Origin of the sequence: Nonomuraea sp. NPDC049646 (genome assembly GCF_044465525.1) — a bacterium.
In the GTDB taxonomy this organism is placed as follows: domain Bacteria; phylum Actinomycetota; class Actinomycetes; order Streptosporangiales; family Streptosporangiaceae; genus Nonomuraea.
Genome location: NZ_JBITLU010000001.1, coordinates 1 through 55263 on the forward strand (window position 1 = coordinate 1; position 55263 = coordinate 55263).

At 74.4% G+C, this 55263-nt stretch carries 55 protein-coding genes and 1 pseudogene (1 of these 56 only partly in view); 29 read left to right on the forward strand and 27 right to left on the reverse strand.

Features of this window, described 5'->3' with window-relative positions:
* Both ACIBQ8_RS00005 and ACIBQ8_RS00010 read left to right on the forward strand, forming a co-directional pair.
* Positions 1-2508, forward strand: a 2508-nt coding sequence (locus ACIBQ8_RS00005; RefSeq protein WP_397190530.1) for a response regulator, incomplete at its 5' end; no start/stop codon positions are given.
* Positions 2509-2527: 19 nt separating this feature from the next.
* Positions 2528-4789 (forward strand): SpoIIE family protein phosphatase, encoded by a 2262-nt coding sequence (locus ACIBQ8_RS00010; RefSeq protein WP_397190531.1) that lies wholly within the window; start codon positions 2528-2530, stop codon positions 4787-4789.
* A 29-nt stretch (positions 4790-4818) separates the two neighbouring features.
* On the opposite strand, the gene ACIBQ8_RS00015 is transcribed toward ACIBQ8_RS00010, so the two are convergent.
* Positions 4819-5412 carry a helix-turn-helix domain-containing protein gene (locus ACIBQ8_RS00015; RefSeq protein WP_352351401.1) on the reverse strand — a complete coding sequence of 198 codons (594 nt, stop codon included), beginning with the start codon at positions 5410-5412 and terminating at the stop codon, positions 4819-4821.
* Positions 5413-5490: 78 nt separating this feature from the next.
* Between ACIBQ8_RS00015 and ACIBQ8_RS00020 the strand changes: the two genes are divergently transcribed.
* On the forward strand, positions 5491-6444 hold the full coding sequence (locus ACIBQ8_RS00020) for a zinc-binding alcohol dehydrogenase family protein (RefSeq protein WP_397190532.1): 954 nt from the start codon (positions 5491-5493) through the stop codon (positions 6442-6444).
* 6 nt (positions 6445-6450) lie between these two features.
* On the opposite strand, the gene ACIBQ8_RS00025 is transcribed toward ACIBQ8_RS00020, so the two are convergent.
* Together ACIBQ8_RS00025 and ACIBQ8_RS00030 are read right to left on the reverse strand one after the other, a co-directional pair.
* Positions 6451-7626 (reverse strand): acyltransferase family protein, encoded by a 1176-nt coding sequence (locus ACIBQ8_RS00025; RefSeq protein ID WP_397190533.1) that lies wholly within the window; start codon positions 7624-7626, stop codon positions 6451-6453.
* Positions 7627-7740: 114 nt separating this feature from the next.
* Positions 7741-8577, reverse strand: a complete 837-nt coding sequence (locus ACIBQ8_RS00030) for a class I SAM-dependent methyltransferase (protein WP_397190534.1) — start codon at positions 8575-8577, stop codon at positions 7741-7743.
* A 47-nt stretch (positions 8578-8624) separates the two neighbouring features.
* Between ACIBQ8_RS00030 and ACIBQ8_RS00035 the strand changes: the two genes are divergently transcribed.
* Entirely contained in the window at positions 8625-9194 is a 570-nt protein-coding gene (locus ACIBQ8_RS00035; protein ID WP_397167679.1) for a helix-turn-helix domain-containing protein, read from the forward strand.
* A 186-nt stretch (positions 9195-9380) separates the two neighbouring features.
* Here the strand turns inward: ACIBQ8_RS00035 and ACIBQ8_RS00040 are convergent, their stop codons facing one another.
* Complete coding sequence (locus tag ACIBQ8_RS00040; RefSeq protein WP_397190535.1) at positions 9381-9725, reverse strand: hypothetical protein; 345 nt, start codon at positions 9723-9725, stop codon at positions 9381-9383.
* Positions 9726-9913: 188 nt separating this feature from the next.
* On the opposite strand from ACIBQ8_RS00040, the gene ACIBQ8_RS00045 reads away from it, so the two are divergent.
* The 3 genes from ACIBQ8_RS00045 to ACIBQ8_RS00055 all read left to right on the forward strand — a co-directional run bounded on the left by ACIBQ8_RS00045 (position 9914) and on the right by ACIBQ8_RS00055 (position 11984).
* Entirely contained in the window at positions 9914-10342 is a 429-nt protein-coding gene (locus ACIBQ8_RS00045) for an ATP-binding protein (RefSeq protein ID WP_397167682.1), read from the forward strand.
* A 95-nt stretch (positions 10343-10437) separates the two neighbouring features.
* Positions 10438-10773, forward strand: a complete 336-nt coding sequence (locus ACIBQ8_RS00050) for a YciI family protein (RefSeq protein ID WP_358301365.1) — start codon at positions 10438-10440, stop codon at positions 10771-10773.
* Positions 10770-11984 (forward strand): RNA polymerase sigma factor, encoded by a 1215-nt coding sequence (locus ACIBQ8_RS00055; protein ID WP_397190536.1) that lies wholly within the window; start codon positions 10770-10772, stop codon positions 11982-11984. Before ACIBQ8_RS00050 ends, ACIBQ8_RS00055 begins: the two co-directional genes overlap by 4 nt.
* Positions 11985-12055: 71 nt before the next feature.
* Here ACIBQ8_RS00055 and ACIBQ8_RS00060 read toward each other — a convergent pair whose 3' ends face one another.
* Complete coding sequence (locus tag ACIBQ8_RS00060; RefSeq protein WP_397167686.1) at positions 12056-12787, reverse strand: ankyrin repeat domain-containing protein; 732 nt, start codon at positions 12785-12787, stop codon at positions 12056-12058.
* A gap of 84 nt (positions 12788-12871) precedes the next feature.
* On the opposite strand from ACIBQ8_RS00060, the gene ACIBQ8_RS00065 reads away from it, so the two are divergent.
* Positions 12872-13732, forward strand: a complete 861-nt coding sequence (locus ACIBQ8_RS00065; RefSeq protein WP_397167688.1) for a hypothetical protein — start codon at positions 12872-12874, stop codon at positions 13730-13732.
* Between the two features lie 533 nt (positions 13733-14265).
* Positions 14266-14607: an Lsr2 family protein gene (locus ACIBQ8_RS00070; RefSeq protein ID WP_397167689.1), complete on the forward strand. Its 342-nt coding sequence runs from the start codon at positions 14266-14268 to the stop codon at positions 14605-14607.
* Between the two features lie 7 nt (positions 14608-14614).
* Here ACIBQ8_RS00070 and ACIBQ8_RS00075 read toward each other — a convergent pair whose 3' ends face one another.
* Together ACIBQ8_RS00075 and ACIBQ8_RS00080 are read right to left on the reverse strand one after the other, a co-directional pair.
* Positions 14615-14896 carry a hypothetical protein gene (locus ACIBQ8_RS00075; protein WP_397190537.1) on the reverse strand — a complete coding sequence of 94 codons (282 nt, stop codon included), beginning with the start codon at positions 14894-14896 and terminating at the stop codon, positions 14615-14617.
* 241 nt (positions 14897-15137) lie between these two features.
* Positions 15138-18392 (reverse strand): S8 family serine peptidase, encoded by a 3255-nt coding sequence (locus ACIBQ8_RS00080; protein ID WP_397167693.1) that lies wholly within the window; start codon positions 18390-18392, stop codon positions 15138-15140.
* Between the two features lie 462 nt (positions 18393-18854).
* Between ACIBQ8_RS00080 and ACIBQ8_RS00085 the strand changes: the two genes are divergently transcribed.
* Positions 18855-20978 (forward strand): SpoIIE family protein phosphatase, encoded by a 2124-nt coding sequence (locus ACIBQ8_RS00085; RefSeq protein WP_397167694.1) that lies wholly within the window; start codon positions 18855-18857, stop codon positions 20976-20978.
* Positions 20979-20985: 7 nt separating this feature from the next.
* Here ACIBQ8_RS00085 and ACIBQ8_RS00090 read toward each other — a convergent pair whose 3' ends face one another.
* The gene (locus ACIBQ8_RS00090) at positions 20986-21135 is read right to left on the reverse strand and encodes a hypothetical protein (RefSeq protein WP_397167696.1); all 150 of its coding nucleotides are present in this window, start codon (positions 21133-21135) and stop codon (positions 20986-20988) included.
* Positions 21136-21211: 76 nt separating this feature from the next.
* Here ACIBQ8_RS00090 and ACIBQ8_RS00095 point away from each other — a divergent pair, with 76 nt between their 5' ends.
* The 4 genes from ACIBQ8_RS00095 to ACIBQ8_RS00110 all read left to right on the forward strand — a co-directional run bounded on the left by ACIBQ8_RS00095 (position 21212) and on the right by ACIBQ8_RS00110 (position 24381).
* Positions 21212-22081, forward strand: a complete 870-nt coding sequence (locus tag ACIBQ8_RS00095) for a LysR substrate-binding domain-containing protein (protein WP_397167698.1) — start codon at positions 21212-21214, stop codon at positions 22079-22081.
* Positions 22082-22177: 96 nt separating this feature from the next.
* Positions 22178-22942 carry an SDR family NAD(P)-dependent oxidoreductase gene (locus ACIBQ8_RS00100; RefSeq protein ID WP_397190538.1) on the forward strand — a complete coding sequence of 255 codons (765 nt, stop codon included), beginning with the start codon at positions 22178-22180 and terminating at the stop codon, positions 22940-22942.
* Positions 22943-22998: 56 nt separating this feature from the next.
* A complete protein-coding gene (locus ACIBQ8_RS00105) occupies positions 22999-23748 on the forward strand; it encodes an SAM-dependent methyltransferase (RefSeq protein ID WP_397190539.1) in 750 nt (249 codons plus the stop codon).
* A 132-nt stretch (positions 23749-23880) separates the two neighbouring features.
* Positions 23881-24381: an anthrone oxygenase family protein gene (locus ACIBQ8_RS00110; RefSeq protein WP_358301390.1), complete on the forward strand. Its 501-nt coding sequence runs from the start codon at positions 23881-23883 to the stop codon at positions 24379-24381.
* Here the strand turns inward: ACIBQ8_RS00110 and ACIBQ8_RS00115 are convergent.
* A complete protein-coding gene (locus tag ACIBQ8_RS00115) occupies positions 24359-24907 on the reverse strand; it encodes an AAA family ATPase (RefSeq protein ID WP_397190540.1) in 549 nt (182 codons plus the stop codon). The two genes, ACIBQ8_RS00110 and ACIBQ8_RS00115, sit on opposite strands and share 23 nt — an antisense overlap.
* Positions 24908-25079: 172 nt before the next feature.
* Here ACIBQ8_RS00115 and ACIBQ8_RS00120 point away from each other — a divergent pair, with 172 nt between their 5' ends.
* Complete coding sequence (locus tag ACIBQ8_RS00120) at positions 25080-25877, forward strand: hypothetical protein (RefSeq protein ID WP_397167704.1); 798 nt, start codon at positions 25080-25082, stop codon at positions 25875-25877.
* Positions 25878-26248: 371 nt separating this feature from the next.
* Positions 26249-26371 (forward strand): annotated as a pseudogene (locus tag ACIBQ8_RS00125) (peptidoglycan-binding protein); the annotation flags it as partial.
* A gap of 26 nt (positions 26372-26397) precedes the next feature.
* On the opposite strand, the gene ACIBQ8_RS00130 reads toward ACIBQ8_RS00125, so the two are convergent.
* Positions 26398-27129: a glycine zipper domain-containing protein gene (locus tag ACIBQ8_RS00130; RefSeq protein WP_397191106.1), complete on the reverse strand. Its 732-nt coding sequence runs from the start codon at positions 27127-27129 to the stop codon at positions 26398-26400.
* 539 nt (positions 27130-27668) lie between these two features.
* Here ACIBQ8_RS00130 and ACIBQ8_RS00135 point away from each other — a divergent pair.
* The 5 genes from ACIBQ8_RS00135 to ACIBQ8_RS00155 all read left to right on the forward strand — a co-directional run bounded on the left by ACIBQ8_RS00135 (position 27669) and on the right by ACIBQ8_RS00155 (position 32463).
* Positions 27669-28343, forward strand: coding sequence for an ABC transporter ATP-binding protein (locus ACIBQ8_RS00135; RefSeq protein ID WP_397190541.1), 675 nt, complete (start codon positions 27669-27671; stop codon positions 28341-28343).
* 2 nt (positions 28344-28345) lie between these two features.
* Positions 28346-29521 carry an ABC transporter permease gene (locus ACIBQ8_RS00140; protein WP_397167709.1) on the forward strand — a complete coding sequence of 392 codons (1176 nt, stop codon included), beginning with the start codon at positions 28346-28348 and terminating at the stop codon, positions 29519-29521.
* Positions 29522-29536: 15 nt separating this feature from the next.
* A complete protein-coding gene (gene cseB / locus ACIBQ8_RS00145) occupies positions 29537-30232 on the forward strand; it encodes a two-component system response regulator CseB (protein ID WP_397190542.1) in 696 nt (231 codons plus the stop codon).
* On the forward strand, positions 30229-31422 hold the full coding sequence (locus ACIBQ8_RS00150) for a sensor histidine kinase (protein WP_397190543.1): 1194 nt from the start codon (positions 30229-30231) through the stop codon (positions 31420-31422). Before cseB ends, ACIBQ8_RS00150 begins: the two co-directional genes overlap by 4 nt.
* Before the next feature lie 204 nt (positions 31423-31626).
* Positions 31627-32463 carry a D-alanyl-D-alanine carboxypeptidase family protein gene (locus tag ACIBQ8_RS00155; protein ID WP_397190544.1) on the forward strand — a complete coding sequence of 279 codons (837 nt, stop codon included), beginning with the start codon at positions 31627-31629 and terminating at the stop codon, positions 32461-32463.
* A 16-nt stretch (positions 32464-32479) separates the two neighbouring features.
* On the opposite strand, the gene ACIBQ8_RS00160 is transcribed toward ACIBQ8_RS00155, so the two are convergent.
* The 3 genes from ACIBQ8_RS00160 to ACIBQ8_RS00170 form a co-directional block, all read right to left on the reverse strand.
* A complete protein-coding gene (locus ACIBQ8_RS00160; RefSeq protein WP_397167716.1) occupies positions 32480-32755 on the reverse strand; it encodes a hypothetical protein in 276 nt (91 codons plus the stop codon).
* A gap of 102 nt (positions 32756-32857) precedes the next feature.
* Positions 32858-34270 carry an MFS transporter gene (locus ACIBQ8_RS00165; RefSeq protein ID WP_397190545.1) on the reverse strand — a complete coding sequence of 471 codons (1413 nt, stop codon included), beginning with the start codon at positions 34268-34270 and terminating at the stop codon, positions 32858-32860.
* Positions 34271-34302: 32 nt separating this feature from the next.
* A complete protein-coding gene (locus ACIBQ8_RS00170) occupies positions 34303-34692 on the reverse strand; it encodes a RidA family protein (protein ID WP_397167720.1) in 390 nt (129 codons plus the stop codon).
* Between the two features lie 68 nt (positions 34693-34760).
* Between ACIBQ8_RS00170 and ACIBQ8_RS00175 the strand changes: the two genes are divergently transcribed.
* The gene (locus ACIBQ8_RS00175) at positions 34761-35363 is read left to right on the forward strand and encodes a CGNR zinc finger domain-containing protein (protein ID WP_397167722.1); all 603 of its coding nucleotides are present in this window, start codon (positions 34761-34763) and stop codon (positions 35361-35363) included.
* An 18-nt stretch (positions 35364-35381) separates the two neighbouring features.
* On the opposite strand, the gene ACIBQ8_RS00180 is transcribed toward ACIBQ8_RS00175, so the two are convergent.
* Positions 35382-35990 (reverse strand): TetR/AcrR family transcriptional regulator, encoded by a 609-nt coding sequence (locus ACIBQ8_RS00180; RefSeq protein ID WP_397190546.1) that lies wholly within the window; start codon positions 35988-35990, stop codon positions 35382-35384.
* A 73-nt stretch (positions 35991-36063) separates the two neighbouring features.
* Here ACIBQ8_RS00180 and ACIBQ8_RS00185 point away from each other — a divergent pair, with 73 nt between their 5' ends.
* Positions 36064-37251 carry a cytochrome P450 gene (locus ACIBQ8_RS00185; protein ID WP_397190547.1) on the forward strand — a complete coding sequence of 396 codons (1188 nt, stop codon included), beginning with the start codon at positions 36064-36066 and terminating at the stop codon, positions 37249-37251.
* A 73-nt stretch (positions 37252-37324) separates the two neighbouring features.
* The gene (locus ACIBQ8_RS00190; RefSeq protein ID WP_397190548.1) at positions 37325-37762 is read left to right on the forward strand and encodes a VOC family protein; all 438 of its coding nucleotides are present in this window, start codon (positions 37325-37327) and stop codon (positions 37760-37762) included.
* Between the two features lie 17 nt (positions 37763-37779).
* Here the strand turns inward: ACIBQ8_RS00190 and ACIBQ8_RS00195 are convergent, their stop codons facing one another.
* The 5 genes from ACIBQ8_RS00195 to ACIBQ8_RS00215 all read right to left on the reverse strand — a co-directional run bounded on the left by ACIBQ8_RS00195 (position 37780) and on the right by ACIBQ8_RS00215 (position 43429).
* Positions 37780-39003 carry a beta-ketoacyl-[acyl-carrier-protein] synthase family protein gene (locus ACIBQ8_RS00195; protein WP_397167729.1) on the reverse strand — a complete coding sequence of 408 codons (1224 nt, stop codon included), beginning with the start codon at positions 39001-39003 and terminating at the stop codon, positions 37780-37782.
* On the reverse strand, positions 39003-39254 hold the full coding sequence (locus tag ACIBQ8_RS00200; RefSeq protein ID WP_358008853.1) for an acyl carrier protein: 252 nt from the start codon (positions 39252-39254) through the stop codon (positions 39003-39005). The genes ACIBQ8_RS00195 and ACIBQ8_RS00200 overlap by 1 nt, the downstream gene beginning before the upstream one ends.
* Positions 39255-39344: 90 nt before the next feature.
* Positions 39345-40202 (reverse strand): lysophospholipid acyltransferase family protein, encoded by an 858-nt coding sequence (locus tag ACIBQ8_RS00205; protein WP_397190549.1) that lies wholly within the window; start codon positions 40200-40202, stop codon positions 39345-39347.
* The gene (locus ACIBQ8_RS00210; protein WP_397190550.1) at positions 40199-42439 is read right to left on the reverse strand and encodes an MMPL family transporter; all 2241 of its coding nucleotides are present in this window, start codon (positions 42437-42439) and stop codon (positions 40199-40201) included. Before ACIBQ8_RS00210 ends, ACIBQ8_RS00205 begins: the two co-directional genes overlap by 4 nt.
* Before the next feature lie 168 nt (positions 42440-42607).
* Positions 42608-43429, reverse strand: coding sequence for a lysophospholipid acyltransferase family protein (locus ACIBQ8_RS00215; protein ID WP_397190551.1), 822 nt, complete (start codon positions 43427-43429; stop codon positions 42608-42610).
* A gap of 666 nt (positions 43430-44095) precedes the next feature.
* Here ACIBQ8_RS00215 and ACIBQ8_RS00220 point away from each other — a divergent pair.
* Positions 44096-44980: a phosphotransferase enzyme family protein gene (locus ACIBQ8_RS00220; RefSeq protein WP_397190552.1), complete on the forward strand. Its 885-nt coding sequence runs from the start codon at positions 44096-44098 to the stop codon at positions 44978-44980.
* 15 nt (positions 44981-44995) lie between these two features.
* Here ACIBQ8_RS00220 and ACIBQ8_RS00225 read toward each other — a convergent pair whose 3' ends face one another.
* Positions 44996-46279, reverse strand: coding sequence for an SLC13 family permease (locus ACIBQ8_RS00225; RefSeq protein WP_397167738.1), 1284 nt, complete (start codon positions 46277-46279; stop codon positions 44996-44998).
* Between the two features lie 5 nt (positions 46280-46284).
* The gene (locus ACIBQ8_RS00230; protein ID WP_397167740.1) at positions 46285-46743 is read right to left on the reverse strand and encodes a CBS domain-containing protein; all 459 of its coding nucleotides are present in this window, start codon (positions 46741-46743) and stop codon (positions 46285-46287) included.
* Positions 46744-47189: 446 nt separating this feature from the next.
* Between ACIBQ8_RS00230 and ACIBQ8_RS00235 the strand changes: the two genes are divergently transcribed.
* From ACIBQ8_RS00235 to ACIBQ8_RS00245, 3 genes are all read left to right on the forward strand, one after another.
* A complete protein-coding gene (locus ACIBQ8_RS00235) occupies positions 47190-48194 on the forward strand; it encodes a histidine kinase (protein WP_397167742.1) in 1005 nt (334 codons plus the stop codon).
* Entirely contained in the window at positions 48191-48835 is a 645-nt protein-coding gene (locus ACIBQ8_RS00240; RefSeq protein WP_352351471.1) for a response regulator transcription factor, read from the forward strand. The genes ACIBQ8_RS00235 and ACIBQ8_RS00240 overlap by 4 nt, the downstream gene beginning before the upstream one ends.
* Positions 48836-49052: 217 nt before the next feature.
* Positions 49053-49964, forward strand: coding sequence for a hypothetical protein (locus ACIBQ8_RS00245; RefSeq protein WP_397190553.1), 912 nt, complete (start codon positions 49053-49055; stop codon positions 49962-49964).
* Between the two features lie 114 nt (positions 49965-50078).
* Here ACIBQ8_RS00245 and cydB read toward each other — a convergent pair whose 3' ends face one another.
* Entirely contained in the window at positions 50079-51041 is a 963-nt protein-coding gene (cydB, locus tag ACIBQ8_RS00250) for a cytochrome d ubiquinol oxidase subunit II (protein WP_397190554.1), read from the reverse strand.
* Between the two features lie 7 nt (positions 51042-51048).
* Positions 51049-52422 (reverse strand): cytochrome ubiquinol oxidase subunit I, encoded by a 1374-nt coding sequence (locus tag ACIBQ8_RS00255; RefSeq protein ID WP_397167747.1) that lies wholly within the window; start codon positions 52420-52422, stop codon positions 51049-51051.
* A gap of 155 nt (positions 52423-52577) precedes the next feature.
* Here ACIBQ8_RS00255 and ACIBQ8_RS00260 point away from each other — a divergent pair, with 155 nt between their 5' ends.
* On the forward strand, positions 52578-53225 hold the full coding sequence (locus ACIBQ8_RS00260; RefSeq protein WP_397167749.1) for a pyridoxamine 5'-phosphate oxidase family protein: 648 nt from the start codon (positions 52578-52580) through the stop codon (positions 53223-53225).
* A gap of 15 nt (positions 53226-53240) precedes the next feature.
* Here the strand turns inward: ACIBQ8_RS00260 and ACIBQ8_RS00265 are convergent, their stop codons facing one another.
* The 4 genes in view from ACIBQ8_RS00265 to narJ are tightly spaced (at most 32 nt apart) and all read right to left on the reverse strand, a layout consistent with a single transcriptional unit that may run on beyond the window.
* Complete coding sequence (locus tag ACIBQ8_RS00265; RefSeq protein ID WP_397167751.1) at positions 53241-54050, reverse strand: universal stress protein; 810 nt, start codon at positions 54048-54050, stop codon at positions 53241-53243.
* 31 nt (positions 54051-54081) lie between these two features.
* Positions 54082-54306 (reverse strand): hypothetical protein, encoded by a 225-nt coding sequence (locus tag ACIBQ8_RS00270; RefSeq protein ID WP_397167753.1) that lies wholly within the window; start codon positions 54304-54306, stop codon positions 54082-54084.
* Positions 54307-54338: 32 nt separating this feature from the next.
* The gene (narI, locus tag ACIBQ8_RS00275; protein ID WP_397190555.1) at positions 54339-55025 is read right to left on the reverse strand and encodes a respiratory nitrate reductase subunit gamma; all 687 of its coding nucleotides are present in this window, start codon (positions 55023-55025) and stop codon (positions 54339-54341) included.
* A protein-coding gene (narJ, locus tag ACIBQ8_RS00280) for a nitrate reductase molybdenum cofactor assembly chaperone (protein WP_397190556.1) crosses the window boundary here: on the reverse strand, positions 55022-55263 show its 3' portion. 421 nt of this gene lie beyond the right edge of the window; 242 of the gene's 663 nt are visible here — the last part of the coding sequence; the start codon falls outside the window, past its right edge — the gene reads right to left on this strand; the stop codon is at positions 55022-55024. Before narJ ends, narI begins: the two co-directional genes overlap by 4 nt.

Sequence of the window (55263 nt, forward strand, 5' to 3'; positions counted from 1 at the left end):
CGGCTGACGGAGAACGTCAACGAGCTGGCCGCCAACCTGACCCGGCAGGTGCGCGCCATCGCCGAGGTCACCAGCGCGGTCACCTCCGGCGACCTCACCCGGTCGATCACGGTCGACGCCGAGGGCGAGCTGGCCGACCTGAAGGACAACATCAACTCGATGGTCAAGTCGCTGCGCGAGACGACCAGCGCCAACGAGGAGAAGGACTGGCTCAAGTCCAACCTCGCCCGCATGTCGGGGCTGATGCAGGGTCACCGCGACCTGGCGGCCGTCGCCGAGCTGGTGATGAACGAGCTGGCGCCGCTGGTCGGCGCCCAGTACGGCGCGTTCTTCTCGGCCGAGGAGAACGAGCTCCAGCTCATCAGCGCCTACGGCTACCCGGCCGACCCCGGCAGGCCGACCAGGTTCCGGCTCGGCGAGGCGCTGGTCGGCCAGGCCGCCCGCAGCCGCAGGACGATCACGATGGCCGACGTCCCGCCCGGCTACATCACGATCTCCTCGGGGCTGGGCAGGACCGATCCGAGCTCGGTCATCGTGTTGCCGATCGTGGTCGAGGAGCAGGTGCTCGGCGTGATCGAGCTGGCCTCGGTGCAGGCGTTCACGCCGGTCCACCGGGCCTTCCTCGACCAGCTCATGGAGACGATCGGCGTCAACCTCAACACGATCGTGGCCAACGCCCGCACCGACGAGCTGCTCAAGGAGTCGCAGCGGCTGGCCGTCGAGCTGCAGGCCCGCTCGGAGGAGCTGCAGCAGCAGCAGGAGGAGCTGCAGCGCTCCAACGCCGAGCTGGAGGAGAAGGCCACGCTGCTGGCCCGCCAGAACCAGGACATCGAGACCAAGAACCTGGAGATCGAGCAGGCCAGGCAGGAGCTGGAGGACCGCGCCCACCAGCTGACGCTGGCCTCGACGTACAAGAGCGAGTTCCTGGCGAACATGAGCCACGAGCTGCGCACCCCGCTCAACTCGCTGCTCATCCTGGCCCAGCTCCTGGCCCAGAACCACACGCGCAACCTGACGCCCAAGCAGGTCGAGTACGCCGGGATCATCCATTCCGCGGGCTCGGACCTGCTCCAGCTGATCAACGACATCCTCGACCTGTCCAAGGTCGAGGCGGGCAAGATGGACATCAATCCCGAATGGGTGCCGTTGCGGCAGCTCCTGGACTACGTCGAGGCCACGTTCCGGCCGATGACGTCGCAGAAGAGCCTCGACTTCCGGATCACCACCGGGCCGGGCGTGCCGGCCGACCTGCTCACCGACGACTCGCGGCTGCGGCAGGTGCTGCGCAACCTGCTGTCGAACGCGGTCAAGTTCACCGAGACCGGCGGCGTCGAGCTGCGCATCGAACCGGCCGCGCACGGCGAGCTGCCGGCCGCGGTGCGCCCGCACGCCCCCGCCATCGCCCTGCGCGTCATGGACACCGGCATCGGCATCCCCGAGCAGCAGCTGGAAGTGATCTTCGGGGCGTTCCAGCAGGCCGACGGCACCACCAGCCGCAAGTACGGCGGCACCGGCCTCGGCCTGTCCATCAGCCGCGAGATCGCCTACCTGCTCGGCGGCGCGATCACCGTCCAGAGCACGCCGGGCCAGGGCAGCGTGTTCACCCTGTACCTGCCGGTCGCCCAGCCCGGCGCCGAGGGGCACGCGCTGCCGGTGGCCGGTCAGCCGCGGCGGCTGCTGGTGATCGAGGAACGCCCGCACGGGCTGCTGTCGCTGGTGACCGAGAGCGTGGTGAGCGGCCTGGCCGGGGCGCCCGACCCGCTCGGCGGGACCGTCCAGGTGGTCGAGGCGAGGGGCGCGGAGGAGGCGGCGAGCCTGCTGGCCGCCGAGCCGTGCCACTGCGTCGTGCTCGACCTCGACCTGCCCGGCCGGGCCGCCTACGACCTGCTGGAGGCCATGGACGGCGATCCGGCGCTGCACGGCGTGCCGGTGCTGGCCTACGACAACTGGCGCTCCGGCCCGTCGCGGGAGACGCGCGTCGGCGACCGGCCGCTGGAGCTGCTGTCCAGCCTCGACGAGCTGCGCGAGCGCATCGCCCTGCACCTGACCGCCGACCAGCCCGGCGACGTGCTGCCGCTGGTCAGGTCCCGGACGGTGGGGGCGGCGTCGGGCCGGGAGATCGACGACACGCTGTCCGGGCGCACGGTCCTGGTCGTGGACGACGACGCCCGCAACCTGTTCGCGCTGACCAGCATCCTGGAGATCCACGGCATCGACGTGCTGCACGCTGAGAACGGCCGCAAGGGCATCGACACGCTGACGGCCCACCCCGAGACGGACCTGATCCTGATGGACGTGATGATGCCCGAGATGGATGGCTACACGGCGATCGAGACGATCCGCGAGATGCCCGGCTACGCCGACCTGCCGATCATCGCGGTCACGGCCAAGGCCATGCCGGGCGACCAGGAGAAGTCGCTGGCGGCCGGAGCCAGCGACCACGTGACCAAACCGGTCGACGCCCACCAGCTGATCGAACGCATCCAGCACTGGATGGATCCGGCCTGATCCGGTGAGGAGTCGCGCCATGGGGAGTTCAGCCGAGGAGACGGGCCTGGCCAGGCTGGCCGCGACCGTCGAACGCCTGCGCGCCGAGCTGCACGAGGTCCGCCGCGCCGCCGACGACCGCGCGCTGATCGAGCTGGCGAAGGGCATCCTGGTCGAACGCCTGCGCTGCGCCCCGGCGCAGGCCGCCGACCAGCTCGCCACGCTCGCGGCCCGGACCGGGCGCTCGCAGGCCGAGCTGGCCGCCGACGTCGTCAACCGGGCCGCCGACGACCCCATCGCCGACGCGTCCCTGACCGGCGCCGCCGGGCTCGACGGCGGTGAGGAGCCGCCCGCCGGGCACGCGGAGGCGGCGGTGCGGCTGCGGACGGCCGAGAGCGCCGCGCTCGGCGCCACGGACGTGCAGGCGGCGGCCCACGCCGTGCTGGAGACGGCCCTGCTGCCCATCGGCGCGACGGCGGTCGCGGTGTGGGCGGCCGGGCCGGACACGTCGCTGACGCTGGCCGGCCACGCGGGCTTCAGCGCCGAGGAGGCCGGGCTGTGGCGGCAGGTCCCCCCGGGCCTGGTCACGCCCGCCACCAGCACGCTGATCGAACGCCGCACGCTGTGGCACACCACTCAGGAGCCGCCCTCGATCGGCCGCCACCAGCTGACCGGCGGCCGCGTCACCGCGCTGGCCCGGCTGGGCGGGCGGGTGCTCGGCGTCCTGGAGATCTGCTGGCCGGGCGGCTGTCCCGAGCCCACGCCCAGGATGGAACGGCAGATCGAGGCGCTGGCCGACCTGTGCGCCCTGACCCTGAACTCCCCCGGGCCGCCCGCGCGCGCCGGGGCCGCCCTGGCCGAGCTGGCCGCCCTGGCCGACACCATGTCCGACCCGGCGCTCGTCCTGGTGCCGCACCTCGACCCGCAGGGGCACATCGCCGACTTCCGCGTCCACCACGCCAACGCGTCGTCGGCGGTGCGGGCGGGCGGGCTGCTGCTGGAGGCGTACCCGTTCGCGGCCGGGGAACTGCTGGCCAGGATCGAGCACGTGCACGCCACCGGCGAGCCGTTCCGCTCCGCCGACATGCCCTTCACCGCGGCCTCCACGGCCGAGGTGAGCATCACCCGCCACGGCGGCGGCGTGCTGCTCGTCCGGCGCGACACCGACGACCAGGCCCGCCTGCTGCAGCACGCCCAGCGGCTGGGCCGCATCGGCGGCTTCGAGGAGAACGCGCTCACCGGCGAGATCATGTGGAACGCCCAGATGTTCTCCCTGTACGGCCTGCCGCCGGACGCCCGGCCGGTCCCGCTGGAGCGCCTGCGCGACCACGTGCACCGCGACGACGAGGTGGCCGTGGGCCTCTTCCTGCGCACGGTGCTGCACCACCGGCGGCCGGCCGCGACGGCGTTCCGGCTCGAACGTCCCGACGGGGTGGCCCGCCATCTGCGGGTGGTGGCCGAGCCGGTGTTCGCCCCCGACGGCCGGCTGACCGCGCTGCGGGGGGCCTACCAGGACGTCTCGCCCCAGCACTGGACGGAGGTCGCGCTGGCGGTGACCCGCGACAGGCTGGCCCACACCGAACGGCAGTCCGCCGCCCGCAACCGCCTGGCCCTCCAGCTCCAGCACGCCATCATGCCGCCCTCGCACGGCCGCATGGACTCCTTCGGGCTGCGCATCTCGGTCCGCTACCGTCCGGCGCAGAAGGAGGACCTGGTCGGCGGCGACTGGTACGACGCGGTCGTCCTGCCGTCGGAGTGCATCCTGCTGTCGGTGGGCGACGTGGCCGGGCACGGCGTCGAGGCCGCCACGGGCATGGTGGTGCTGCGCAACGCGCTGCGCGGCCTGGCCGCCACCGGCGCGGGCCCGGCCCGGCTGCTGAGCTGGCTCAACCTGGTCGCCCGCCACCTCGCCGACCGCATGACGGCGACCGCGATCTGCGGCCTGTACGACCCCACGACCCGCGTCCTGCGCTGGGCCAGGGCCGGGCACCTGCCGCCGATCCTGCTGCGCGGCGCGCAGGGCACGGAGCTGCCGATGGTGAAGGGGCCGCTGCTCGGCGCGTTCGCCGACGCCGTCTACGAGGAGGGACGGCTGCAGCTGGAGGCCGACGACACGCTGCTGCTCTACACCGACGGCCTGATCGAGCGGCGCGACCACAACCTGCGCCACGCCCAGGACCGGCTGCTGGCCGTCGCCTCGCGTACCGCCGCGACCCTCGACCACCGGCTCGACGACCTGCTCACCCACTGCAACTCCGACACCGACGACGACACCTGCCTGATCGGCGTGCACGTGCGCTGAGCCGGGCGGCAGGCGGCCGGGCGTCGAGGTCAGGCGGCGGGCGGGAGGAGGCCGAGCCGGTCGAAGGCCGCGGCCACGCTCGGGGCCAGCGCCGCCGGGTCGTCGCCGGCGACGGCGCGGCCGGCGGTGTAGCAGGCCAGCGCGAGCTGCGGGGCCAGGGCCGCCGTCTCGGGGGTGGCGCCGTGCTCGCGCAGGATCTCGGTCATGGTCTCGGCGAAGCGGCGCTGCTTGCGCGCCGTGCGGTCGCCGAGCTCGGGATGATCGGCGATCAGCCGTTCGCGCAGGACGTAGCGGCCGGGGTCGAGGGTGGCCCTGGCGCACAGGGCGAGGGTGAGCTCGCGCACCTGGGCGAGCGCCTCCGGCAGGCCGGGCGGACGGTCGCCGCGCAGCTCGCGGTGGTGGGCGGCCAGGCCGTCGAGCCAGTCGTGCTCCCCCGCGAAGACGACCTCCTGCTTGTCGCCGAAGTAGCGGAAGAACGTGGTGCGGCCCACCTCGGCGCGCTCGGCGATGTCGGCGACCGTCACCTCGTCGTAGCCGCGCTCGGCGAAGAGCCGGTAGGCCGCCTCGATGATCTCGTCGCGGGCTCGCTGTCGCTTGCGGGCGCGCAGGGAGGGCTCGGTCACGGCCTCAGTCTAGCGCTTGCGGACGGCGTCCCTTATGGTACTCAGTACCATTTGAAACTGGATTCCATTGGAGTTGCCATGCGAGCCGTGCAGATCACCGAGTTCGGCGGTCCCGAGGTCGTGCGGGTGCGGGAGGTGGACGAGCCGGTGCCCGGCCCCGGCCAGGTCGTCGTGGACGTCTCGCGCTGCGGCGTGAACTTCGCCGACACGCTGATGCGCGAGAACGCCTACCTGGCCGCGACCACGCTGCCGGTCGTCCCCGGCGGCGAGGTCGTCGGCAGGACGGCCGACGGCCGCCGCCTGGCCGCCATGCTGGAGCGCGGCGGGTACGCCGAGAAGGCCGCGATCCCGGAGGCGTCCGCCTTCCCGGTGCCCGAGGAGCTCGACGACGTCGCCGCGGTGGCCCTGCTGGCCCAGGGGCTCACCGCGTGGTGGCTGGTCCGCCACACCGGCCGGGTCCAGGCCGGGGAGAGCGTGGTCGTGCACGCGGCGGCGGGCGGCGTCGGCTCGCTGGCGGTGCAGCTCGCCAAGGCGGCGGGCGCGAGCCGGGTGATCGCCACCGCGAGCACGCCCGCCAAGCGGGAGCTGGCCCTGTCGCTGGGCGCGGACGCCGCCGTCGACCCGGCCGCCGACGACCTCACCGCGGCGCTGCGCGCGGCCAACGGCGGCGAGCCCGTGGACGTGGTCCTGGAGATGACCGGCGGCCGGGTCACCGACCAGAGCCTGGCGGCGCTGGCGCCGTTCGGCCGGCTCACCTTCTACGGGATGGCGGGCGGGGTGGAGCCGCAGCCGGTCTCGCCGCGCGCGCTCCAGCCCCGCTCGGCGACCGTCAGCGGATTCTGGCTGCTCAACGCCTTCCAGCGGCCCGCCGTCCTGGCCGGGGCGTACGCGGAGATGGCGGCGCGGGTGATCGCGGGAGAGCTGCGGGTGGTCGCGGGCGGGGACCGTCCGATGTCGGAGGTGCGGCAGGTGCACGCGGAGCTCAGGGCACGGCGGACGACCGGCAAGCTCGTGCTCGACCCGCGCCGGTAGGAGCTCCTAGGACGCGGTCAGGCGGCGGCCGAGCCGCTGCATCGGACGTTCGAGGAAACGGTAGGTCAGCCGGCTGCCCGGCAGCACGAGAGCCAGGAACAGCACGCTCACGCCGATCTGCAGGGGAAGCGGCGACCAGCGCATCTCCCCCGCCACCTCCATCACCACGAGGAGCACCGGCAGGTGCACCAGGTAGAGGGAGTAGCTCATCAGCCCGAGCCAGGTGAGCACGGCGGGCACCCGGCGGGCCCGCCAGGCCAGACCGGCCGCGAACGTGAGCCCGGCCAGGGCGACGGTCGTGGCCCACACGTCCGGCTGCACCCACCACCACCCGGCGCTGAGCGCCCATAAGGGGGCGACCGTCACCAGCGAGGCGGCCAGGGCCACCGGCCACAGGGAGCCCTGGCCGCTCTCCCACCGGCGGATCGCCGTGCCGGTGAACATGACCGCGAGGATCGCCGCCCCGAACCACGGGACGCGGCTGCTCAGCAGCAGCAGGGCCAGGGCCATGACGCCGAGCGCGCACGCCGCCACGTTGCGCAGCCGGCCCGTGACGACGCAGGCCAGCCCGGCGGCGAACACCGCGAACGACGCCCACGACAGCCAGCCGCCGGTCAGCGGCGCCGCGCTCAGCGCGAGGCCCGCCACGACCGCGGTCACCCCGAACGCGACGGCGACCAGGCCGCGCCGGTCCCGGACGCCGGTCACGAACAGGGCGGTGACCATCAGGTAGAAGACCATCTCGTAGGAGAGCGTCCACATCGTGTTCATCACCCCGGCGACGCCGACGACGTCCAGCAGCATCGTGGCGTGCGCCGCGGCGGAGGAGGCGTCCCTGGGCACCTCGGCGCGTACCGGGATCCACCAGGACAGGGCCAGGACCACGGCGATGACGGCGAGGTAGAGCGGGTAGAGGCGGAAGGCGCGGCCGATCCAGAAGGCGCGCACGTCGCCGTGCCGTTCCAGCGACGACGGGATGATGTAGCCGCTGACCAGGAAGAACACCAGGACGCCGTACACGCCCAGGTTGAAGAAGGTCGGGCGCAGCCAGGGCATGGCCCAGGTGGTCAGGTGCTCGCCGACGACGGCGAGCGCGCCGATGCCGCGCAGGGCGTCCAGCCAGGCGAGCCTGGACGCCTCCGGACGAACGACCTGGGGGGCGCCAAGGGGAGCAGTCGTCACGCACCCCAACGTATCGGTCCCGCGGTCGGGCCCCGGGCTCGCCGCCGCCTCGGGTTCGCCGCCTCGGACTCGCCCGCCGTCTCGGGTTCGCCGCCGCCTCGGGGGCGAGGCCGGTCAGGGGCGGCGGGCCGCCCAGGCCGTCCGGGTGCCGCGCACGACGAGCTCGCGGTGCCGGACGGACTCCGGCGAGTCGGCGGAGAGCAGCCGGTCGAGGGCGGCGAGGTCGCCCTCGGCCAGTCTCCCGGCGAGCCGCGATCGGTAGCCGCTCAGCACCGTCCGCGCGTAACGGACCGCGCCCGGCGGCGCCGGGCGCACCTCGATCGGGAAGTCGCGCCGCGCGGCCACCTCGAATCCGGCCGCCGCCAGGACCGGCCCCCAGTCCGGGTACGGGTCCGGGCCGCTGCCCGCCAGCGCCTCCCGGCAGCGCGCCTCCAGCGCCGCTCCGGCCTCGTCGGCCAGCAGGCGCGGCATGCCGTCCATCTCGACGACCGCCAGCAGCCCGCCGGGCCGCAGCGCGGCGTGGACCTCGCCGAGCAGCCGCGCCGGGTTCTCGACGTGGTGCAGCGACGCCGCCGCCCACACCAGGTCCGGGGTGCCGAGCGGCGGCAGGGCCGCGTCCAGGTCGGCCTGGAGCACGCGCACCCGCTCCTCCAGCCCCTGGCCGCGCGCCGCCGCGCGCAGGCGGTCGAGCATGACCGGCGACCGGTCGACCGCGACGATCTCGGCGGACGGGAACCGCCGGGCCAGGGCCAGGGTCCCGGTTCCGGTGCCGGCGCCCAGGTCGGCGACCGTGCGCGGGGTGCGGCCGGACTGCTCGGCGACCCAGGCGGTCAGCTCGTCCAGGAACGGCCCGAGCACCTCGGCGTCCAGGTCGAGCAGGTCGGCCAGGGCCGATTCGTCGCCGTGGTGGTGCTGTCCGTGGTCGGGATGCGCGTGGTGATGTGCTTCCATGCGTTCACCGTAGGGGGATCCTGCGCGTGCGGCATACAATCTTGCCTATGACGCAAGAAGTCGACCTGGACGCCGTGGTCCGGCGGCGCATCCGCGGGCTGCGGCTGGCCCGGGGCTGGTCGCTCGACGCCCTGGCCGCGCGGTGCCGGCTGAGCCCGTCCAACCTGAGCCGCATCGAGACGGGCCATCGCCGGATCGCCCTCGACCAGCTCGTCCCCATCGCGCGGGCCCTCGGCACGACGCTCGACCAGCTCGTGGAGTCCACCGAGGACGACGACGTGGTGATCCGGCCGCTGCCCTGCGACCACCCCGGGATGACCGTGTGGCTGCTGTCCCGGGAACGGTCGCTGCACGGCGTCACGGTGGCCAAGATGCGCATCACGCCCGACCGGCCGCTCGAACCGCAGGCGCATCCCGGGCGCGAGTGGTTCACCGTCCTGTCGGGGACGGCCCGGCTGCTGCTGGGCGAGCGGACCGTCCTGGTGCCGGCGGGCGACGCGGCCGAGTTCTCGACCATGACCCCGCACGCCGTCGGCGCCCACGAGGGGCCCGTGGAACTGCTCACCATCTTCGACCACGACGGCGAACGCTCCCACCTGCACGTGGGCCAGGCGTAGGAGCGACGGCCCGGCGGGGCGCCGCCGGCCCCCAACTGACCCGAACGCCCGCAGCACCGACGTCTGCCGGCCCACCTCACCGCGGCCCCCGCAGGACCTGGGGGAGCCCAGGTGACCCGAGGTGCCCGCGGACCCTACGAGGCCCGGGTGGACCCGGGGTGCCGCGGATCCTGTGGGAGGGGCCGGTCAGCTGCTGCTGGTTCCGGCCGGGCCCATGCGGCCGGTGGGCCATGAGGGCTCCGGGTGGGCCTGGCGCCAGGTGAGCAGCTGGCGGTCCAGCCGTTCCCGGTCGGTGAGGCGCGGCCTGGCGGGGCGCACGCCCGTACGTTCGAGCAGCCCGCTCGCGGCCTCCGCCAGCCGCAGCCGGGCCGGCGCGAACCGGCGCCGCAGCAGGTCGGCGGTCACCGCCGCGGTCAGCACCGAGGCCGGCCACAGCGCGGCCCTGCCCAGCCCGCCGCCGCTTCCCGTGATCTGGCCGCTCCCCTTGGGATGGTCGATGCCCGTGCTCTGGTCGCCGTCGCCATGCCGCATTCGTCAGCCTCCGGGTTCGTCTGGGGACCGTGGGCGTGCCGGAAGTTTCTGCACTTATGGCGCTACCCGGTCCTGCGTCCCTCATGCCGCCGACTTGCGAACGGCGGCGGTACACGTTTGAGTGGCCGCCGGCGGGAAAGCTGGAGACTGGCCCGCCACCCCATCCGACCCCGCCACGCGAGACGATCATGACCCTTCAGTTCGAGCTCCAGTGCCCCATCAGCACTGACCTTGCCCTCATCAGGGACCTGATCCGCGTCCACGGCCGCCACTGCGGGCTGCCCGCCGACCGGCTGGAGGACCTGGTGGTGGCGGTCAACGAGGCGGTCACCAACGTGCTGGACCACGGCGGCCGCACGGGCATGGTGACCTCCCGCGGCGGCGCGGACGGCGTGATCGTGGAGATCCTCGACGTCGCCGGCCGGCTCACCCACGAGCACCTGTCCTCGGCCCGCCTCGACCCGACCGCCTCCCACGGGTACGGCCTGTGGGTCATCCAGCAGCTCTGCGACGAGGTCGTCCTGGAGCAGACCGGGCTCGGCTCGCTGCTGACCCTCGACCTGCGGACCCGCCGCCACGCCGGCCGCCTGGACGCGCGCCGCGCCGTGTCGGCCTGACCATCCCTCGGCGGAAGAAATCTCGGGGGCGCCGTCCGGTTCCGTCGGTCCCGTTCGTCACCATGGTGAGACGCCGTCCGACCGAGGAGCGCGAGATGAAGTACATGATGTTCGTCTGCACCGACACCGAGCCCGACACCGACCAGGAGAACCTGCCCGACGTCGAGGCGTGGGTGGCCGAGAACGACGCCCGCGGGCGGCGGGTGCGCGGCGCGGTGCTGGCGCCGGAGTCGGCCGCGACCACCGTGCGGGTGCGCCGCGGCGAGCTGGTCCTGTCCGACGGGCCGTTCGCCGAGACCAAAGAGGTGATCGTGGGCTTCGACCTGCTCGAATGCGCCGACCTCGACGAGGCGGTCGAGGTCGCCCGCTCCCACCCCATGGCCCGGCACGGACGGCTGGAGCTGCGGCCGTTCGCCGACTTCGAGCAGTGAGACAACCCCTGGAGGAGGCGGCGGCGGAGGCGTACCCGCGGATCGTCGCCGCCCTCATCCGGGTCACCGGCGACTGGACCCTCGCCGAGGACTGCGCCCAGGAGGCGCTGGCCCTGGCCGTGCGGCGGTGGCCGGAGGAGGGCGTGCCGTCCAACCCGGGCGGCTGGCTCATGACGGTGGCGCGCAACCGCGCGATCGACGCGCTGCGCCGCGTCTCGATCGAGCGCCGCAAGCTGGCCGAGCTGGCGGCGCTCGCCCTGACCGTCCAGGACGGGCCCGGGGACGGGCGGGAGGAGGAGGTCGTGGACGACCGGCTGCGGCTCGTCTTCACGTGCTGCCATCCGGCGCTGGCGCTGGAGTCGCGGGTGGCGCTGACGCTGCGGACGGTCTGCGGCGTGCCGACCGCCGACCTGGCCCGCGCCTTCCTGGTCACCGAGTCGGCGATGACCCGCCGGCTGACCAGGGCCAAGCGGAAGATCGCCGAGGCGGGCATCCCGTACCGGGTGCCGCAGGGGGCGGCGCTGGCCGAGCGGCTGCCCGGGGTGCTCGCCGTCCTCTATCTGCTGTTCACGCAGGGGTACGACGCCGGCGGCGAGCCCGCGTTCGCCGAGGAGGCGATCCGGCTGGCGCGGCTGCTGCGGCGGCTCATGCCGGAGCAGGAGGAGGTGACGGCGCTGCTGGCGCTGTTCCTCCTGCAGCACTCCCGCCGGGACGCCCGCCGCGACGCCGCCGGCGACCTGGTGCCCCTCGACCGGCAGGACCGCTCCCGCTGGGACCGGGCCGCGATCGGCGAGGGGCTCGCCCTGCTGGCCGCCGTCGAGGGCGACGGCCCGTACGGGCTCCAGGCGCGCATCGCCGCCTGCCACGCCACGGCGTCCTCGCTGCCGGGCACCGACTGGTCGCGGATCGCCCGCTGCTACGACGAGCTGGCCCTGCTCCACCCCACGCCCGTGGTGGAGCTGAACCGGGCCGTCGCGCACGGGTACGCCCACGGGCCGCGGGCCGGGCTCGCCCTGCTGGAGCGCTCCCGCGCCGAGCTCGACGGCCACCCGCTGGCCATCGCCGCCGAGGCCGATCTCACCGCCCGCGACGGCGACCCGGCCCGCGCGGCGGCGCTGTTCCGGCGGGCCGCCGCCGTCGCCCACAGCGACCAGGAACGCCGCGCCCTCCTGACCCGCGCCGCCGAGTCCGCGCGCGGCACGGGGGCCTGAGCGGGAACCGGTCAGCGAAGCGCCGTGGCCTGCCGCAAGGTGCCGACGGGGGCCGGTGCTTGAGCTGAAGGTCAGTTGGCGGGGTGGCGGGGGCCTGGGCGGGCGCCGCGGGCCGTGAGCCAGGACGCCAGGTCGTCGGCCCCGGCGCGGCGGGCGGCGTCCAGCGGGGTGAGCTCGTCGTAGCCCACCCAGGCGAGGTCGCCGCCGCGCTCCAGGAGGAACGCCGCGGCCTGCGACTGCCCGCCGTGGCAGGCCGCCCACAACCCCTCCGTCACCTCCGCCGGGGACGGCGTCCCGGCCTCGAACGCCGCCGCGATCCGGTCCATGAGCCCGAGGGCGGCGGCCTCCCACAACCGCGCGGACGCGCCGCGCTCGACGAGGCGGCGGGCGGCGTGCCACTGGGCGAAGGCGCACGCGTCCGACAGAGCCGTGCCGCCGCCGATGACCGCGCCGGTGGCCTCGACGTCGGCCCCGGCGTCCAGCAGGGCGTCGAGCACAGGGACGTCGTCGCAGCTCGCGGCCCACATGAGTGGCGTCTCGGCGTGCGGGCCGGCGAAGCGGGCGTCGACCTCGGCCCCGGCCGCCACCAGCGCACGTACCAGGGCGGGACCGCGCGGCACGTGGCCCGGCCAGTCGGTGAGGACGTGCAGGAGGGTCCGCGACACCCCGCCCGCCTCGCCCAGCCGGACGCGGGCCAGCCCGGGATGCCCGGCCAGCAGCCGCCGTACGCCGTCGAGGTCGCCGAGCCGCACGGCCGCCGCCGCCGACACCGCCAGCGGGTCCGCCGCATCCAGGTAGCGCATGGGCCCATTGTCACGAGCCCCGTCCCGTCCCGCCACGGATCAGCTGGAGACCGCCCCGGCCGGGCGCGGGCTAGGTTGGGCGGCATGGGCACCGAGCACGCGCACTACGTGATCGTCGACGCGGGCGGCCATCGGGTCTGGTCACGCCGGGGCGGCGCGGGCACCTTCTACGGCGACCTGCTGCGCGGCCCCGACCGGCTGGCCGCCTTCGTGCGCGAGCAGGAGCACGGCCACGCCCTCGGCTGGGGCGACGCGGTGCGCTGGCAGGCCGTGGCCGTGCTGGACGTGTCCCGCCGCCTGCTGCTGGTCCACTGCTCCCTGGAGATCCGCGGGCCCGTGTGGCGCACGTCCGTGCTGGAGATCCGGGCGTGGCTGGGCCTGCTCGCCGCGCGGTGGCCCGGCTGGACGGTGAAGTGGGCGGCCCGCGGCCTCCACGAGGTCATGGAGCACCTCGGGCTCGGCTACGACACCGTCGCCGGCCTCGACGACCCGCCGGCGCCGCTGCCGCTGCAATGGGGTCAGGGCCCGGCGGAGGACGACGACCTGTCGGTGGTCGCCGACACCCTCGTGGCCGTACGGGACACCACCGGGAGGCTGTCGTTCGCCGGCTGGTGGGGCACCGGCCTGGCCCGCGTGCTGCTCGCCGGCCCCGCCGCCCTGCTGAGCCCCCAGGAGCTGGCGACGCCCTTCGCGGCGCTGGAGGCCGTCCCCTGGAACGGCGTGCACCTCGACGCCGCCGCCCGCACGCTCGACTGGTGGTCGCTGGACTGCTCGCTGCCCCCGTCGCGGCCGGCCGAGCGCTGGCCCGGCTGGCGGCTGACCTGTCATCAGGACGCCTTCGAGGAGGTGGCCGCGCTCGCCGCCCCCGAGCTCCTGCTCGACCTCGACGGCCCGGACGCCGCCCTCCGCCGCGTCACGGAGTGGTTCGGCCGCCCCGCCCGATAAATCGGTCAGAAACAAAAGGGCGGTAAGACGGCCGGGCCCGTCGCATTCGCACTTGCACTTCTACGCCTTGCCCGGCGTTGACGCCATAGGGCCCCCGTCGGCGCACAGCTCGCGGGACGCCGGAAAACCGTGTGCCGAAGCCGGGAAGCGACGGCGGCGCGCACCCGGCAGCGACGCGGACACATTGAAGCACACCTTTGAATTCATCTTCGATAAGATGCGCACCGCCGCGGCCGCCGCCTTCCCGCGCTCACCCCGTCCGCGTGCGCGCGCCGGGCGGCCCCGCGTCCGCCGCGCCCGCCCGCCGGCCCGGCGACCTGGCACATGACCCGGCCATTCCCAGGTGAGATAAGCAAGGAAGCCGCCGTGACACCCCGGGCACGCGCGGTTCCCGCCGCGTTTGAAATGCCTTTGACAGGCGGTGTGCCCGGTGAGTTCTCCGCGTTCACCGGCGCCGGGCCGAGGTACGTTGCCCGCACGCTACTGAAGGGCGCTACAGTACGCAACAACCGTATCGAGCATGGAGTGCCACCATGGCTAAGCAGATTCAAGAGATTCTCATCGACGATGTAGACGGTGGGGAGGCTCATGAGACCGTCGTCTTTGCACTCGATGGCAGCAGCTACGAGATTGACCTTCATGAGGAGAAGGCGGACGCGCTGCGTAAAGCACTGGCGCCCTTCATCGTGAAGGCCCGTCCTGTTCGCGTGGATCGCGGTGGGCGCGGGCGGCGGGCGGTCGTGACCGGCAGCCGCGCGTTGAGCCGGGAGAAGTCTTCGGAGATCCGGCAGTGGGCCAAGGCCAACGGCCTGCCCGTCAGCGAGCGCGGCCGCATCGCCGCCTCGGTGGTCGAGAAGTACGAGGCCGCCCACTAGGACGACGTCAGGAGCGCGCGGGCCGGCGGAGCAGTCCGGCCAGCCTGAGCGCCGCCACGACGGCCACCGCGAGGTGCGCCGCGAACAGGGCGATCTGGTAGATCCGCTGCCCGGCCGTGAGCTCGGCGGCGTAACCGCCGTCGTAGAACCCCGACACGAAGGCCAGCACCCCGGCGACCGCCAGCAGTGCGGCGGCCGGGACGGCGACGCCACGGCGGCTCCGGGTCGCCCCCACGGCCAGCACGACCTGCGCCCGTCCGGCGGGGACAGCGGTGGTGGAAGCCGGCATGTCCGTCTCCTGTCAGAGTGGTCCGGGTCGGGTGACGACTCCCATGCTCGGCGAACGCTCTTGGCGCAGACCTGGGAACGACCTGCGCCGCGCTTGGCGCCGGTCTGGACGACCCGGACGCCTGTGCACCCCGCGCGAACGGCGCGGCGACCGCGTCCCTCGGCCGGAAGCCGGAAGCCGGAAGCCGGAAGCCGGGCCGCGATGGCCGCGGGCGGGTGCGCCGCCCGCGGCCACCGGCGGGTCACTGGACGGTGATCTTGTCCACTTCGACGGTGATGCCCTTGACCTGCGGGGTCGAGGTGACGGTCGTGATCTTGCCGACCCCCGCGCTGACCCCCTTGACCTTCATCGAGTACGTCAGGCTGCCGCCGGGCGCCCCCGGCGTGCTGGTGACGACCAGATCCTGGGTGGGCGGCCCGGAGATCTGGGCGCCGGCGGTGCCCTCGGCGTTCTCGGCGCCGACCGTCAGGCCGTAGCCTGCGGGCGGCGAGCCGGGCAGGTTGCCCGGGTCGTAGGCGTAGCTGACGTCCTCCACGCCGTTGAGCCCGATCCACTGCTGGAAGACCTTCAGGTCAGTGGTGCCGTAGAGGTTCAGCCGCCACTCCACCACCAGCCAGTCGCTGACCCCGTCGGTCAGGATCGTGGCCAGGACGCCCGGCGCGGCGGTGCCGTCCAGGTCGGTCCAGTACGGGGCGAGCACGCCGTTGGGCCGCGCCGGGTCGGGCAGCGTCTGCGGCGTCGGTGAGACGTCGTCGCCGGTGGCCCCGCCCGCGACGCTGTAGCCGTCGGAGGTCACGCCGAGCCGGGTGTAGCCGCGTCCGGCGAACTGGAAGGCGGGCACGGTGAAGTTGAGCGCCTGCTCGTCGCCGATCGGGGTGGGCGTGACGCCGAAGGCGTCCAGCGGGATGTAGCCGGCCGGTCCGGCGCCGGGCGCGATCGCCGGCCGGGCGGGCTGGGTGGCGGCCAGCGTCGCCTTGGTGGTGGCGACCTGGGTGCCGACCTTGGTCGCGCCCGTGACGCTGTTGAGGCGCAGGCGGGCGTCCAGGGTGCTGAGCGCGGTCACCTCGGCGTCCTCGTACGTGGTGTTCCGGACGGTGACGGTGCAGGTGGACTCGCCGGTGTTCCTGGCGATGGTGTCCGGGGCGCAGGTCTGCTCGACCGGCACCGCGCCCTGCTTGCGGTAGAACGCCACCGGCAGGTGCAGCGCCCGCGAGCCGCCGACCTGCTTGAGGTTGACCTGGCCGAAGTACTGGCCGTCGGGCAGTTCCGGCGCGGTGACGACGATGCTCAGCTTGGCGCTCTTGCCGGGCGCGACGGTGAACACCGGCGGCACCACGGCGACGGTGGCCCCGCTCACGGTGGTGCCGGAGGCGGTGAAGGTGAGCGACGAGCCGGTGGTGTTGGTGACGGTGCGCTTGGCGGTGATGACGCCGGGCATGGTGGGCGCGTTCACCGAGGGCAGGTTGAGGTCGATCCGGTTGAGCGGGTCGGTGGCCGAGGCGACGAAGCCGGCGGCGTCCTGGTCGAGGGTCAGTCCGGGGTCACCGGCCTTGGTCAGGTCGATGCGCCCGCCGCCCATGTCGAACGGGTCGGCCTGGGTGGTCCTGTCCTGCTTGGTGACCGCGGTCTTGGCCGTGGTCTCCAGGGCCGACTTGACCTGGCCGGGCGTCCAGGTGGGGTGCAGGGCGAAGACCAGCGCCGCCGAGCCGGTCACGTGCGGCGCGGACATCGAGGTGCCGGAGATGACCTGGTAGAGGTTGCCGGGCGGGCCTTCCAGCGGCGACTCGGGAGTCGGCGTCATGCCCGCCATGATGTGCTGGCCGGGCGCGGTGACGTCCGGCTTGAGGAAGTCGCCGCCGGGGCCGCGCGAGGAGAAGTGCGCCATCGCGTCGCCCTGCCAGGTGGACTTGGCGCCCTGCGTGAAGGAGGCGGTGGCGCCGGGGTGGGCGGCGAGGAAGGCCAGCAGGGTGTCGGCCTCGGGCTTGTCCACGTGCACGGACGGCAGCCAGTGCGCGTCGGTGAAGACGTCGAACGGGAAGGCGTTGTAGAGGATCATCCCGGCCGCGCCGCCCTGCCTGACGTTGAAGCTCTTCAGCACGCGGTTGGGGGTGCGCTCACAGGCGACGATCTTCCCGGTGAACATCCCGGGAGGGGCCGGGACGTCGCACGCCGCGCGCGAGTACGGCGGCGCCGAGGCCAGGACGACGGGCAGCGGCGAGGCCAGGCCCGCGGTGATGGACGCGCCCTTGATCGTCGCCGTGGCGCCGCCGCCGGACAGCGTGACCGTGGACTGGAACGTCCTGGACTGCGAGGAGGCGGCCACCGTGGTCACCCAGGGGCCGCGGTGGTCGGTGGTGCCGGCGCCGGGGCCGGAGTTGCCGGCCGAGGCCGAGACCAGCACGCCGGCCGCGTAGGCGTCGAGGAAGGCCAGCTCGACCGGGTCGCTGTAGGGGTCGCTGCCGCCGGAGACCGAGAAGTTGATCACGCGTACGCCGTCCAGGACGGCCCGCGCCACGGCCTGCGCCGAGTCGGAGGGGAAGCAGCCCTGCGCGCCGCACACCTTGTAGACCGACACCGCGGCGGCCGGGGCGATGCCGTGGATCGGGCCGCGGCTGATGCCCAGCGGGTTCGCGTCGGCGACCGGGCCGCCCGCGGAGGTGCTGGCGGTGTGGGTGCCGTGCCCGTTGGAGTCGCGGGCGCTGTCGCCGTAGACCTCGCCACCGTAGACGGCGTTGTAGGTCTCCATGAACGGCTGCCCGCCGATCAGCTTGTTGTTGCAGGTGAACGGATCGGCGGCGGGGGTCAGCGGGTTGTCGCCGAAGTTGCACACGCGCGGCGTGCCGTCCTTGGTGGGCCCGGGGGCGGGCAGGCCGGGGGCGGCGGCGAACGACGGGTGCTCGGGCCAGGCGCCGGTGTCGAGCACGCCGACGATCACGCCCTTGCCCGCCGAGGAGCTGCCGCCGAGCTTGCCGTAGATGGTGTCGGCGCCGATGAACTCGGGGCTGGAGTCGGTCAGCAGCTGCTGGGGCTTGTCCTCCTGGACGGCGACCGCGCCGGGCAGCCGCAGCACGTCGGCCACCTTGTTGCCCGGGACGCGTAGGGCGATGCCGCCGTAGACCGTCCTGACGCGCTGGCCGACGACGGCGCCGGGGACCTTCTTGGCCAGCTCGCCCAGGAAGGCGTTCTCGACGTCCTGGATGTGGGTGCCGTACTTCCTGGCCTCGGCGCTCCTGGTGTCGAGGGCCTTGCCGGTGACGGCGGGGCTGGTGGCCGGCAACCCGGCCAGCCCGCCCTGGTAGGCGGCCAGCGAGTCGTAGTCCAGCTTGACCATGACGTTGACCGGCGCGGGCGAGGTGGCCTTCAGCAGCGCGGCGTCGCTCTTGGCGAGCTTGCCGGTGGGGGACTTGGCGCCCTCGACCACCTCGGCGCCGGTGAGCGGCACGGACCGCCATTTCGCGGGCGGGGTGGGCGTGGCACGTGCCACGGCCGGGCTCATGGCCATCACGACACCGAGCCCGACGGCTACCGATGTCAACCGGCGTAAACGGGATGAGAACGAACGGGACAACACGAAGACCTCCTGGCCGAGGAGCTGCAAGAACCCGCCTGACCGGCCGAGGACGTCATGTCACCCCCACGCGCGCATGCCGGAGAGATCGATGACCCTCCCCGGTGGGTGACGAGCTGGACCGCCTCCCCTCCCCGTGGGCGGGGTGGGTTGGCGTCCGAACCGGAGTGTAGACAGCGATCAACTGGCCGAGAACCCCGCCGCTTTGTCACGTTCCGGCCAATTGGCCCCACCAGACAGCCGCCCGCCGCAAAGCTCATATTCGTCCCACCTCTTCGCCAGAATCCGGCAACGGTGAGCATCACCCCCAATACGGATATCTACAGTTGTCCTATGGGCGATCAACGGGACGCGGCGCCGACGTCAGCGCAGGACGGAACGAGTTAGCCCGTGGGCGGCCACGCCGACGAGGGGACCCGGCCGTACACCTCGGCGCTGGACGAGCAGCTCGCCCAGGCCGCCCGTGACACCGGCGCGCACATCGGCGCGGTCTACCTCCTGACCGGCTCCCCGCAGGTGCTGATGATGGAGGCCGAGATCGGGCTGCCCACGCAGCTCGTCAAGCCGTGGACCACCGTCCGGCTGGACGGCGGCGCGCCCGTGGCCGCCGCCGTGCGCCAGGGGCGGCTGGTGTGGGTGCCGACCGCGCAGGACCTGACCCGCCGCTTCCCCGGCACGGCCCTGGCCTTCCCGTACGCCTTCGCCTCGGCCTCCGCGCCCCTGCACAGCGACTCCCGCATGTGGGGCTCGTGGATCCTGCTCTGGCCGGAGGGGCGGCCGGCCGAGCTGAGCGGGCCGGAGCAGGAGGTCATCGCCGCCGCCAGCGAGCGCCTGGCGGCCGTCCTGGAGCAGGCCGCCGACAGCGGATGCCCGCTGCGCCCCGGCGGCGAGCCGCGGGTGCTGACCCCGGTGCCGCCGCCGATGCCCGACCCGTACGAGGCCGTGGCCGCGGCCGGCTACCTGGACCGGCTGCGGGACGGCTCCGTCGCGCTCGACCTGGACGGCGTCGTCACCTTCGCCAGCCCCGCCGCCGCCGGGCTGCTCGGCACCACCGTCTCGGAGTTGCTGGGCACGCCGCTGTGGGAGACGGCGACGTGGCTGAAGGACCCGGCCTTCCAGGACCGCTGCCGGGCGGCGGTGGTCGGCCAGCAGGTCGCCTCCTGCACGGCCCGCCGGCCGGACGGCCACGAACTGGAGTTCGTGCTGCACCCGGACCCGACGGGGGTGAGCCTGCGCATCACCCCCTCGGGGGCCGACCTGTCCGCGCAGCGGCCCGCGCGCGCCTTCGCCCCGGACAACTCGGGGCTGCCGCGGGCCGACGTCTTCTACAACTTCCTGCACATGGCCTCGGCGATGACCAGGGCGCTGAACGTCAGGGAGGTCGTCGATCTCATCGCCGAGCACGTCATGCCGGTGTTCAAGGCGCAGGCCATGGCGATCATGAGGGCGGAGAGCGGCCGGATGCGGATCGTCGGCTCCCACGGCTACGTCCCCGAGGTGCTGGAGCGCTTCGACGGCCAGACGCTGGCCGCGCCCAGCCCCGCCGAGCAGGTGATCCGCACGGGCGAGCCGGCCTTCTTCGCCGACCGGGACGAGCTGGGCCGGGCCTTCCCCGATGCCGTCCAGGACGACGGGATGGCCGCCTGGGCCTTCCTGCCGCTGACCGTCTCCGACGACACCTTCGGCGTCTGCCTGCTGGCCTTCGACCATGCGCGGCCGTTCACCGCCGAGCAGTGCGCGACGCTGACCACGCTGGCCGGGCTGATGGGCCAGGCCCTGGACCGCGCGCTGCTCTACGACACCAAGGACCGGCTGGCCCACAGCCTGCAGACCTCGCTGCTGCCCGGCAGCCTGCCCGACATGCCGGGCCTGGAGGTGGCCGCCCGATACGTGCCCGCGACCCGCGGCGTCGGCATCGGCGGCGACTTCTACGACCTGATCCGGCTCAACGAGACCACCGCCGCCGCCGTCATCGGGGACGTCCAGGGGCACAACATGACGGCCGCGGCGCTCATGGGCCAGGTGCGCACCGCCATCCACGCCCACGCCGCCGTCGGGGCCAGCCCCGGGGACGTGCTCCAGCACACCAACCGGTTGCTCATGGACCTGGACACCGACCTGTTCACCAGCTGCCTGCTCATCTACTTCGACCTGCGCCTGCGCACGCTGCGGGCGGCCAACGCCGGTCATCCCCTGCCGCTGCTGCGCCCGCCCAACATGCCGGCCGAGATCATCGACATCCCGGCGGGCCTGCTGCTCGGCATCGACGCCGACGCCGAGTACGCCACGGTGGAGGTGCCGTTCCCGCCGGGCGCCGTCCTGGCCCTCTACACCGACGGGCTGGTCGAGGCGCCGGGCGTGGACCTGGACGAGGCCATCGGGACGCTGGCGGCGTACCTGACCAGCGCCCCGCGCGAGCAGCTCCAGCAGGTCGCCGGGACGCTGCTCGACCACGCCCCGCACACCGACGACATCGCGCTGCTGCTCCTGCGGCATCGGGAGAACGCGGGCTGAGACCCGCTCAGTGCGAGACGAACGTGCGGTGGTCGGCCAGGGCGAGCGCCCGGACGAAGTCGAGGATCCTCAGCAGCCCCCGCCCGGCGAGCCGGACCGGGGCGGGACGGCGGGAGCAGTAGGCGGCCGACCACAGGGCAGGTACGTGTCGTTCCATGCGGACCAGGATGTCCTGGCACACACTGATCGATCCAACACATCGTCTCGCTGGCAGCCATCGCTATCGTAGATGGATGGAACTGCGCCAGCTCCGCCACTTCGTCGCCGTCACCACCCACGGCAGCTTCACCGCCGCCGCGCGGGCCGAGCTGATCGTGCAGTCGGCGCTCAGCACGTCCATCCGCAAGCTCGAACGCGAGCTCGGCGCCGACCTGTTCGAGCGCACCGGGCGGCGGCCGGTGCTCACCCCGGCCGGGCACGCCTTCCTGCCGGCCGCGCGGGCGCTGCTGGCCGACGCCGCGGCGGCCGCCGACGCCGTGTCCGCGGTGTCCGGGCTGGCCGCCGGCCGGGTGGCGATCGGCACCATCCAGACGCTCACCAGCGTCGACCTGCCGGCCGAGCTGGCCGCCTTCCACCGCCTGCGGCCCGGCGTCCAGATCTCGGTCCGCGACGCCCCGGTGGCGGGGCTGCTCGACGCGCTGCTCGCCCGCGAGCTCGACCTGGCCTACCTGGCGCTCGACGGCGCCGAGCTGCCCGCGGGGCTGGCCGTGTTCGAGTCCTGGGAGGAGGAGCTGGTGCTGATGACCTCGCCCGACCACCGGCTGGCCGGCGCGGAGCGGGCCCTGCTGTCGGAGCTGACGGAGGAGCCGTTCGTGGACTTCAAGGCCGGCACCGGGCTGGAGACCGCGGTGCGCAGGCTGGCCGCCGGGTGCGGGCTGCACCGGCAGATCACCTGCGAGGTCACCCAGATCCGGCTGCTGGTCGACCTCGTGCGCGCCGGGATCGGGGTGGCGATCGTCCCCCGGCGGGTGGCCGAGCGGGAGGGGCTGCCGACCGTGCGCATCCGCCAGCCCGATCCGGCCAGGACGGTCGTGCTGGCCGGCCGCGCGCCCGTGCCCGCCAACCCGGCCGCCGCCGCCCTGCTGGCGCACCTCACCCGGTGACCCCGGATTGGACTTGCGGGTCCAATTTTCTCCGCGCACAGTGGCAGGGCCGGCCGGGGCGGCGTGTCCCGGCGGAACACTGACGGGAGCGTTGTGATGAGTGCACGGTTGCGGGGCAGGCGGGCGTTGGTGACCGGATCGACCAGCAACATCGGGCGAGCGATCGCCGAGGCGTTCGCCGCCGAGGGCGCGCACGTGGTCGTCTCCGGGCGCAGCGCCGAGCGGGGCGCGCGGGTCGTGGCCGGCATCCGCGAACGCGGCGGGCGGGCCGGATTCGTGCGGGCCGACCTCGACGGCAGCGCCGCGGCCTCGCGGGCCCTGGCCCAGGAGGCGGCCGACGTGCTCGGCGGCGGCGTCGACATCCTGGTCAACAACGCCGGCATCTACCCCGGCGACGACACCGCCGGCACCGACGAGCAGACCTTCGACCGAGTCTACGCGGTCAACGTCAAGGCGCCGTTCTTCCTGACCGCGGCGCTGGCTCCGGCCATGGCGCAGGCGGGCGGCGGCGCGATCATCAACCTGGGCTCGTGGATCGCCCGCCTGGGCGTGCCCGTGGGCGCGCTCTACAGCTCCACCAAGGGCGCGATGGAGACCCTCACGCGGGCCTGGGCCGCCGAGTTCGGCCCGCGGGGCGTCCGGGTGAACGCCATCTCGCCCGGCGTGATCCTGGAGCCGGGCGCGGCGGCGGCGCAGGCCGGCGCGGTCATGATGAACGGCACTCCGGCGGGCGGCGTGGGCACGCCGGAGGCCATCGCGCACGCCGCCGTCTACCTGGCCGCGGAGGAGGCCGCGTTCGTCCACGGCATCGTCCTCGACGTCGACGGGGGCCGCACCGCCGCGGCCGTCATCGCGGCCTGACCCCGGCGGCACATAACCGGTTGAACGGGCGGGGCCTTCGTGGTGGGATGCCCGCTGTGTCAGCGATCCAGGACCTCGTGCGTCCCGACGTCTATCCGCTTTCCTCCAAATACGACCCTGAATGGGTGCTCGGGCTGGACATGGGCCCCCATCCGCTGTGGCTGCTGGAGGACCTGGCCCGCGACCTCGACCTGCGGTCCGGCATGCGGGTGCTCGACCTGGGCTCGGGCCTGGGCGCGACCTCGGTCTTCCTGGCCCGCGAGTTCGGGGTGGAGGTGGTGGCCGCCGACCTGTGGGTCGCGCCCGAGAAGGCCGCGGCCGTCTTCGCCGCGGCGGGCGTCGCGGACCGCGTCAGGGCCGTACGGGCCGAGGCGCACGCCCTGCCGTTCGAGCAGGAGTCCTTCGACGCCATCGTCAGCGTGGACGCCTTCGAGTACTTCGGCACGGCCGACTCCTACCTGCCCTACCTGGTCCGCTTCCTGCGGCCCGGCGGGCAGCTCGGCGTCGCCACGCCCGGCATGACCCGCGAGGTGCGCGACCTCGGGCACATCCCCGCCCACGTCAAGGCGCTGGTCGGCTGGGAGGCCATCGCCTGGCACACCGCCGGGTGGTGGCGCTTCCAGTGGGAGATCACCGAGCTGGTCACGGTGACGTCCGCGCGCCTGCAGGACGGCGGCTGGCACGACTGGCTGCTGTGGGCCCGCGCCCGGCAGGAGACGGCGACGATCGCCATGCTCGAAGCCGACCAGGGGGAATACCTGTCCTTCGCGCTGGTCACCGCGCGCCGGAACCCGCCCGCGCCCTGACCCCGGCGCCCCATGGAGTCTGGCGTATGGGCGGGAGAGTCTCGGCCATGGCCGCGCTCCCCCGGTGTCGCGTTGACTTGTCCTCGCGCGTCCGGGACGTCGGGCGCGGGGACGAACAGGGGGAACACACAGATGTCGGTTCTGCGCACCGTCGTGCTCATCGCGGCGACCATGGCCACCGGGCTCGCGGCGGGCGTCTTCGGGCTCTACTCGCACACCATCATGCGCGGTCTGGGCGCGACCGACGACCGCACGTTCGTCGGGGCGTTCCAGGCCGTCGACCGGGCGATCCTCAACCCCTGGTTCATGCTCAGCTTCGTCGGCGCGCTGGCCTTCACGGGCCTGGCGGCGGCGCTGCACCTCGGCCAGAACGTGCGCGCGGTGCTGCCCTGGATCATCGTCGCGCTGGTGCTCTACCTGGTCGCCTTCGTGCTCACGGTGGCCGTGAACGTGCCGCTCAACGACGCCATCAAGGCGGCCGGCGACCCGGACCGGATCGCCGACCTGGCCGCGGTGCGCCGCGCGTTCGACGAGGCCAAGTGGGCCGGCTACAACCTCGTCCGCACGATCACCACCACCGGCGCGTTCGCCTCGCTGTGCTGGGCGCTCGTCAAGAGCGGCCGGGTGGGCTGACGGCGCGCTCGACCAGCGCGACGCGGCCGGCCAGCGGCCCGGCGGGCACCTCGACGAGCTCGAACCCGAGGTCGCGGTAGGTCCGCTCGTGCAGGCGCTCGAAGTCCAGCGATTCCTCGTAGCCGATCCGCCTGGCGGCGGTGGCGCGGACGAACCCCTGGTTGCGGACGAAGAACACCTTCCCGTCGTACGTCCCCCGCTCCACCACCCGCTCGACCTCGCGGGCGAGCAGGCGCGAGGCGGGGAACCCCAGGTAGCGGCTCAGCGCCAGCGTGCAGACCGGCGAGCGGTCGAAGAAGACGGCGGCCTCGCCCGCGGGGGCGGCCTCCTGGCGCCGCCGCTGGAGCCTGACCACCTCCTCGACGAAGGCGGGCTCGCGCCAGGGCTCCGCGCGGCCGAGCGCCTGGCCGAGAGCGATGACGTCCGTCGCCGCCTCCTCGACGACGCTGAACCCGTGGACCTCCAGCAGCCGCAGGACGGCCGTCTTCCCGGCGCCCGGGGTGCCGGTGAGAACGTGATTCGGCACGGTTCTTCTCCGTTTCGGTGGGGGTTGATGGCTGGCTGCGGGCGCTGATACACGGCCGATACACGGCTGAGCGCCCGGTGATACCCGGCCAAGGCCGGGCGGAGGGAAAAGGGCTCAAGAGTGGCCGAGGCGTCGCGAAGGGCGGCGCGTCCCCACGGTGAAGGAGCCCTTGATGCGTGTGCTGGTGTGCGGTCTGCTCGGTCTGGCGGTGCTGACCGGCTGCGGAGGGGCTCCGGCGGGACAGGCCGCCCCGGCGTCCGGCGGGGGCGACGCCCGGGCGGACAAGCTACGCGAGCGGGAGACCGTGATCGCCACCTGCATGAAGCAGAAGGGCTTCGCCTACACCCCCTCGGTCAGCAGGCCGGGGACGCCCGACGCCGACCCGGCCGACTACGAGGCGATGAAGGCCGAGCGGAGCAGGAACGGCTTCGGCGTCTTCTCGGCGATCGTCTACCCCAAGCCTACCGAGACCCGGGCCCCCGACCCCAACCAGGCCACGCTCGACGGGCTCTCCGGCCCCCGGCGGGACGCCTGGCTGAAGACCATGAACGAGTGCCGGGTCAGCGCCCTGCGCCAGGTCGACGGCCTGAAGGTCACCTCGCTCGCCGACTACCAGGACCAGATGAGCACCGAGATCGAGAACATCGACAAGGCGCTCGACGGCGATCCGAAGCTGGTGGAGCTGGCCGGGCCGTTCGCGGAGTGCCTGAAGTCCAAGGGCGAGCGGGTGACCTCCGTCCGGCCGCTGGCGCTGAGCGCGCGGGGGCTGACGCTGTGGGGCGAGCAGGCCGACCGGCTCGGCAAGGCGGGCGAGGTCACGGCCGCCGCCGCCCGGCCGTACCTGGCCAAGGAGATCAGGTCGGCGCTGGCCGACCTGGAGTGCGGCAAGGACTTCTACGCGGCCTTCGTCCCGCTGCAACGGCGGCTCACCAACGAGGCCCGGGTGAAGTACGGGTTCCAAGAGCAGTGATGCGCACCCCTCGCGGCAAGTTGCTGCTCGTGCTGGTCGTGGTCCTGGCGGTCGCCGGGACCGGCTGGGGGGTGGGCACCCGGCTGCGCTCCCCGGCCGACGAGGCGGCCGCGCGCAGGCCGCCCGTGCCGTCGCTGGTCACCGTCGAGGTCGAGCGGCGCAGGCTGGTCGCCACCGTCGTCGTCAGCGGCACGCTGGAGTACGGCTCCCCGCGCGCGGTGTCGCTGGCCGGCGTGGTGGGCGGGGTGGTGGGCGGCGGCGAGGCCGTCCAGCGGGCCACCCGTGCCCCCCGGCGGGGGAAGCTCGTGGAGGGCGCGGTGCTGATGGAGGTGAACGGCCGGCCGGTGTTCGTCTTCGCGGGCAGGGTGCCGATGCACCGCGGCATCGTCCCGGGCGCCGAGGGGGACGACGTCCGGCAGTTGCAGAAGGCGCTGCGCCGGCTCGGGCACCGGGTGCCGGTGACCGGCGTGTTCGACCGGGCGACCGTCGCGGCGGTGTCGCGCTTCTACGCCCGGCGCGGCTACGAGGCCCAGCAGCCCACCCTGGAGCTGCGGCAGCGGCGCGACGAGCTGGCGCGGTCCGTACGGACCGCGCGGGACGTGCTGGCGACCGAGAGCAAGGCTCTCGACCAGGCCATGGACGTGCGCCCGCTGAAGCTCAGGGTGACCGGCGCCCGCCGCGACCTGAAGGAGGCCGAACAGGCGCTGAGGAGCGCGCGGGCCAAGGACCGCACCGCCGAGGGCAGGGCCCGGGACGGGGCTGCCGTCGAGGCCGCCGAGAGCGCGGTGCGGGCGGCCGAGGAGAGGCTGCTGGCGGCCGAGCAGGAGCTCGCCCGAGCGAGGACGACGCCGACCGCTGGGCCGACCACTGCGCCGACCACTGCACCGTCTACCGGGCCGACTTCTGGGCCCACCACCGCACCCACCACCGCGCCGACCGCGGCGCCCGGCTCCGCCCCCACGGCGGGGCCGCCCGCCGACACCCGCCTGCTCGAACTCCGGGTCGCCAACGCCCGCGCGGACCTGGCCGCCGCCCGGTCGGCGCTGGAACGCGCGCGGGCGGAGGCCGGAGCGGCGCGGGCGAAGCGGCTGGCCGAGCTGGAGAAGGCCGTACGGGCGGCGCGGGAGGCCGTGGCCGTCGCCGAGCAGGCGCTCAGGCAGGCCAGGCAGCTCTCCCCCGCCCGGCTGAAGGTGGCCAACGCGCGCACCGACCTGGCCGCGGCGCAGGCGTTGCTGGCCGAGTTCTCCCGCACCTACGGCACCACCGTGCCGCCCGGCGAGATCGTCTTCCTGCCCAGGCTGCCCGTCCGCCTGCACAAGGCGGCCGTCAAGGCGGGCGAGCCGGTGGACAAGGCGGTCGCCACGGTCACCGGCGCCGGGTTCGTGGTGTCCGGCTCGGTGGACGCGGCCGAGGCCGAACGGGTCAAGGCGGGGCTGCCGGCGAGCATCGAGACCGACTCCGGCACGACCGTCCCCGGCACGGTGACCGCCATCGAGGGGCGTGACGCCAAGGGCGCCGTCCCGGTGACGGTCACGCCCGCCTCCGTGAAGGGGCTGCGCGGGCTCGCCGGGAAGCCCGTCACGGTCCGCGTGACCATCGGCGCCACCGGAGGGGAGGTGCTGGTGGTCCCCGTGGCCGCGGTCGTCACGGCGGCGGACGGCCGGGCCAGGGTGCGGGTGGAGACCGCGCCCGGCCGGACCGAGGAGGTGCAGGTGCGCACCGGCCTGTCCGCCGACGGGGCCGTGGAGGTGACCGGCGACCTGGAACCGGGTGAGCGGGTGGTGGTCAACAGTGGCTGAGCCGGTCATCCACCTTCGCGGGCTGACCAAGGAGTTCCCCGGCGACCCGCCCGTCCGCGCGCTGTCGTCGGTCGACCTGCGGGTCGAGCGGGCGGACTACGTGGCGGTCGTCGGGCCGTCGGGGTCGGGGAAGTCCACCCTGCTCAACACCCTGGGCCTGCTCGACCGGCCGACCCGCGGCAGCTACCGGCTCGACGGCATAGAGACCACCACGCTGAGGGAAGGGGCGCGCACCGCCGTCCGCGGGGGCCGGATCGGCTTCGTCTTCCAGTCCTTCCACCTGCTGCCGCACCGGAGCGTCCTGGAGAACGTCATGCTGGCCGAAATCTACGGCCGCGCCCCGCGCGCGGGACGGCGGGACCGCGCCGTGCGGGCCCTCGAACGGGTGCGCCTGTCGCACCGGGTGGACTTCCTGCCCGGCAGGCTGTCCGGCGGCGAGCGGCAGCGCGCCGCCATCGCCCGCGCCCTGCTGGGCGAGCCGTCGCTGCTGCTGTGCGACGAGCCCACCGGCAACCTCGACAGCACGAACACCGGCGCGGTGCTCGACCTGTTCGACGAGCTGCGCGCCCAAGGGATGACCATCGTCGTCATCACCCACGAGACCGAGGTGAGCGACCGGGCCGGACGCCGGGTCCGCATCACCGACGGCGTCCTCACGGAGGAGTAGACGTGCACCCGCGCGACCTGCTGACCGAGGCCGTGGCGGGCCTGCTGGCCCGCCCGGTGCGCTCGGCCCTGACCACGCTGGGCACCGTGCTCGGCATCACCACGCTCGTGGTGACCCTGGGCGTCGCCGCGACGGCCGGCAACCAGATCGTCGGCCGCTTCGACGAGCTGACCGCCACCTCCGTCACGGTCGAGGTCCCGGCCCACCCGTTCCCGCTGGTCGGATGGGCCGACGTGGGCCGGGTGACCCGGCTGCGCGGGGTGGTCTCGGCCGCCGCGCTCGCCGAGTCCGACCGCAGCGCCAACCTCGTCGTCCGCTCCAACGACGTCGTGGACCCGGCCCGCGTCACCGACCAGACGCTGACCGTGGTCTCCAGCAGCCCCGGCCTGCCCGCGGCGGTCAAGGGCAGGATGATCGAGGGCCGCTACTTCGACGCCGGGCACGTCGCCCGGGGCGACCGGGTGGTCGTGCTCGGCCAGCAGGCGGCCCGGCTGCTCGGCATCACGGGGCTCGACCGGGCTCCGGCCGTGTTCATCGGCACCCGGGCCTACACCGTGATCGGGGTGCTCGGGGATCTCCGGCGGGAGAAGAGCCTGGCCAGCGCGGTCATCCTGCCGCCCACGGCCGGCCGGCCCTACGGTCTGGGGACCGTGACGCGCGTCCTGGTCGACACCGCGCTCGGGGCCGCCGAGCTGATCGCCCGGCAGGCGCCCTCGGCGCTCAGCCCCGGCAACGAGGCCCTGCTCCAGGTCGTCTCGCCGCCCAGCCCCACCAGGGCCCGCGACGCGGTGGAGGGCGACGTCGACGCCCTGTTCCTGATCCTCGGGCTGGTCTCGCTGGTCGTCGGCGCGGTCGGCATCGCCAACGTCACGCTGGTGACCGTCATGGAACGCGTCGCCGAGATCGGGCTGCGCCGGGCGCTGGGCGCGGCGCGCCGGCACATCGCGGCGCAGTTCCTGCTGGAGTCCACGCTGACCGGGTTGATCGGCGGCGTGCTGGGCGCTTCCGCCGGGATCGTGGTGATCGTCGGGGTCTGCGCTGTCAAGCAGTGGACGCCCGTCCTGGACGTCGGGACGGCCGCCGTGGCGCCGGTGGCCGGGGCCGTCGTCGGGCTGCTGGCGGGCCTGTATCCGGCCCTGCGCGCCGCCCGGATGGAACCGGTCAATGCACTTCGCTAGGTATGGTGCGATTTCATGACATCCCTGCTGCTCGTCGAGGACGACACCGTGATCCGCACGTCGCTGGGCATGGCCCTGGAACGGTACGGCTACCGGGTGACCACGGCGGCCGACGGGCTCGACGGGCTGGAGGCCGCCCGTACGGGCGATCACGACCTGCTGCTGCTGGACGTGATGCTGCCCGGCCTCGACGGCATCAGCGTGTGCCGCAGCATCAGGGAGACCAGCCAGGTGCCGATCCTGATGATGTCGGCCCGCGGCGACGGGCTGGACATCGTGGCCGGGCTGGAGGGCGGCGCCGACGACTACGTGGTCAAGCCGGTGGACCTGCCGGTGCTGGTGGCCAGGATCCGGTCGCTGCTGCGCCGGGCCACCTTCGCGCGCACGCCCGCCGGGCCCGGCGCGGGGGCAGGGGCGGGGGCGGCGGTGCTGGAGTTCGGGGACCTGAGCGTGGACACCGGCGCGCTGGAGGTGCGGCGGGCCGGCCGGCGCGTCGAGCTGTCGCCGACCGAGCTGCGGCTGCTGCTGGAGTTCGCCGCCCATCCCGGCATCGTCCTGGAGCGGGCGACGCTGCTGCGCAACGTGTGGGACTACGGTTGGGACGGCGACAGCCGCGTGGTGGACCTGTGCGTGCAGCGGCTGCGCAGGAAGATCGGCGCCGAGCGCGTCGAGACCGTGCGCGGGTTCGGCTACAAGCTGGCCGTCACGTGAACCCGGCCTCGCTGCGCTGGAAGATCGCCGCTCTCGTCACGCTCGCCGCGACCGTCGTCGCCGCCGTGGTGGGGGTGCTGGTGCACCGGGCGACCTGGCAGCGGGCGCTCGACCTCGGCCAGGCGCAGGCCGAGGTGGCCCTGGAGCAGTCGCTGGCCGCCGGGACCGCCGAGGACGTGGTGCCCGTCGCCGAGCTCCCCGCCGGCCTGGCCGACCGGCTGCGCCCCGGCCGCCGGGTGGTCTGGTACGGGCTCGACCACCGGGACGAGCCGTGGATGTGGGCGGTCCAGCCGTACGGCGGCGACGAGGTGCGGAGCGTGCGGATCGCGATGGGCTCCGAGCTGCTCGGCCTCCAGGCGCTCGACCGGAACATGGCCAAGGCCGGGCTGCTCGCCCTGGCCGGGGTGGTGCCGCTGGCGGTGCTGGCGGCCGAGCTGCCCAACCGGCGGCTGCGGCGGGTCGCGCAGACCGCCCGCAGGATCGCCGGGGGCGACCTGGCGGCCCGGACGGACGCCCGCGGCCGGGACGAGATCGCCCGCATCTCCGCCGCCGTGGACTCGATGGCGGCGAGCCTGCAGCACCGGCTGCTGGCCGAGCAGCGGTTCACCGCCGACGTCGCGCACGACCTGCGCACCCCGCTGATGGGGCTGGTCGCCGTGGTCGAGCTGCTGGACGAGGGCGAGGTCACCGACCTGGTGCGCGACCGGGTGCGGGTGCTGCGGGCGCTGGTGGAGGACCTGCTGGAGGTGTCCCGGCTGGACGCCGGGGCCGAGGTCGCCGAGCGGGTGCGCGTGCCGCTGGCCGGGCTGGCCGCGGAGTCGGCGTCCCGGGTGGGGGTCGAGGCGCGGGTGCTGGCCGACGGGGACCCGGTGGCCGAGACAGATCCGCGGCGGCTCGACCGGATCCTGGCCAACCTCGTGCTCAACGCCCACCGGCACGGCGCGGCGCCGGTGGAAATCGCGGTCGGCGACCACGTGGTCGAGGTGCGCGACCGGGGGCCGGGGTTCCCGCCGGAGCTGCTGGCCGACGGGCCGCGCCGGTTCCGCACGGGCGCCGCCGAGCGGGGCCGCGGGCACGGCCTGGGGCTGACGATCGCGGCGGGCCAGGCCCGGGTCATCGGCGCCGAGCTGACCCTGTCCAACGCCCCGGACGGCGGCGCGGTCGCCGTCCTCCGCCTCCCGGCGAGCTGACGCCGGGATCGACGCCGGGATCGACGCCGGGGTTGACGCCGGGGTTGATGCCGGGGTTGATGCCGGGGTTGATGCCGGGGTTGATGCCGGGGTTGATGCCGGGCTGATACACGGCTGAGCGCGGGTGGATGCGCGGCCACGGCCGTACGGACACGCCGGTCGCGGAACCTGGCCGGTATGCGACGTTCCTTGATGTTTGTGCTGGTGGCGGGTCTTCTGTCGGGCTGTGCCGGGGCTCCCCCGGTCACCGGGGACGCGTCCCTGCCGTGGCCGCGGGAGGGGCAGGCGGCGGTCGAGGTGACCGGTGTGGGCAGCCTGGGCGTCAGCGGCGACCCGCGGCCGGTGCCGATCGCCTCCGTGACGAAGGTGATGACCGCCTACGTGATCCTGCGCCGCCACCCGCTCCGGCCCGGCGACGACGGCCCGCCGATCACCGTGGACCGCACGGCGGCCGAGGAGTCGTTGTCGCGGCTGGAGTCGACCGTCCCGCTCGTCCAGGGCCGGACGGTGCGGCTGCGGCGGCTGCTGGAGCTGATGATGGTGCCCTCGGGCAACAACGTGGCCCGGCTCCTGGCCCGCTGGGACGCCGGCTCCCAGGAGCGGTTCGTGGCCCGGATGAACGCCGCCGCCCGGCGCCTGGGCATGGCGGACAGCACGTACACGGGGGCCAGCGGCAACGAGGACACCACCGTCAGCACCGCCGCCGACCAGCTCAGGCTGGCCAGGGCGGCGATGGGCGACCCGGTGCTGCGGGCGGTGGTGGCGCAGACCGACACGTCCGTCCCGGGGGACGCCCGGCGGCTGCACAACACCAACACGCTGCTGAACAGGCACGGCGTCATCGGCATCAAGACCGGCTCGGGCACGGCCGCGGGCGGCAACCTGATGTGGGCCTCGCGCGTGCGGGGGCATCTGGTGCTCGGCGTCATCCTCGGCCAGGCCGCGCACACCGACCCGGCCGCCGCCAAGGCGGCGGCGCTGGAGGCGGGCGGGCGGATGAGCGCGGCGGTCGAGCGGTGGCTGCTCGACCGGTCGGGATGAGCCGAGCGGGCGGGGATCAGCAGTTCAGGCCGCTGACGATGCCCAGCTGGGGTGTCGGGTTGACGACCGCGCAGCCGTAGGTGCCCGACGGGATGGTGATCGACCCGGCTCCCGAACCCTCCCCCGTGCAGCCGGACCCCAGGATGTGGTAGCCCACGACGCTGCCCAGGTAGGTGCGGGAGCCGCCGGCGCAGACCCACGAGCCCATCGCGTGCGCGGACGACGCGGGCAGGGCCGCCCCGGCGAGGGCGATGGCCGAGATGACGGCGAGCCGTCGCACCAGCGTGATCATGAGGTTCCCTTTCCTCCGGAGGGACGGGGGCACCTCTTCCCTGCCCCGCCACCCGCCGCGCGCCACCCGGGGACGATGTCCACAACCGGACGCGATCCCCCGTCAGCGACGCTCGTCCGGGACCTTGGGCAGAGCGAGCACGGCCACCGCCCCGGCGGTCACGACGCCGGCGCAGGCCCAGAACGCCAGGGCGTACCCGGAGTCCGGCGCGCCGGCGGGGGCCGCGGCCAGGGCGGTCAGCGCGGCCAGCCCGAGGGAGCCCCCGACCTGGCGGGCGGAGTTGAGGACGCCGGAGACCAGGCCCGCCTCGCCGGGGGCGGCGCCGGCCGTGGCGGTCAGCGCGATCGGGGCCGAGGTGAGCCCCAGTCCGCCGGTGACGAGCACGCCCGGCAGCACGATCCCGACGAGCAGGCCGCTCTCCGGCGTGACGGCGGCCTGCCAGGCGAACCCCGCCGCCGAGACCAGCGCGCCCGCGGCCAGCAGCGGACGCAGCCCCACCCGGCCGGCCAGCCACGGCGTGGCCTTGGCGGCGACGACGACGGCGAGGGTGTGCGGCAGGAACGCCAGGCCCGCCTGGAGCGCGCTGTAGCGCAGCACCTGCTGCATGTGGAGCGACAGGAAGTACCAGAGCGCGAAGCCCGCGGCCCCCAGCAGGAACTGCACCAGGAGCGCGCCGGACACCGAGCGGGCCCGGAAGATCCGCAACGGCATCAGCGGCGCCCGCGCGAACCGGGCCTGCACCAGGACGAACGCGGCCAGCGCCAGCACGCCCACGCCCATCGGGACCAGCGCGCGCGCCGAACCCCAGCCGTACGCGGGGGTCTGCAGCATGCCCAGCTCCAGCGCCGACAGCCCGGCCGTCACCGTGATCGCGCCGGTCAGGTCGAGCCGGCGGGCGCCGGCGTCGCGGCTCTCGGCGAGCAGGCGCAGCGCGGCGACGACCGCGACCACCCCGATCGGCGCGTTGATCAGCAGGATCCAGCGCCAGGACAGGTGCTCGGTGAGCAGCCCGCCGACGAGCGATCCCGCCGCCCCGCCGGCCGCCCCGACCGCGCCCCAGGTCGCGACGGCCCTGGCCCGCGCCGGCCCGGCGGGGATCGTGGTGGTGAGGATGGTCAGCGTGGCCGGGGCGACCACGGCCGCGCCGAGCCCCTGGCACGCCCGCGCGGCGATCAGCAGCTCCGGCGTGGTGGCGAGCCCGCCCGCCAGGCCGGCGGCCGCGAACACGGCCAGGCCCGCGACGAAGGTGCGCCTGCGGCCGTAGAGGTCGGCCGCCCGGCCGCCCAGCAGCAGGAATCCGGCGAAGGTGAGGAGGTAGCCGTTGACCACCCATTGCAGCCCCTCGGCGCCCATGCGCAGGTCGGATTCCATGGCGGGCAGCGCGACGTTCACGATCGACACGTCGAGGACCATCATGAACTGCGCCAGGCAGACCAGGGCGACGACCGGCCAGTGGGGGGCGGGCGGCCGGGCGGCGCTCCGCCCGGCCGGTGGCGCGTCCGCGGTGTTCGTCATGATCGGAGATCTCGCCGACGGTCCCTGGGGCGTCACACGACGGCGACGGCGTCGACCTCGACCAGGCATCCCGGGTTGAGGCCGGCCACGACGTGCACCGTGATGGCCGGCGGCGGGTCGGTCCGGTTCCACACCTCCTGGAAGGCGGCCACTCCCTCGTCGAACGTGTGGCCGTCCAGCACGGCGATGCGCCAGTGGACGACGTTCGCCAGGGTCGCGCCCTCGCTCTCCAGGATCGTCATGAGGTTGCGGAACACCTGCCTGGCCTGCTCCCCCACCGTGGGGCCGACGACCTTGCCGTCGGGGCCGACGCCGTTCTGGCCGCCGATGTAGATGGTCTTGGCCGGCTGCTCGACCACGACGGCCTGGCTGAAGGCCGGGCTGCGGTGGAGCCCTTCGGGGTTGATGTGCCGTACGCCCATGTTCTTCTCTCCTCGCGTTCTGAAACCAGTTAAAGAGGTTTCGTTGCGACACCAGTTATAGTGGTGTCATGCGAGTGAACGCAACCGGACGGGTGCTGCACGATCCCAAGGGCGGGTCGTTCCGGTTCGACGCCGGCGCCCTCTGCCTCGACTTCGCCCACACCGGCGGCGAGGGCCAGTACGCGATCTTCGAGACCCTCCACGAGCCCGCCGACCTGGCCGAATGGCTGGCCGAGCCACCACTGACGGCGGTCATGACGGCCCCCGTGACCGTCGGCGAGCTCGCCGACGCCAAGGCCCTGCGCCAGGCGATCTGGGACGCGGCCCACGCCCAGGCGGCGCGCCGCCCCCTGCCCGCCGAGGCGATCACGGTGATCAACCGGGCCGCGTCGGCCGCGCCCCTGGTCCCCGAGCTCGCCGCCGACGGCGTCACCGCCGGATGGGCTCCGCCGGTGCGGGCCCCTCAGGTGCTGTCGACCCTGGCGCGGGAGATGATCGACCTGCTGTCCGGGCCGCTGGCCGAACGCATCCGCGAGTGCGCGAGCGACAACTGCCCGCTGGTGTTCGTCGACACCTCGCGCCCCGGCGCCCGCCGCTGGTGCGCGATGGAACGCTGTGGCAACCGCCACAAACTCCGCGCCCTACGCGCCCGCCAGGCCCTGGAGCCGTGACGGGCGGCCCCGCGCGCACTAAGGCCGGTCGAGGCTCGACAGGCCGTCGACCGCGATCTCGATCCCGCGCCGCCCGGCGGCCAGGACGTCGTCCTCTGAGCCGCCCTGCTCCTGGGCGACCATCCCGGCCACGGCCAGCGCGCCCATGAAGCTGCCGACCGCCGCCCCCGCCGACACCGGGTCGAGCCCCGGATAGACCTCGCACAGCGCCCTGGCCAGCCGGGGCTGGGTCTCCATCATGAGCGTCAGGCCGCGGGCGCGCAGCGCGGGCTCGGCGACCATCAGCCGCGCCCGCAGCGGCGACAGCGCGAAGCCGAGCTCGTCGTCCTCGGCCAGGCTGCGCACCATGGCCTCGAACATCCGGCTCAGCAGCTCCCCCAGCGGCTCCCCCGGCCGCCGCCCGGCGATCGCCTCCAGCATCACCCGCTCGCGGTCGCCGGCCTGGAGGAAGAGCACGTCCTCCTTGCTCGCGAAGTACGCGAAGAAGGTGCGGGGCGCGACGTCGGCCGCCGCGGCGATGTCGGCGACGGTGGTCTGCTCGTACCCCCGCTCGGCGAACAGCCGGACGGCGGCCTCCAGCAGCGCGCGTCGGGTGCGGGCCTTCTTGCGTTCGCGATGACCTTCCACGGCGCCACCCTACTGCATGCCCTGCTTTTATGCATAGGTTGCAAATTCGCAGCCTCTGCGGTTTTCTGAGGGCATGGACATCCTTCAGAGCCTGCCGCTCGACCGCGAGGACCCGTTCGAGCCGCCCGCCGAGCTCGCCCGGCTGCACGGCCCGCTGCACCGCATGATCTACGCCGACGGCCGTCCCGGCTGGCTGGTCACCGGCCACGCCGAGGCCCGCGCGGTGCTCGACGACCCGCGCTTCAGCAACACCTCCCAGGGCGCCGCGCCGCCGATCAAGGAGCTGGCGCCGCCCGAGGGCCTGGCCGACCTGGTGATCCCGCCGGGCTTCTTCATCGCCATGGACGACCCCGAGCACGCCCGCTACCGGCGGCTGCTCACCGGCCGCTTCAGCATGCGCAGGATGCGGCTCCTGGAGCCCAGGATCCAGGAGATCGTCGACGGCCGGCTCGACGAGATGGCCGCAGGCGGCGCGCCCGCCGACCTGGTCGGCGCGTTCGCGCTGCCGATCCCGTCGCTGGTGATCTGCGAGCTGCTCGGCGTGCCGTACGACGAGCGCGCGCGCTTCCAGGACACCACCGCCCGCGCGGTCGACCTGGACAACTCCCCCGAGCAGCGCGGCGCGGCGGGCGCCGAGCTGATGGGCTACCTGTCCGAGCTGGTCACCCGCAAGCGGGCCGAGCCCACGCAGGACCTGCTCGGCGAGCTCGTCTCCGGCGGCGAGCTGAACCACGAGGAGCTGACCGGGGTGGCCACCCTGCTGCTGACCGCCGGTCACGAGACCACCGCGAACATGCTGGCCCTCGGCGCGTTCCTGCTGCTGAGCCGTCCGGACCAGGCGGAGCTGGTGCGCACCGACCCCGGCGTCGCGGCGACCGCCGTCGAGGAGCTGATGCGCTACCTCAGCATCGTGCACCTCGGCCCGATCCGGGTCGCGCGGGCCGACGTGCCGCTCGCCGGGCAGACGATCAGGGCCGGGGAGACCGTGACGCTCTCCCTGCCGGCCGTCAACCGCGACCCGGCCCGCTTCCCCGACCCCGACCGCTTCGACGTCACCCGCGAGCCCGGGCCGCAGCTCGGCTTCGGCCACGGCATCCACCAGTGCCTGGGCCAGCAGCTCGCCCGCCTGGAGATGCGGCTGGCCTTCCCCGCGCTGCTGCGCCGCTTCCCCGGGCTGCGGCTCGCCGTGCCCGCCGAGGAGGTGCCGCTGCGCCCGCGCGCCACGATCTACGGCCTGGCGTCCCTGCCGGTCACCTGGTGAAGCCGGCGCGTTTGACGTGCCCTCCCGCCGTGCAGAGAGCATGACGGACGAAGGACGATCACGGGAGGCGCGCATGGCCGGTACGGACGGCGGGATCAGGCTGTGTCAGGTGGTGCTCGACTGCACCGACGCCAGGGCGCTGGCGGAGTTCTACCGGTCCCTGCTGGACCTGGTCTACCGGCCCGGCGACGAGCCCCCGCAGCCCGGGGCCGACGACGAGCGCGGCCGCGACTGGCTCGTGCTGCGAACCGGGGACGGCGCGCCGCAGCTCGCCTTCCAGCAGGTCGAGACGCTGCCGGCGGCGACCTGGCCGGAGCCGGGGGTGCCCCAGCAGCTCCACCTCGACCTGACCGTGCCCTCGGTCGAGAGCCTGCTGGAGCAGCACGAACGCGTTCTGCGCCTGGGCGGCCGGCTGCTGCTGGACCGGATCGACGACGACGAGGAGCCCCTGCGGGTCTACGCCGACCCGGCCGGGCACCCGTTCTGCGTGTTCGTCTCCCAGCGGGGCTGACCCTCCGGCGGGAGCGGTCAGCGGGCCGGCGAGAAGACCAGCGTGGCGTTGTGGCCGCCGAAGCCGAACGAGTTCGACATCACCGGCCCCCTCGCGATCGGGCGCGGCACGGCCGCCGCGTCGATGTCGCAGCGCGGGTCGAGCCGGTCCAGGTTGGCGGTCGGCGGCGCGGTGCACTCGGCCATCGCCAGCACGCACGCCACGGCCTCGATCGCCCCGGAGGCGCCGAGCGCGTGCCCGGTCACCCCCTTGGTCGAGCTCACCGGCACGGCGGCGGGCCCGAAGACGCGGCCGATCGCCTGCGCCTCGGCCAGGTCGTTCAGCTCGGTCCCGGTGCCGTGGGCGTTGACGTGCACGATGTCCTCGGGGGCCAGGCCCGCGTCGGCGAGCGCGGCGTCCATGCACCGCCGGGCGCCCTCGCCGCCGGGCGCGGGAGCCGTCAGGTCGTGGGCGTCGCTGGTACGGCCGTAGCCCGACACCTCGGCGTGGACGCGCGCCCCGCGGCGCACGGCGTCGTCGAGGCGTTCCAGGACGACGAACGCGGCACCCTCGGCCAGCACGAACCCGTCGCGATCGGCCTCGAAGGGGCGGCAGGCGGCCCCGGGGTCGTCGTTGCGGACCGACAGGGCGCGGCACCGGCTGAAGCCGTGCAGCATGCCGGGGGTGACGTTGGCGTCCCCGGCCCCGGCCACCACCAGGTCGGCCGAGCCGTCGCGGATCAGCCGGACGCCCTCGCCGATGGCGTGCGCGCCGGAGGCGCAGGCGGTGACCACGGACATGCTCGGCCCGCGGATCTCGTACCGCATGGCGACGGCGGCGGCGCCGGCGTTGGGCATGATCTTCGGGATGAAGATCGGCGACAGCCGCAGCGCGCCCGGACCGGGCGTGTCGAGCAGCGCCGACTCGTAGGTCTCGGTGCCGCAGAACGAGCTGCCCGCCACCACGGCCCGCCGCTCGGGCGGCACCCGCGGATGACCGGCGTCGGCCAGCGCGTCGCCCGCCGCGCACACCGCCAGCAGCGACGCCCGGTCCAGCCGCCGGGCCTGCCGCTCGGTCAGGTACGCCGAGACGTCCAGCTCCGGCACCTGGCAGGCGAAGCGCACCGCGAGCGCGGAGGTGTCGAAGGACGTGATGGCCCGTGCCGTCGAGCGTCCGGCGAGCAGCGCGTTCCACAGCTCCTTGGGGCCGGAGCCGGCGGGCGTGCGCAGGCCGAGCCCGGTCACCGCGACCCGGGGTCGCATCAGCCGCCCACCGCCGTCAGGTGGCGGCGGATGACGGCGGCCATGTCGGCGACGGTCCGCACCCGCTGGAGCCGGTCGTCGGCGAAGGTGCCCCATTCGTCCTCGACCACGGCGTAGAGCTCGGCGAAGTCCAGGCTGTCGGCGTCCAGTTCCTCGCGCAGGTCGGTGTGCGGGCCGATCTGGGCCGGGCTGACGCCCAGGACCCGCGCGCAGTGGCCGCGGAGCACGTCTGTTATCTGGTCGTCGGTCATGGTGCCGTCCGTTCTCTCGGCGGATGGGGGGCGTGTCCGAGTGTGCTCCAGGAGTGCGGGCGGGTCCGGGTATGACACATCAAATGTCCATCAAGCCGGGCCCAGAGCGTCCCTGACCAGCGACTCGGTCAGCGCGGCCAGCGCCGCCCGGTCCGCGCGCGGGCGTCCGGTGGGCTCGGGGCGTACGGGGGGCAGGAACGTCACCTCGGCCACCAGGTTCCGGGTCGCGACCGCGCGCAGCAGGGAGACCGGCAGGGAGTCCGCGCCGATCCAGGCGGCGCGGGTGGAGGTCGCGCCGCCTTCGCGGTAGCGCAGCGCCACCGGCCGGACGGTCGCGCCCGCCTCGACGGCGGCCTGGAACAGGGCCGGGTGGAAGGCTCCCATGGCCTGCCCGCACCAGGTGGTGCCCTCGGGGTAGGCCAGCACGGCGTCCCCGTCGCGCAGCGCGCCGGCGACGGCGCTGATCGCGGCGGGCAGCCCGGCCGGCCGGTCCTTGTCGATGAACAGCGTGCGGTGGGCCGCGGCCAGCGACCGGACCAGCGGCCACCGTCCGACGTCCCGCTTGGCGAGCTGGCGGGCCGGCGTGAGGGCCGCCATGATCAGCGGGTCGGCCCACGAGATGTGGTTGCTCACCAGCAGGGTGCCGTGGCCGTCCAGGGCGGGGACGCCGCCGGGGACCCGCACCGTGATGCCGAGCGCGCGCACGATCAGGCCCATGGCGCGGCGGCCCAGGCGGCCGCGCAGGGCGCCGGGGCGGCGGGCGGGCATCGCCGACAGCGTCAGGGCGGCTGCCAGGGCCAGGGCGCAGCCCAGGAGGCGGGCGGCCCGGCGCACCGGCCCGGCGGCGGCGACCGGCGGCCGGACGCACGCGTCCGGCGTGCACGGCGACAGCCCCGGCCCGGACGGCGGCCGCTCGTGGCGGTGGTCCTGATCGCGGACGGTCGTCACGACGTGCTCGCGGGTGTGCCCGCCGGCGCCGCGGGATCCGTCCCGTCCGGGCCGCCCGGACCGCCCGCGGCCGCGCCGACGGGGACGCGCGGCGGGTCGCCGGGAGAGCCGCCGCGCGCCCGTCTGCCGCGCAGCAGCCGGGGCGTCCACCAGTTGACGGGCCCGGCCAGGCGCATCACGGCGGGCACGAGCAGCGTGCGGATCAGCGTGCAGTCGACCAGGACGGCCACCGCGATGCCCACGCCGATCATCTTGAGCACGGCCAGGCCGGAGGTGGCCACGGCGGCCATGACGACGGCGAAGATGACGGCGGCCGAGGTGAACAGCCGCCCGGTGTGCTGCAGCCCGGTGGCGACCGCGGTGGCGGTGTCGCCGCGGTCGCGGTACTCCTCGGTGATCCGGGACAGCAGGAAGATCTCGTAGTCCATGGACAGGCCGAAGGCGACGCAGAAGATCAGCGTGGGCATGAGGGCGTCGATGCTGCCGGTGGCGGTGAAGTCGCCGACCAGCCCGCGCAGGTGGCCGTCCTGGAAGACGTGGACCAGGGCGCCGAAGGTGGCGGTGAGGCTGAGCACGTTCATCACCAGGGCCTTGACGGCCAGCACGACGCTGCGGGTCAGCAGCGTCACCATGGCCAGGGTGGCCAGCGCGATCAGCGCCAGGGCCGCGGGCAGCGTGCCGCCGATGCTCTGCCTGAGGTCGTCGAGCTCGGCGCCCGGCCCGGCGAACAGCGCCTGGCCGGGGGCCGGGATCGCGCGCAGGCGCCGGACGAGCTCGCTGTTGGCCACCGAGTACGGCTCGTGCGCGGTGGTGACGAGCAGCCAGGTGCCCGCCTCGCCGGTGAACCGGCGGCCCGCCCCGGGGACGGTGGCCGTACGGCTGTAGGAGCCGCCGGCGGTGTCCACCCGGAGCACGCCGTCGGTGGCGGCCAGGCGCCTGGCGTAGCCGTCCAGCGGGCCCGCGGAGCTCTGCCCGGCCATCCGCAGGTCCGGCAGCACGATCATGGTGCCGCCGACCACCTGCTGCCCGCCGAACTCCGCGCGCAGCGCCTGCGCGGCGCGGGCCGCGGGCGCGTCGGGCGGCAGGATGCGGTCGTCCAGGGTGCCGAAGCGGGCGCCGAGGAACGGCGCGCCCATGGCCAGCAGCAGCGCGGTGGTGGGCACGGCCACCGCCAGCGGGCGGCGCATGACGGCGACCGCCAGGCGGTACCAGGGCCCGTCCTCCACCGGCGGCGCGGAGCGGCGCGCGGCGTTCCACGGGCCGGGCACGGGCAGCCGGTTGACCCGGTCGCCGAGCAGGGTGAGCACGGCCGGGAGCACCACGAGGCTGGCCGCGGCCGCCGTCAGGCTGATCGTCATCCCGCCGACGGCCAGCGAGCGCAGGATGGTGAACGGGAACAGCAGCAGCGCCGACATCGACAGCGCCACGGTGGCCGCCGAGCAGGCCATGGCCCGCCCGGTGGTGCGCATGGTGACGGCGACGGCCTGGGCGGCGTCCTGGCCCTGGGCGAGCTGCTCGCGGAAGCGGGTGACGATGAACAGGCTGAAGTCGACGGCCAGCGCGAAGCCGAGCGCGCTGGAGATGCTCAGCGCGAACACCGAGATCTCCATGACCTCGGTGAGCAGGCGCAGCACGGCCATGGTGGCGATCACCGCCAGCGCGCCGATCAGCACCGGCAGCAGGGCGGCGACCAGGCTGCCGAACACCACGCACAGGATGGCCAGGGTCAGCGGCGCGGCGATCAGCTCGGCGGTGCGCAGGTCGGTCTCGCTGCGGTCCTGCGCCTCGACGCGCACCTGGGCCTCGCCCGTGGCGGTCAGCGACAGGGGGCCGTAGCTGCCGTGCAGGGAGTCCATGATCCGGCGGGCGGCGGCGTTGCGGGCGGCGTTGTCGCCGCTCAGGTGGGCCAGGACGACCGCCGCGCGCCCGTCGCCGCTGCGCAGCCTGGGCTCGTGGCCGCGCCAGTACGACGTGACCCGCCACACGCCCGGGTCGGCCGAGACGCGTTCGGTGAGCCGCGTCCCGGCGGCGTCGATCTCGGGGTCGTCGACCGGGCGTGCGGCGCGGGCGATCAGGACCAGGTCGGCGTTGCCCGCGTGGAAGGCGTCCTGGAGGATGTCGTCCGCGCGCAGGGACTGCGATCCGAGCGGCACGATGTCGCCCAGCACGAGCCGGTCGTGCACGTCCAGGCCGGCCACGAGCGAGACGGCGAACGTGACGGCCGCGCCCCAGAGCACGACCCGTCGCGGCCACCTCCGCCCACGGCCGGACGGCGGCGAATTGCCCCACATCGGTGAATCCTTACGTCGAGTAACGGTCGGTCGAGGCCGCCGCGCGCGCTCCCCCGCGGCGCGGGCCTGTGTGTTCGGGCCTGTGTTTACGGCCTGTGTTTTCGGCCTGTGCGGTCAGTCGAGGCCCGCGCGTACGCGTTCCTCGGCGGCGCGGGCCAGGGCGGCCCGTCCGCGCGGCCCGCGGCCGGGGGCGGGCGGCGGCAGGAGCGGGGTGAGCCGCACCTCGGCCCGCAGCAGCCGCGTCCCGGCCACCCGGACGACGGACCCGGCCACCGAGTCCTCCCCCACCCAGCTCCCCCGGCTCGACGGGCTCGGACCCTCGTAGTAGCGCAGGACGGCCGGGCACACCGCCGCCCCCGCGTCGATCGCCGCCTGGAAGACCGCGGGCCGGAACGTGCCGACCTCGCGCCCGCAGGACGTGGTGCCCTCCGGGAAGACGGCGACCGCCTCCCCGGCCAGCAGGGCGTCGCGGATCAGGCCGACCGCGGCGGGCAGCGTGGACAGGCGTTCCCTGTCGATGAACACCGCCCCGCAGGCCGCGCCGAGCGTCCCGATGAGCGGCCACCGGCGCACCTCCCGCTTGGCCAGCAGGCGGCAGGGCAGCGCGGCCAGCATGACCAGCGGGTCGAGCAGCGAGACGTGGTTGGCCACGACGAGCACCCCGGCCGCCTCCCCCGCGAGGTCGGCCGGACCGGCGACCTCGACCCGGACGCCGAGCGCGCGCAGCAGCAGCCGGGCCGCCGCCTGCGCGGTCCTGGCCCGCCAGCGCCTCGGCGCGGCTCCCATGACGAGGAAGGCGGGCAGCGCGGCCAGCAGCACCAGCAGGGCGGCGCACAAGCGGGCCGCGCGGCGCGTCCGTCCGGCGGCGACGGCCTCCTCCGGCAGGCACGCGCGCACCGAGCACGGCGCCCGCGCCAGCCACGGGTTGATCTCCACGCGCCGGCCGGGGCGTGCGACATGCCGCCACGTCGCCCGCCCCCGCCCCACCCCGGCAGGCGCCCCTACGGACGACCCTGCGGGCGGCACGGCGGGTGACACGGCCGGTGACACGGCGAACGGCACCACGGGCGGCGTGGCGGACGGCACAGCGGACGGCACGGCGGTCGGCGCTGCGGGTGGAGTCGGATGGGACACGCGGGACTCCCAGACGGTGATCGGCGGGCCGGCCCGAGCGGCGCTAACGGCAGCGCGAGACGACGGCGGGCGGCAGGTCGCGCCTGACCGGCCCCGGAACGTGGACCGTTCCAAGGCTCACGCGCGCCTGGCCCAGGAAGGCCCGGCGCGGGCAGGGTGCGGCGGCGAGGATCCGGCGCGGGTGGCGGCGCGCCGGGCCGGGTGGCGTACCGGTGCCCTGGCGCCGGGACGGGCGGGTATGGGGCGGATGTGAGATTTGCGACTGCACGATCATGAGCGTCCCGAATTCGGAGCGGGCTCGGCACCGGCGGCCCTGACCGCGGGGTGACAAGCGGATGATGATCCTGTTGATGCAGGTTAAGCGCCATCCGGCGGAGAGCGCGGAATTTGCGCCACGTGTCGCCCGACCTTGGCAGAACACTCCACAAGCCGTCCCGGCTCATGACCTGAGCCCCATAACCTGACAAGGTGATCTACGCGAAGACGCCCCTCACCCCCGAGATCCGTGCCGCCGTCTCCCGGGCCTGGGGCGCCGAAGGAGAGGGCGAGCGGCTGCACGGCGGGGAGGAGTCGGCCGCCTACCGCCTCGGCGACCACGTCGTCCGGGTGGGCCCGGCCGCGCGCGGGGTGACCGAGTCGGAGTGGTGCCACGCCGTCGCCCGGCACGCCGCCACCACGCTCCCCGAGGCCGTCGCCCCGCTGGCCATCGCGGGCGGCGCGACGGTGGTCGTCGTGGCGGGGCGGCCGATCTCCTGCTGGCCCTACGTCGAGGGCGACTGGCCAGACTCCGACGTCCCGGCGCAGCGGGAGGCGGGCGCGCGGCTGCTGGCCAGGCTCCACCGCGCGCTGGCCGGGCTGCGTCCCGGCCCGCGTCCGGTGCCCGCCTTCCAGGAGTCCGGCCTGTACGGCGACCCGCCCCCGGACGCCGCCGCCCTGCACGACCCGGTCCTCGACCGCTGGCTGGCGGCCTTCCACGCCGGGCACCCCGTACGCCACCCGCTGCACGGCGACTACTACACCGGCAACACCCTGGCCAGGGACGGCCGCATCGTCGCCGTCCTCGACTGGGACGAGACCTTCGTCGGCGCCCCCGAGCTGGAGCTGGCCGCCGCCGCGCTGGAGTGGGGCGACGACCTGACCGGGCCCAGCAAGGAGTTCGTGGCCGCCTACCACGAGGAGGGCGGCACGGCGGCCCCCCTCGACGACGAGTCGCTCGCCCAGCTCGTCCGGCACAAGCTGCGCAGGGAGCACGCCTACTTCCGCAAGGCCGCCGCGGCGGGCGTGCCGCACGACGAGGAGGACCTCGACTACCACCGGGCCCGGGTCGAGCTGTTCCACCGGCTGCGCCCCTGACCCGGGCGGCCCGGGTCAGAAGTAGCGCAGCCAGACGTACACCCAGGCCAGGGCCGTGCTGCCCAGGGTGACGACGATGCCGTACCGGGTGAACTGCCAGAACGAGATCGGGTTCCCGGTGCGGGCGGCGATCCCGAGGGCCACGACGTTGGCGCTGGCGGCGACCGCGGTGCCGTTGCCGCCGAAGTCGGCGCCGAAGGCGAAGGCCCACCACAGCGCCTGCCCGGTGGACGCGTCCGGTGCGGCGGCGGCCAGCTCCTCCACCACCGGCGCCATCGTCGCCACGTACGGGATGTTGTCGAAGAACGCCCCCAGCACGCTGGAGCCGAACAGCAGCGAGGTGGCCGCGGCGAAGTAGTTGTCGCCGAACAGGTCGATGGTGGCGCGGCCGATGGTCTCCATGGTCCCGGTGTGCACCAGCCCGGCGACCATGACGAACAGCCCGGCGAAGAACACCAGCGTGGGCCATTCGACCTCGCGCAGCACGTCCCCGAGCTCGACCCGGCAGACCAGCAGCATGACCCCCGCGCCGACCAGGGCGATGATCGAGGGCGCCAGATGCAGGACGGAGTGCAGCGCGAACGCCGTCACCACCGCGGCCAGCACCGTCATCGACCGCGCCAGCAGCGCGGGGTCGGTGATGGCGCGCCGCTCCTGCAACGCCATCACCTTGGCGACGTGCTCGGCGTTGTAGTGGAACGACCGGCGGAACAGCGGGTAGGTGAGCAGCACGAACACCCCGAAGATCACCACGACCGCGGGCGCCATGTGGACGAGGAAGTCGTTGAACGTCAGCCCCGCCCGGCTGCCGATGATGATGTTCGGCGGGTCGCCGATCAGCGTCGCCGCCCCGCCGATGTTGGAGGCCAGCACCTCGGCGATCAGGTACGGCTGCGCCGGGATGCGCAGCCGTCCGCACACCATCACCGTCACCGGCGCGACCAGCATGATCGTCGTGACGTTGTCCAGGAACGGCGAGGCCACGGCGGTGATGGCCATCAGCATCGCCATCAGCCGGTACGGCCGCCCCCGCGAGCGTTTGGCCGCCCAGATCGCCAGGTAGTCGAACAGCCCGGTCTGCTTGATCACCCCCACGATGATCATCATGCCGAGCAGCAGGAAGATGACGTTCCAGTCGATGCCCGCGTGCCCTGAGGAGAACACCTCCTCCCCCGGTGTCAGCCCCAGCACGGTCATCAGGCCGGCCGCCACCAGGACGACCTTGACCTTGTCGGCCTTCTCGGTGGCGATGAAGAAGAACGCCACCACGAAGATGGCCATGGCCAGGATCGCGCTCATGCGGATCAGTCCGGAAGGCTCGTGATGGCCAGGCTGGTCAGCAGGCGTTCCAGAGTGATCGCCCCCGTGAGGGTGGCGTCCGCGCCGAGGACGGCGACCAGCGGGCTGCGCGTGCGGGCCATCAGCGCCGCCACCTCCAGGAGGGTCGCGTCCGGCGGCACGGTGACGGGCCGGGCGGGCGGCCTGGGCAGGCAGTCGCCGACCGTCAGGTGGGCGAGCTCCTGCCAGAACAGCTCGGCGTCGCTCTCGTCGAGGGTGCGGGCCAGGGCCTGGTCCTCCTGGTACGTGCCGGGGATGGCCAGCCGCAGCACCTGGGTGCCCGGCAGCACGGTCGCCGGCCTGCCCCGCTCGTCCACCACGATGAGCCCGGGCAGCCGGTTGACCACCATCAGGCGCACGGCGCGTCCCACGGAGTCGCGGGCCGTCACGGTCGGCAGGGTGACGGCGATGTCCTGTGCTCGCATGGCACCGTCCACGGTGGTCGGAGTGGCGGGGTGACGACGGTTCGCGCCGGTTCGGGGCACGGTCGTATGACGGATCTTGATGGGGAGCCTCCAGCGGGGGCATGGGCGAAGGTCACAAAGGCGGCGGGGGCGGCTCAGGCGCCCGGCCCCGGCCACGGGACGGCGGCCGGCCCCCGGCGCGGCCCGCGCGTCGAATGGCCCCGGGGGACGGACCGCGACCCGCGGGCGGGCAGGAGGAGAAGCGGTCCTGCCGCCGCGGCTCGGAGAAGGTCCGTGCCACGCATCGCCCACCTCCTTACGGTCCGTCCCTGTTTTCCGGGGAGACCATGCCATCACCGCGCGGGGGGCCGCGCCCATCGGGTCCGGCCCCCATATCGGGTGGGGGCGCGACCGTATCCGGGCCGGGTCAGTGGACAGCGCGGGCGGCGAACGCCCAGGCTGGAGGCATGAGAGACGCCGTCGCCACCGCGCCGGAGCCGCCTGGCCGCACCCCGGCCCAGGCGTTGTTCCGCCGCCTGTTCGTCATCAACGCGCTGGTCTTCGCCGCGGGCACGTTCGTGCTGGCGCTGTCCCCCGCGACGGTCTCCTCCCCGGTGCTGCTGACCGAGGTCCCGGTGCTGCTCATCGGCCTGGCGCTGATCCTGGCGGCGAACGCGTTCCTGGTGCGGGCCAGCCTGGCCCCGCTGACCTCCCTGACCGCCCTCATGCGGCGGGTGGACCTGCTGCACACCCACGACCGGCTGCCCGCCGGCAACCGCGACCTGCGCAGCGTCACCGACACCTTCAACCAGATGCTCGACCGGCTGGAGGAGGAGCGCAGCGTGGCCAGCGCCCAGGCCCTGGCCGCCCAGGAGGCCGAGCGCGGCCGCATCGCCCGCGAGCTGCACGACGAGATCGGCCAGAGCCTCACCGTCGCGCTCCTGGCGCTCAAGCGGGTGCGCGACCGGGCGCCCGCCGAGCTGGCCGGCGAGCTCGGCCACGCCCAGGAGGCGATCAGGACCAGCCTGGACGAGGTGCGCCAGGTCGCCCACCGGCTGCGTCCCGGCGTCCTGGAGGACCTCGGGCTGACCAGCGCACTCACCGCGCTGGCCGCCGACCTGTCGCAGACCGGCACGGTCGAGGTCACGCGTAGACTGGCGCCGGGGCTGCCGCCGCTCAGCTCCGAGGTCGAGCTGGTGCTCTACCGCATCGCCCAGGAGAGCCTGACCAACGTCGCCCGCCACGCCGAGGCCACCAGGGCGACGCTCACGCTGACGCCCGACGACGGCGACCTGGTCCTGCGCGTCACCGACGACGGCCGGGGCGGCATCGGCGAGCCGGGCGCCGGCATCCGCGGCATGCACGAGCGCGCCCTGCTCATCGGGGCCCGCCTGAGCGTGCACTCGCCGCCCGGCGGCGGCACCGAGATCGTCCTCACCGTCCCCGGCGCGGCCAAGGAGAACGCCCGATGACCCGCATCCTGCTCGCCGACGACCACGCGCTCGTCCGCCAGGGCGTCCGCCTGATCCTCGACGCCGAGCCCGACCTGACCGTGGTCGCCGAGGCGGCCGACGGGGCCGAGGCGGTCGAGGCCGTCCGCACCCACGACATCGACCTGGTCGTCCTGGACATCGCCATGCCGCGCATGACCGGCCTGCAGGCCGCGCGGGAGATCTCCCGCCGCCGGCCCGGCATCCGCCTGCTGATGTTGTCGATGTACGACAACGAGCAGTACTTCTTCGCCGCGCTGAAGGCCGGGGCCTGCGGCTACGTGCTGAAGTCGGTGGCCGACCGCGACCTCATCGAGGCGTGCCGGGCGGCGATGCGCGGCGAGCCGTTCCTCTACCCCGGGGCGGTCACCGCGCTGATCCGCGACTACCTCCACCGCCACCGGCACGGCGACCCGCTGCCCGACAGCCTGCTGACCGCCCGCGAGGAGGAGATCGTCAAGCTCATCGCCGAGGGCCACTCCACCAAGGCCATCGCCGACACCCTGGTCATCAGCCCCAAGACCGTCGACCGCCACCGCAGCAACATCCTGGCCAAACTCGGCCTCAACGACCGGCTCGACCTGACCCGCTACGCCATCCGCGCCGGCCTGATCGAACCCTGACCTCGGCGGACGGCCGCGCCCCCGGGTCCCGCGGTCCCGGCGGCCCGGCCGGATGGAGCCCGCGGGCACAGTTCCATGAGACGATCGAGATCATGATGGGTCCGTTGGGCGCGAGCAGTGACGTCCTCCACGCCTCCCTTTCGTCCTGTTGTGCTCCGGCACGGGCCGCCGCCGACCCTGCCGCCGATCCCGTCGCCGTGCCGGTCGTGTGCTGAGCATGGCCGCGGACACCGTCGCGTCCTGGGGCGCGCTCACCGGTCAGGAGGCCCGCGGCCTCGTCTCCCGCATCGAGGGGCTGCGTCCGCGGCGCGGTCCCGGCGACGGGGGCGAGGTCCCCGCGGCCGACGTCGACGTCGTCGAGGGGCTGGGCCCGGCGGCGGCCGGCGTGGCGGCGGCCTGGCTGCGCGAGCGGCCCTCCCCGGCCCTGCGGCGCACGCGGCTGCGGGTGCTGGCCTCCTACCTGCGGTGGCTGCGCGGGCAGGATCCCGGCGGCGACGTGCTGGGGGCCGGGTCGCAGGTCGACGCCTACTGCCTGGCGGCGCTCACCGCCGGCCTGGCGCCGTCCGGCCGGCCGCTGGCCCGCGCGACGGTGATCCGCAGGCGGGCCGTGCTGGCCTCGTTCTACGCCTTCGCCGGACGGCACGGGCCGGCTCTCCCGGCGCCGGCCGCCCACCCGCCCACCCCGGCCGAGCGGCGGCTGCTGCGCGGCGGGGTCGCCGTGCTGGCCGAGGAAGGGCGCTTAGCCGAGGCCGTGGCCGTCGGGCTGCTGGAGTCCACGGGCGCCTCCGTCGACGCGCTGGCCCGGCTGACCCCGTGCGACGTGCACCTGGCAGGCGCCGGCGACCCCGTGCTGATCACCCTGCACGACGGGCGGGGCGACATCGTCGCCTTCCCGCTGGCCCCCTACCTGCGCCGCCCGCTGCGCCGCCTGTGCGGCGACCGGCCCGCCGACCACCCGCTGCTCACCGGCGAGGCGGGCCGGCGGGTCGACCTGGCCTGGACGCGGGCCGCGCTCACCGACGCCGCGCTCGCCGCCGGCCTGCCCCGGCCGCGGGCCGAGGGCCTGCACCCGCACCTGCTGCGCGCCCTGACGGTGACCGAGCTCGGCGGGTCACCCACGCGAGCGTGACGACGACGGCCCCGGGGCCACGACGAGCCCCGGGGCCGCTGCGGGGTCACGGCCCGGCACCGGCGCGGTGGACGCCGTCCGGCGGTGACGGCGCCGCCGCCGGTCCGGCCGGGTTCAGGCGGCCCCGGTGAGGCGGCGGCGGAACACCCAGTACGTCCACGCCTGGTAGCCCAGCACCAGGGGCGTGAGGACGGCCGCGACCCAGGTCATCACCGTCAGCGTGTACGGGCTGGAGGCCGCGTTGGTGACGGTGAGGCTGTTGGCCGGGTCCAGGGCGGGCATGACGTTCGGGAACAGGCCGGTGAAGATGGCGGCCACCAGGGCGACCACGGCGACCGCGCTGGCGGTGAAGGCCCAACCGTCACGGCCGCGCACGGTCGCGGCCACCGCGCCGGCCAGGCCGAGCGCGACCAGCGCCACGGCGGCCCACCGCAGCGCGCCGCCGCCGCCGGACAGCAGCAGGAACGCCATCACGACCAGGAACGCCGCCGGGGAGATGCTCTTGGCCATCCGGCCGGCGGCCAGGCGCAGGTCGCCGGTGGTGCGCAGGGCCAGGAAGACCGCGCCGTGCAGGGTGAACAGCAGCAGCGTGGCCAGCCCGCCGAGCAGCGCGAACGGGTTGAGCAGGGTCAGCAGCGTGCCGGTGTACTCGTGCTCGGCGTTCAGCGGCACGCCGCGCACGATGTTGGCGAAGGCCACCCCCCACAGGAAGGCCGGGACGAGCGAGCCCCAGAACAGCGCCCGGTCCCAGCCGCGCGTGCTGTCGCTCTTGCTGCGGTACTCCAGGGCCACGCCGCGGGCGATGAGCGCCAGCAGGATGAGGAACAGCGGCAGGTAGAAGCCGCTGAACAGGGTGGCGTACCACTCGGGGAAGGCGGCGAAGGTCGCGCCGCCGGCCACCAGCAGCCATACCTCGTTGCCGTCCCACACCGGGCCGATGGTCTTCAGGACGGCCCGCCGGTCGGCCTCCTCGCGGCTCAGGACGGGCATCAGGATGCCGACGCCGAAGTCGAAGCCCTCCAGCAGGAAGTAGCCGGTCCACAGCACGGCGATCAGGACGAACCAGACGTTTTCCATGATTTCCTCAGTAGCTCAGCGCGGGGACGGCGGTCTCGGGCTCGTCCTGCTCGTTCGGCCCGATCCGGATGAACTTGACCAGCAGCCGGATCTCGATGATCGCGAGCACGGCGTAGGCCAGGGTGAAGCCGACCAGCGTGATGGCCACCGAGGGGACGTCCGCCGTCGGCGATACGGCGTAGGCGGTGCGCATCAGCCCGAAGACGGTCCACGGCTGGCGGCCCATCTCGGTGAAGATCCAGCCCATGCTGTTGGCCAGGAACGGCAGGCCGATCCCGGCGATGGCCAGCCGGTAGGCCCACCGGCCCGCGGGCAGCCGGCCGCGCCTGGTCAGCCAGAGCCCGGCCAGGGCGAGCAGCGCCGACAGCATGCCGAACCCGATCATCAGCCGGAAGGACCAGTAGGCCAGGCCGACGATCGGCCGGTAGTCGCCGGGGCCGTACAGGGCCTCGTAGCGGGCCTGGATGTCGTTGATGCCCTCGACCTCGCCGTCCAGGGTGTTGGTGGACAGCAGGCTCAGGCCGTAGGGGATCTGCAGGTTGACGTGGTTGCGGCCGTTCTCGACGTCGCCGATGGCGAACAGGGAGAAGCCGGCGGAGGTCTCGTCCTCCCACAGGGCCTCGGCGGCGGCCATCTTCATCGGCTGCTGCTCGGTCATGATCTGGGCCTGCCAGTGGCCGGAGAACGACACCCCGACCGCCGAGACGAGGCTGACGGCCAGCGCCAGCCGGGCCGAGGTGCGGAAGAGGGAGACGTCCCGCTTGCGCAGCAGGAACCAGGCGCTGACGCCCAGCACGAACGCGGCCGCGGTCAGGAACGCGCCGAACAGCACGTGCGGGAAGGTGACCAGCGTGGTCGAGTTGGTCAGGACGGCCCAGATGTCGGTCAGCTCGGCGCGGCCGTTGTTGATCCGGTAGCCGACGGGGTGCTGCATCCAGGAGTTGGCCGCCAGGATGAAGTAGGCCGAGATGTTGGTGCCGATGGCGGCCAGCCAGATCGTGGCCAGGTGCAGCCGGGGCGACAGCCGGTCCCAGCCGAAGATCCACAGGCCGAGGAAGGTGGACTCCAGGAAGAAGGCCATCAGCCCTTCCATGGCCAGGGGCGCCCCGAACACGTCGCCGACGAAGCGGGAGTAGTCACTCCAGTTCATCCCGAACTGGAACTCCTGCACGATGCCCGTCACCACGCCCATGGCGAAGTTGATCAGGAACAGGCGGCCCCAGAACCGGGTCAGCCGCAGGTACTCCGGCTTCTTCGTCCGGTGCCACGCCGTCTGCAGACCGGCCACGATGATCGACAGGCCGATCGTGAGCGGCACGAAGAGGAAGTGGTAGACGGTCGTGATGCCGAACTGCCACCGGGAGAGATCCAGGACATCCATGCAGGCCAGGCTCCTCTTCCCGGCCGCCGCGCCGTAGGGCCGTGCGTCCCGGGGGCGAGGGACGTTGGTCCCATGAAGGGGCGAAAGACCCTGTCCGGGGTACGTGGTGCTGGATACCTTCGACGCGCATGGGGACGCAGAGGCAGGAGAAGACAGTGACAGCGACCGGCGACTTCGGCCACCGCATCCAGTACCACCGGCAGCGGCTGGGGCTCACCGTCGAGCAGGTGGCGGAGCGGGCGGACATGTCCGCCGGCTACCTGCGGTACATGGAGGAGCACGTGGACATCCCGGACCGGGGAACCCTGACCCGCCTGGCCGACGCGCTCGGGACCACCGGCCAGGATCTGCTGGGCGGCGGGCGCGACCGTCCGCCGGGCGTCGGGCCCGCGATGGCCGAGCCCGTCCTGGAGGTCCTCGACCGGGAGGAGTGCCTGCGCCTGATCGCGCCCGGCGGCATCGGCCGGATCGCGTTCAACGGCTCGCACGGGCCGACGGTGCTGCCCGTCAACTTCCGCGTGCACGACGGCGCCGTCGTCTTCCGCACCGCCGCGGGCGGCCCGCTCGACCAGGATCTGCGGACCGGCCTGGAGGGCGTCGAGGTCATGGTGGGCTTCGAGGTGGACCGGATCGACGAGGCCCGGCGGCAGGGGTGGAGCGTGCTCGTGCAGGGGCCCGCCCACCACGTGACCCCCGACGAGCAGGACGGATCGGACGTCACCCCGTGGGCGGGCGGCGACCGGCGGCTGCACATCCGGATCGTCCCCCACCACGTCACCGGCCGGCGCATCCACTCCATGTGAGGGCCGGGCCGGGAGCTAGAGACGCGGCCGGACCACCGCCACCGGGCAGGCCGCGTGGTGCAGCACCCCGTGGCCGACCGAGCCCAGCACGGCCGAGGCGAACCCGCCGAGCCCGCGCGAGCCCACCACCGCCAGGTCGGCCGTCCCGGCGGCGCGGACCAGGGCCGAGACCGGGTGCTCGCACGGCTGTTCCTCGGTGATGACCAGGTCGGGATCGGCCTGCCGCCACGGGACGACGTGCCCGTCCGCCTGGCGGTCGGCGTCCTGCATGACCTCGATGAGGCTGCCGTAGGCGGCGGCGTACGGCGAGGCGACCGGGATCTGCCAGGCCGAGACCACGTGCAGCCGCGCCCGGCGCGCCCTGGCCTGCTCGACGGCGTAGTCCATGGCCGCCCGCGCGTGCCCGGAGCCGTCGAAGCCGACCACCACCCGGTCGTGCCGCCCCTGCGGCGGCGTCCGGACGACGACGACCGGGCCGTCGGCGTGCCCGGCCACGGCGACGCTCACCGACCCGGCCAGCATGCCGGTGAACCCGCCGAGCCCGCGCGAGCCCAGCACCAGGCTGTCGGCCGCCGACGACTCCGCGACCAGGGTGTCCACGACGTTCCCGGTGAGCGTCTCCGTCGTCACCCCGGGCGGCCCCGTCCGCGCCGCCAGGGCGGCGGCGGCCTCCAGCGCGCGGGCGGGGACGTCCGTCCCGCCGGGCCGGCGCACGTGCACGATCCGCAGGTCCAGCCCGCGCCGCGCGGCGTCGGCCGCCGCCCATCCCACCGCCGCGGTCGCGGGCGCGGATCCGTCCACCGCCACCACGATCTGACCGCCCATCACGCCTCTCCTTCCCGGGCTCCTCGCGCCCTCAGGTCCGCGGCCGGGCCGCCGTCGTCCCCGGGACGACCGGCGCACAGGACGCCGGGCCGTCCGCGCAGGGGACGTCGCCGACCGGCCTGATCAGCTGTCCGCGCCGGTCCAGCCGGATCTCGACGCGGGCCGTGCTCTCCTGGGCGGCCGTGACCGGGCCGGCCGCCACCAGCGCCGCGCCGGCGGCGGCCAGCAGCGCCACCGCCACCCTGGCGACGCTCATCCGGGTGCCCCTCCCCCTTCGGCGGGCGCCGGTCAGCGCGCCCGGACGGGCACGCGCCGCCGGTAGACGACGTAGGGCCGCCACAGGTACGCCACCGGCGCCGACCACACGTGCACCAGCCGGGTGAACGGCCAGATGGCCGCCAGCAGCCAGGCCGACATGGCGTGCAACTGGAACAGCAGCGGCACGTCGGCCATCAGCCGCGGGTCGGGACGGAAGGTCAGCACGCCCCGGAACCAGACGGCGATCGTGGCCCGGTAGTCGTAGCCGCCGCCGAGCAGGTTGCTGCCCACCGTCGCGGCCATGCCGAGCGCGATCACCACGGCCAGCACGGTGAACAGCACCTTGTCGGCGCGGGTGGTGGTGCGCCGCACCCGCGGGCTGGTCAGGCGCCGGGCCAGCAGCAGCGTCAGGCCCGCGACGACCATGACCCCGGCCGCGGTCCCGGCGCTGACCGACACCAGGTGGTAGAGGTGCTCGTCCACGCCGACGGCCGCGGTCCAGCTCTTGGGGACGAGCAGGCCGAGCACGTGACCGCCGATGGCCGCGAACGCGCCCAGGTGGAACAGCGGCGAGCCGAGCCGCAGCAGCCTGCTCTCCAGCACCTGCGTGGTCCGGGTGGTCCAGCCGAACTGGTCCACCCGCCAGCGCCAGACGTGCCCGGCGACGAAGATCGTCAAAGCGACATAGGGGACGATCGCCCAGAGCACGACGCTCACGGCCGTACCTCACTCTCGTTCAGCGGCGGCCCGTACGGGGCCAGGCCGACCTCCTCGGCGGGCGGGCCGGCCAGGGCGAGGTCGGCCACTGCGGCCCGCTCGGCCTCCGACATGCCGGGCAGCACCGCGCACAGGGCGTCCAGCACGAGCGCGTACGGCGAGCCGGCCTCGTGCAGGGCGGTGCGGATGAGCTCCAGCCCCTTGCGGTGCTGGCGCAGCGGCGCCTCGCCCACGTCCG

Coding starts and splice junctions, on each gene's coding strand:
- ACIBQ8_RS00010 (WP_397190531.1), top strand. CDS start 2,528: ATGGGGAGTTCAGCCGAGGAGACGGGCCTGGCCAGGCTGGCCGCGACC.
- ACIBQ8_RS00020 (WP_397190532.1), top strand. CDS start 5,491: ATGCGAGCCGTGCAGATCACCGAGTTCGGCGGTCCCGAGGTCGTGCGG.
- ACIBQ8_RS00030 (WP_397190534.1), bottom strand. CDS start 8,577: ATGGAAGCACATCACCACGCGCATCCCGACCACGGACAGCACCACCAC.
- ACIBQ8_RS00035 (WP_397167679.1), top strand. CDS start 8,625: ATGACGCAAGAAGTCGACCTGGACGCCGTGGTCCGGCGGCGCATCCGC.
- ACIBQ8_RS00040 (WP_397190535.1), bottom strand. CDS start 9,725: ATGCGGCATGGCGACGGCGACCAGAGCACGGGCATCGACCATCCCAAG.
- ACIBQ8_RS00045 (WP_397167682.1), top strand. CDS start 9,914: ATGACCCTTCAGTTCGAGCTCCAGTGCCCCATCAGCACTGACCTTGCC.
- ACIBQ8_RS00050 (WP_358301365.1), top strand. CDS start 10,438: ATGAAGTACATGATGTTCGTCTGCACCGACACCGAGCCCGACACCGAC.
- ACIBQ8_RS00060 (WP_397167686.1), bottom strand. CDS start 12,787: ATGCGCTACCTGGATGCGGCGGACCCGCTGGCGGTGTCGGCGGCGGCG.
- ACIBQ8_RS00065 (WP_397167688.1), top strand. CDS start 12,872: ATGGGCACCGAGCACGCGCACTACGTGATCGTCGACGCGGGCGGCCAT.
- ACIBQ8_RS00070 (WP_397167689.1), top strand. CDS start 14,266: ATGGCTAAGCAGATTCAAGAGATTCTCATCGACGATGTAGACGGTGGG.
- ACIBQ8_RS00075 (WP_397190537.1), bottom strand. CDS start 14,896: ATGCCGGCTTCCACCACCGCTGTCCCCGCCGGACGGGCGCAGGTCGTG.
- ACIBQ8_RS00080 (WP_397167693.1), bottom strand. CDS start 18,392: ATGAGCCCGGCCGTGGCACGTGCCACGCCCACCCCGCCCGCGAAATGG.
- ACIBQ8_RS00090 (WP_397167696.1), bottom strand. CDS start 21,135: ATGGAACGACACGTACCTGCCCTGTGGTCGGCCGCCTACTGCTCCCGC.
- ACIBQ8_RS00095 (WP_397167698.1), top strand. CDS start 21,212: ATGGAACTGCGCCAGCTCCGCCACTTCGTCGCCGTCACCACCCACGGC.
- ACIBQ8_RS00100 (WP_397190538.1), top strand. CDS start 22,178: ATGAGTGCACGGTTGCGGGGCAGGCGGGCGTTGGTGACCGGATCGACC.
- ACIBQ8_RS00110 (WP_358301390.1), top strand. CDS start 23,881: ATGTCGGTTCTGCGCACCGTCGTGCTCATCGCGGCGACCATGGCCACC.
- ACIBQ8_RS00120 (WP_397167704.1), top strand. CDS start 25,080: ATGCGTGTGCTGGTGTGCGGTCTGCTCGGTCTGGCGGTGCTGACCGGC.
- cseB (WP_397190542.1), top strand. CDS start 29,537: ATGACATCCCTGCTGCTCGTCGAGGACGACACCGTGATCCGCACGTCG.
- ACIBQ8_RS00160 (WP_397167716.1), bottom strand. CDS start 32,755: ATGATCACGCTGGTGCGACGGCTCGCCGTCATCTCGGCCATCGCCCTC.
- ACIBQ8_RS00165 (WP_397190545.1), bottom strand. CDS start 34,270: ATGACGAACACCGCGGACGCGCCACCGGCCGGGCGGAGCGCCGCCCGG.
- ACIBQ8_RS00170 (WP_397167720.1), bottom strand. CDS start 34,692: ATGGGCGTACGGCACATCAACCCCGAAGGGCTCCACCGCAGCCCGGCC.
- ACIBQ8_RS00175 (WP_397167722.1), top strand. CDS start 34,761: ATGCGAGTGAACGCAACCGGACGGGTGCTGCACGATCCCAAGGGCGGG.
- ACIBQ8_RS00185 (WP_397190547.1), top strand. CDS start 36,064: ATGGACATCCTTCAGAGCCTGCCGCTCGACCGCGAGGACCCGTTCGAG.
- ACIBQ8_RS00190 (WP_397190548.1), top strand. CDS start 37,325: ATGGCCGGTACGGACGGCGGGATCAGGCTGTGTCAGGTGGTGCTCGAC.
- ACIBQ8_RS00195 (WP_397167729.1), bottom strand. CDS start 39,003: ATGCGACCCCGGGTCGCGGTGACCGGGCTCGGCCTGCGCACGCCCGCC.
- ACIBQ8_RS00200 (WP_358008853.1), bottom strand. CDS start 39,254: ATGACCGACGACCAGATAACAGACGTGCTCCGCGGCCACTGCGCGCGG.
- ACIBQ8_RS00225 (WP_397167738.1), bottom strand. CDS start 46,279: ATGAGCGCGATCCTGGCCATGGCCATCTTCGTGGTGGCGTTCTTCTTC.
- ACIBQ8_RS00230 (WP_397167740.1), bottom strand. CDS start 46,743: ATGCGAGCACAGGACATCGCCGTCACCCTGCCGACCGTGACGGCCCGC.
- ACIBQ8_RS00235 (WP_397167742.1), top strand. CDS start 47,190: ATGAGAGACGCCGTCGCCACCGCGCCGGAGCCGCCTGGCCGCACCCCG.
- ACIBQ8_RS00240 (WP_352351471.1), top strand. CDS start 48,191: ATGACCCGCATCCTGCTCGCCGACGACCACGCGCTCGTCCGCCAGGGC.
- ACIBQ8_RS00245 (WP_397190553.1), top strand. CDS start 49,053: ATGGCCGCGGACACCGTCGCGTCCTGGGGCGCGCTCACCGGTCAGGAG.
- cydB (WP_397190554.1), bottom strand. CDS start 51,041: ATGGAAAACGTCTGGTTCGTCCTGATCGCCGTGCTGTGGACCGGCTAC.
- ACIBQ8_RS00255 (WP_397167747.1), bottom strand. CDS start 52,422: ATGGATGTCCTGGATCTCTCCCGGTGGCAGTTCGGCATCACGACCGTC.
- ACIBQ8_RS00265 (WP_397167751.1), bottom strand. CDS start 54,050: ATGGGCGGTCAGATCGTGGTGGCGGTGGACGGATCCGCGCCCGCGACC.
- ACIBQ8_RS00270 (WP_397167753.1), bottom strand. CDS start 54,306: ATGAGCGTCGCCAGGGTGGCGGTGGCGCTGCTGGCCGCCGCCGGCGCG.